The sequence below is a fragment of the Marinobacter oulmenensis genome (assembly GCF_014201735.1).
GTDB classification, from domain to species: Bacteria; Pseudomonadota; Gammaproteobacteria; order Pseudomonadales; family Oleiphilaceae; genus Marinobacter; species Marinobacter oulmenensis.
This window is the reverse complement of sequence record NZ_JACHFE010000008.1, coordinates 115,344-171,524: the sequence shown is the minus strand read 5'-3', so window position 1 is coordinate 171,524 and position 56,181 is coordinate 115,344. Positions and strand designations below refer to the sequence as shown.

At 60.8% G+C, this 56,181-nt stretch carries 57 protein-coding genes (1 of these 57 cut by a window edge); 28 read left to right on the top strand and 29 right to left on the bottom strand.

Annotated features, from left to right (window positions below; translation table 11 throughout):
- The 8 genes in view from HNR38_RS14865 to HNR38_RS14830 are tightly spaced (at most 58 nt apart) and all read right to left on the bottom strand, a layout consistent with a single transcriptional unit that may run on beyond the window.
- A protein-coding gene (locus HNR38_RS14865) for an ethanolamine ammonia-lyase subunit EutB (RefSeq protein ID WP_183705705.1) crosses the window boundary here: on the bottom strand, positions 1–1,006 show its 5' portion. Its footprint begins 404 nt before the window's first position; the window shows 1,006 of its 1,410 coding nt (coding positions 1–1,006); its start codon is at positions 1,004–1,006; its stop codon lies off the left edge, out of view.
- Positions 1,007–1,033: 27 nt separating this feature from the next.
- Entirely contained in the window at positions 1,034–1,807 is a 774-nt protein-coding gene (fabG, locus tag HNR38_RS14860; protein ID WP_183705703.1) for a 3-oxoacyl-ACP reductase FabG, read from the bottom strand.
- Between the two features lie 3 nt (positions 1,808–1,810).
- Positions 1,811–3,079 carry a class-III pyridoxal-phosphate-dependent aminotransferase gene (locus HNR38_RS14855; RefSeq protein WP_183705725.1) on the bottom strand — a complete coding sequence of 423 codons (1,269 nt, stop codon included), beginning with the start codon at positions 3,077–3,079 and terminating at the stop codon, positions 1,811–1,813.
- A gap of 8 nt (positions 3,080–3,087) precedes the next feature.
- Positions 3,088–4,128, bottom strand: coding sequence for a phosphotransferase enzyme family protein (locus HNR38_RS14850; protein ID WP_221275840.1), 1,041 nt, complete (start codon positions 4,126–4,128; stop codon positions 3,088–3,090).
- Positions 4,129–4,145: 17 nt separating this feature from the next.
- Positions 4,146–4,952, bottom strand: a complete 807-nt coding sequence (locus HNR38_RS14845) for an ABC transporter permease (RefSeq protein WP_183705701.1) — start codon at positions 4,950–4,952, stop codon at positions 4,146–4,148.
- 9 nt (positions 4,953–4,961) lie between these two features.
- Positions 4,962–5,906, bottom strand: a complete 945-nt coding sequence (locus HNR38_RS14840; RefSeq protein WP_183705699.1) for an ABC transporter permease — start codon at positions 5,904–5,906, stop codon at positions 4,962–4,964.
- 12 nt (positions 5,907–5,918) lie between these two features.
- On the bottom strand, positions 5,919–6,971 hold the full coding sequence (locus HNR38_RS14835; protein WP_221275839.1) for an ABC transporter ATP-binding protein: 1,053 nt from the start codon (positions 6,969–6,971) through the stop codon (positions 5,919–5,921).
- 58 nt (positions 6,972–7,029) lie between these two features.
- Positions 7,030–8,193: an ABC transporter substrate-binding protein gene (locus HNR38_RS14830; RefSeq protein WP_183705695.1), complete on the bottom strand. Its 1,164-nt coding sequence runs from the start codon at positions 8,191–8,193 to the stop codon at positions 7,030–7,032.
- A 256-nt stretch (positions 8,194–8,449) separates the two neighbouring features.
- Here HNR38_RS14830 and HNR38_RS14825 point away from each other — a divergent pair, with 256 nt between their 5' ends.
- Positions 8,450–9,223, top strand: coding sequence for a DeoR/GlpR family DNA-binding transcription regulator (locus HNR38_RS14825; RefSeq protein WP_183705693.1), 774 nt, complete (start codon positions 8,450–8,452; stop codon positions 9,221–9,223).
- A gap of 31 nt (positions 9,224–9,254) precedes the next feature.
- On the opposite strand, the gene leuA is transcribed toward HNR38_RS14825, so the two are convergent.
- Complete coding sequence (gene leuA, locus HNR38_RS14820; RefSeq protein WP_183705691.1) at positions 9,255–10,958, bottom strand: 2-isopropylmalate synthase; 1,704 nt, start codon at positions 10,956–10,958, stop codon at positions 9,255–9,257.
- A 139-nt stretch (positions 10,959–11,097) separates the two neighbouring features.
- On the opposite strand from leuA, the gene HNR38_RS14815 reads away from it, so the two are divergent.
- Both HNR38_RS14815 and HNR38_RS14810 read left to right on the top strand, forming a co-directional pair.
- Positions 11,098–11,595 (top strand): Lrp/AsnC family transcriptional regulator, encoded by a 498-nt coding sequence (locus tag HNR38_RS14815; protein ID WP_183705689.1) that lies wholly within the window; start codon positions 11,098–11,100, stop codon positions 11,593–11,595.
- Positions 11,596–11,730: 135 nt separating this feature from the next.
- On the top strand, positions 11,731–13,464 hold the full coding sequence (locus HNR38_RS14810; RefSeq protein ID WP_183705687.1) for a proline--tRNA ligase: 1,734 nt from the start codon (positions 11,731–11,733) through the stop codon (positions 13,462–13,464).
- Positions 13,465–13,500: 36 nt separating this feature from the next.
- Here the strand turns inward: HNR38_RS14810 and murB are convergent, their stop codons facing one another.
- The 9 genes from murB to HNR38_RS14765 form a co-directional block, all read right to left on the bottom strand.
- A complete protein-coding gene (murB, locus tag HNR38_RS14805; protein ID WP_183705685.1) occupies positions 13,501–14,532 on the bottom strand; it encodes a UDP-N-acetylmuramate dehydrogenase in 1,032 nt (343 codons plus the stop codon).
- Positions 14,529–15,008 carry a low molecular weight protein-tyrosine-phosphatase gene (locus tag HNR38_RS14800; protein ID WP_183705683.1) on the bottom strand — a complete coding sequence of 160 codons (480 nt, stop codon included), beginning with the start codon at positions 15,006–15,008 and terminating at the stop codon, positions 14,529–14,531. Before HNR38_RS14800 ends, murB begins: the two co-directional genes overlap by 4 nt.
- Positions 15,001–15,786 (bottom strand): 3-deoxy-manno-octulosonate cytidylyltransferase, encoded by a 786-nt coding sequence (gene kdsB, locus HNR38_RS14795; protein WP_183705682.1) that lies wholly within the window; start codon positions 15,784–15,786, stop codon positions 15,001–15,003. The genes HNR38_RS14800 and kdsB overlap by 8 nt, the downstream gene beginning before the upstream one ends.
- Before the next feature lie 19 nt (positions 15,787–15,805).
- Entirely contained in the window at positions 15,806–15,994 is a 189-nt protein-coding gene (locus HNR38_RS14790) for a Trm112 family protein (protein ID WP_183705681.1), read from the bottom strand.
- Positions 15,987–17,048, bottom strand: a complete 1,062-nt coding sequence (gene lpxK / locus HNR38_RS14785) for a tetraacyldisaccharide 4'-kinase (protein WP_183705680.1) — start codon at positions 17,046–17,048, stop codon at positions 15,987–15,989. Before lpxK ends, HNR38_RS14790 begins: the two co-directional genes overlap by 8 nt.
- Positions 17,045–18,790 carry a lipid A export permease/ATP-binding protein MsbA gene (gene msbA, locus HNR38_RS14780; protein WP_183705679.1) on the bottom strand — a complete coding sequence of 582 codons (1,746 nt, stop codon included), beginning with the start codon at positions 18,788–18,790 and terminating at the stop codon, positions 17,045–17,047. The genes lpxK and msbA overlap by 4 nt, the downstream gene beginning before the upstream one ends.
- 23 nt (positions 18,791–18,813) lie before the next feature.
- A complete protein-coding gene (locus HNR38_RS14775) occupies positions 18,814–19,239 on the bottom strand; it encodes a biopolymer transporter ExbD (RefSeq protein WP_183705678.1) in 426 nt (141 codons plus the stop codon).
- Positions 19,240–19,244: 5 nt separating this feature from the next.
- Positions 19,245–19,871, bottom strand: coding sequence for a MotA/TolQ/ExbB proton channel family protein (locus HNR38_RS14770; RefSeq protein ID WP_183705676.1), 627 nt, complete (start codon positions 19,869–19,871; stop codon positions 19,245–19,247).
- Positions 19,872–19,943: 72 nt separating this feature from the next.
- Positions 19,944–22,388, bottom strand: coding sequence for a DNA internalization-related competence protein ComEC/Rec2 (locus HNR38_RS14765; protein ID WP_183705674.1), 2,445 nt, complete (start codon positions 22,386–22,388; stop codon positions 19,944–19,946).
- A gap of 79 nt (positions 22,389–22,467) precedes the next feature.
- Here HNR38_RS14765 and HNR38_RS14760 point away from each other — a divergent pair, with 79 nt between their 5' ends.
- Entirely contained in the window at positions 22,468–23,013 is a 546-nt protein-coding gene (locus HNR38_RS14760; RefSeq protein WP_183705672.1) for a DUF2062 domain-containing protein, read from the top strand.
- Here the strand turns inward: HNR38_RS14760 and HNR38_RS14755 are convergent.
- Together HNR38_RS14755 and HNR38_RS14750 are read right to left on the bottom strand one after the other, a co-directional pair.
- Positions 23,001–23,705, bottom strand: a complete 705-nt coding sequence (locus HNR38_RS14755) for an ABC transporter ATP-binding protein (protein ID WP_183705671.1) — start codon at positions 23,703–23,705, stop codon at positions 23,001–23,003. The genes HNR38_RS14760 and HNR38_RS14755 overlap by 13 nt on opposite strands.
- Positions 23,698–24,942 carry a lipoprotein-releasing ABC transporter permease subunit gene (locus HNR38_RS14750; protein WP_183705670.1) on the bottom strand — a complete coding sequence of 415 codons (1,245 nt, stop codon included), beginning with the start codon at positions 24,940–24,942 and terminating at the stop codon, positions 23,698–23,700. The genes HNR38_RS14755 and HNR38_RS14750 overlap by 8 nt, the downstream gene beginning before the upstream one ends.
- 93 nt (positions 24,943–25,035) lie before the next feature.
- Here HNR38_RS14750 and HNR38_RS14745 point away from each other — a divergent pair, with 93 nt between their 5' ends.
- From HNR38_RS14745 to infA, 9 genes are all read left to right on the top strand, one after another.
- Positions 25,036–25,617 (top strand): PilZ domain-containing protein, encoded by a 582-nt coding sequence (locus HNR38_RS14745; protein ID WP_183705669.1) that lies wholly within the window; start codon positions 25,036–25,038, stop codon positions 25,615–25,617.
- A 122-nt stretch (positions 25,618–25,739) separates the two neighbouring features.
- Positions 25,740–26,039: a hypothetical protein gene (locus HNR38_RS14740; protein WP_183705668.1), complete on the top strand. Its 300-nt coding sequence runs from the start codon at positions 25,740–25,742 to the stop codon at positions 26,037–26,039.
- A gap of 91 nt (positions 26,040–26,130) precedes the next feature.
- Positions 26,131–27,183, top strand: a complete 1,053-nt coding sequence (locus tag HNR38_RS14735; protein ID WP_183705667.1) for an agmatine deiminase family protein — start codon at positions 26,131–26,133, stop codon at positions 27,181–27,183.
- Positions 27,180–28,097, top strand: a complete 918-nt coding sequence (locus HNR38_RS14730; RefSeq protein WP_183705665.1) for a carbon-nitrogen hydrolase — start codon at positions 27,180–27,182, stop codon at positions 28,095–28,097. The genes HNR38_RS14735 and HNR38_RS14730 overlap by 4 nt, the downstream gene beginning before the upstream one ends.
- Before the next feature lie 7 nt (positions 28,098–28,104).
- Positions 28,105–29,016: an AAA family ATPase gene (locus HNR38_RS14725; protein WP_183705663.1), complete on the top strand. Its 912-nt coding sequence runs from the start codon at positions 28,105–28,107 to the stop codon at positions 29,014–29,016.
- 108 nt (positions 29,017–29,124) lie between these two features.
- The gene (gene trxB / locus HNR38_RS14720) at positions 29,125–30,078 is read left to right on the top strand and encodes a thioredoxin-disulfide reductase (RefSeq protein WP_183705661.1); all 954 of its coding nucleotides are present in this window, start codon (positions 29,125–29,127) and stop codon (positions 30,076–30,078) included.
- Between the two features lie 15 nt (positions 30,079–30,093).
- The gene (aat, locus tag HNR38_RS14715; RefSeq protein WP_183705659.1) at positions 30,094–30,807 is read left to right on the top strand and encodes a leucyl/phenylalanyl-tRNA--protein transferase; all 714 of its coding nucleotides are present in this window, start codon (positions 30,094–30,096) and stop codon (positions 30,805–30,807) included.
- On the top strand, positions 30,808–31,521 hold the full coding sequence (locus HNR38_RS14710) for an arginyltransferase (protein ID WP_183705657.1): 714 nt from the start codon (positions 30,808–30,810) through the stop codon (positions 31,519–31,521). It abuts the gene before it with no gap.
- Positions 31,522–31,602: 81 nt separating this feature from the next.
- Complete coding sequence (gene infA / locus HNR38_RS14705) at positions 31,603–31,821, top strand: translation initiation factor IF-1 (RefSeq protein ID WP_123633493.1); 219 nt, start codon at positions 31,603–31,605, stop codon at positions 31,819–31,821.
- 58 nt (positions 31,822–31,879) lie between these two features.
- Here the strand turns inward: infA and clpA are convergent, their stop codons facing one another.
- A complete protein-coding gene (gene clpA / locus HNR38_RS14700) occupies positions 31,880–34,150 on the bottom strand; it encodes an ATP-dependent Clp protease ATP-binding subunit ClpA (protein WP_183705656.1) in 2,271 nt (756 codons plus the stop codon).
- A gap of 18 nt (positions 34,151–34,168) precedes the next feature.
- Positions 34,169–34,528 carry an ATP-dependent Clp protease adapter ClpS gene (gene clpS, locus HNR38_RS14695; RefSeq protein WP_183705654.1) on the bottom strand — a complete coding sequence of 120 codons (360 nt, stop codon included), beginning with the start codon at positions 34,526–34,528 and terminating at the stop codon, positions 34,169–34,171.
- A gap of 295 nt (positions 34,529–34,823) precedes the next feature.
- On the opposite strand from clpS, the gene HNR38_RS14690 reads away from it, so the two are divergent.
- The 8 genes from HNR38_RS14690 (at position 34,824) to HNR38_RS14655 (ending at position 41,725) form a co-directional block, all read left to right on the top strand.
- A complete protein-coding gene (locus tag HNR38_RS14690) occupies positions 34,824–35,093 on the top strand; it encodes a cold shock domain-containing protein (RefSeq protein WP_183705652.1) in 270 nt (89 codons plus the stop codon).
- A gap of 151 nt (positions 35,094–35,244) precedes the next feature.
- Positions 35,245–35,859, top strand: a complete 615-nt coding sequence (locus HNR38_RS14685; protein WP_183705650.1) for a pseudouridine synthase — start codon at positions 35,245–35,247, stop codon at positions 35,857–35,859.
- A complete protein-coding gene (locus tag HNR38_RS14680) occupies positions 35,856–36,314 on the top strand; it encodes an NUDIX hydrolase (protein WP_183705648.1) in 459 nt (152 codons plus the stop codon). The genes HNR38_RS14685 and HNR38_RS14680 overlap by 4 nt, the downstream gene beginning before the upstream one ends.
- A 43-nt stretch (positions 36,315–36,357) precedes the next feature.
- Positions 36,358–37,527, top strand: a complete 1,170-nt coding sequence (mnmA, locus tag HNR38_RS14675; protein ID WP_183705646.1) for a tRNA 2-thiouridine(34) synthase MnmA — start codon at positions 36,358–36,360, stop codon at positions 37,525–37,527.
- Positions 37,524–38,144: a high frequency lysogenization protein HflD gene (hflD, locus tag HNR38_RS14670; RefSeq protein WP_183705644.1), complete on the top strand. Its 621-nt coding sequence runs from the start codon at positions 37,524–37,526 to the stop codon at positions 38,142–38,144. The genes mnmA and hflD overlap by 4 nt, the downstream gene beginning before the upstream one ends.
- Before the next feature lie 77 nt (positions 38,145–38,221).
- On the top strand, positions 38,222–39,589 hold the full coding sequence (gene purB / locus HNR38_RS14665) for an adenylosuccinate lyase (protein WP_183705642.1): 1,368 nt from the start codon (positions 38,222–38,224) through the stop codon (positions 39,587–39,589).
- Positions 39,590–39,604: 15 nt separating this feature from the next.
- The gene (locus HNR38_RS14660; RefSeq protein WP_183705640.1) at positions 39,605–40,756 is read left to right on the top strand and encodes a cupin domain-containing protein; all 1,152 of its coding nucleotides are present in this window, start codon (positions 39,605–39,607) and stop codon (positions 40,754–40,756) included.
- Between the two features lie 3 nt (positions 40,757–40,759).
- Entirely contained in the window at positions 40,760–41,725 is a 966-nt protein-coding gene (locus HNR38_RS14655; RefSeq protein WP_183705638.1) for a GNAT family N-acetyltransferase, read from the top strand.
- Here the strand turns inward: HNR38_RS14655 and HNR38_RS14650 are convergent.
- Complete coding sequence (locus HNR38_RS14650) at positions 41,714–42,724, bottom strand: LysR family transcriptional regulator (RefSeq protein ID WP_183705636.1); 1,011 nt, start codon at positions 42,722–42,724, stop codon at positions 41,714–41,716. The genes HNR38_RS14655 and HNR38_RS14650 overlap by 12 nt on opposite strands.
- 222 nt (positions 42,725–42,946) lie before the next feature.
- Between HNR38_RS14650 and HNR38_RS14645 the strand changes: the two genes are divergently transcribed.
- The 5 genes from HNR38_RS14645 to htpX all read left to right on the top strand — a co-directional run bounded on the left by HNR38_RS14645 (position 42,947) and on the right by htpX (position 48,599).
- Positions 42,947–43,717 carry a hypothetical protein gene (locus tag HNR38_RS14645; RefSeq protein WP_183705634.1) on the top strand — a complete coding sequence of 257 codons (771 nt, stop codon included), beginning with the start codon at positions 42,947–42,949 and terminating at the stop codon, positions 43,715–43,717.
- A 46-nt stretch (positions 43,718–43,763) separates the two neighbouring features.
- Positions 43,764–45,758 carry an ATP-binding protein gene (locus HNR38_RS14640; protein ID WP_183705632.1) on the top strand — a complete coding sequence of 665 codons (1,995 nt, stop codon included), beginning with the start codon at positions 43,764–43,766 and terminating at the stop codon, positions 45,756–45,758.
- Between the two features lie 123 nt (positions 45,759–45,881).
- The gene (locus tag HNR38_RS14635; protein ID WP_183705630.1) at positions 45,882–47,096 is read left to right on the top strand and encodes a pyridoxal phosphate-dependent aminotransferase; all 1,215 of its coding nucleotides are present in this window, start codon (positions 45,882–45,884) and stop codon (positions 47,094–47,096) included.
- A 13-nt stretch (positions 47,097–47,109) separates the two neighbouring features.
- Positions 47,110–47,586, top strand: coding sequence for a hypothetical protein (locus HNR38_RS14630; RefSeq protein ID WP_183705628.1), 477 nt, complete (start codon positions 47,110–47,112; stop codon positions 47,584–47,586).
- Between the two features lie 125 nt (positions 47,587–47,711).
- On the top strand, positions 47,712–48,599 hold the full coding sequence (htpX, locus tag HNR38_RS14625; protein WP_183705722.1) for a protease HtpX: 888 nt from the start codon (positions 47,712–47,714) through the stop codon (positions 48,597–48,599).
- On the opposite strand, the gene pdxB is transcribed toward htpX, so the two are convergent.
- The 3 genes from pdxB to HNR38_RS14610 are packed head-to-tail and all read right to left on the bottom strand — an operon-like array spanning position 48,589 to position 51,626.
- Positions 48,589–49,743, bottom strand: coding sequence for a 4-phosphoerythronate dehydrogenase PdxB (pdxB, locus tag HNR38_RS14620; protein WP_183705626.1), 1,155 nt, complete (start codon positions 49,741–49,743; stop codon positions 48,589–48,591). The two genes, htpX and pdxB, sit on opposite strands and share 11 nt — an antisense overlap.
- Before the next feature lie 16 nt (positions 49,744–49,759).
- Positions 49,760–51,040, bottom strand: coding sequence for a DEAD/DEAH box helicase (locus HNR38_RS14615; protein ID WP_183705624.1), 1,281 nt, complete (start codon positions 51,038–51,040; stop codon positions 49,760–49,762).
- Positions 51,041–51,044: 4 nt separating this feature from the next.
- Complete coding sequence (locus HNR38_RS14610) at positions 51,045–51,626, bottom strand: elongation factor P hydroxylase (RefSeq protein ID WP_183705719.1); 582 nt, start codon at positions 51,624–51,626, stop codon at positions 51,045–51,047.
- Positions 51,627–51,745: 119 nt separating this feature from the next.
- Between HNR38_RS14610 and dsbD the strand changes: the two genes are divergently transcribed.
- Positions 51,746–53,602 (top strand): protein-disulfide reductase DsbD, encoded by a 1,857-nt coding sequence (dsbD, locus tag HNR38_RS14605; RefSeq protein WP_183705623.1) that lies wholly within the window; start codon positions 51,746–51,748, stop codon positions 53,600–53,602.
- A 30-nt stretch (positions 53,603–53,632) separates the two neighbouring features.
- Here the strand turns inward: dsbD and tusA are convergent, their stop codons facing one another.
- Positions 53,633–53,872 carry a sulfurtransferase TusA gene (gene tusA / locus HNR38_RS14600; RefSeq protein WP_183705621.1) on the bottom strand — a complete coding sequence of 80 codons (240 nt, stop codon included), beginning with the start codon at positions 53,870–53,872 and terminating at the stop codon, positions 53,633–53,635.
- Positions 53,873–53,957: 85 nt separating this feature from the next.
- Between tusA and HNR38_RS14595 the strand changes: the two genes are divergently transcribed.
- Positions 53,958–54,248 carry an antibiotic biosynthesis monooxygenase family protein gene (locus tag HNR38_RS14595; protein ID WP_183705619.1) on the top strand — a complete coding sequence of 97 codons (291 nt, stop codon included), beginning with the start codon at positions 53,958–53,960 and terminating at the stop codon, positions 54,246–54,248.
- 22 nt (positions 54,249–54,270) lie between these two features.
- Here the strand turns inward: HNR38_RS14595 and rlmM are convergent, their stop codons facing one another.
- Positions 54,271–55,347, bottom strand: a complete 1,077-nt coding sequence (rlmM, locus tag HNR38_RS14590) for a 23S rRNA (cytidine(2498)-2'-O)-methyltransferase RlmM (RefSeq protein ID WP_183705617.1) — start codon at positions 55,345–55,347, stop codon at positions 54,271–54,273.
- On the bottom strand, positions 55,344–55,955 hold the full coding sequence (locus HNR38_RS14585; RefSeq protein WP_343068339.1) for an alpha/beta family hydrolase: 612 nt from the start codon (positions 55,953–55,955) through the stop codon (positions 55,344–55,346). The genes rlmM and HNR38_RS14585 overlap by 4 nt, the downstream gene beginning before the upstream one ends.
- Positions 55,956–56,181: the final 226 nt, after the last annotated feature.

The following is a 56,181-nucleotide window of genomic DNA, read 5'->3' as shown; positions in this document are numbered from 1 at the left end:
ATTCGGGGCCGATAAAGCCCACCACGGTATTGACCAGGAAGGGGTTATATCGACGGGCCACGGCATGGGCACGGGCTTCGAGCGTCTGCTGATCGGCACCGTGATGGGCATCCGCCGACAGGGCGCTGCCCTGCCCGGTTTCAAAATACATCAGGTTCTGGCCCCGGGTGCCGCGGTTAAGGCTGAGCCCGGCCTGATACCCCTGCTCAAGCAGGTCCAGCGAGACCCCAAAGCTACGATTGGCGGCTTCGGTGCCTGCAATCGACTGGAACACCAGGTCCACCGGCTTGCCCCGCTCAATCAGTTCAATGGTGGAGGTGATGTGCGTCAGCACGCAGGACTGGGTGGGAATGTCGTATTGCCGGATCACTGAATCCAGCATGTCCAGCAGGTCCCCGATGGCCGCGAAGTTGTCGGAGACCGGGTTGATACCGATCATGGCATCGCCGTTGCCGTACAGCAGGCCATCGAGCACGCTGGCGGCGATCTCGGAGACATTGTCTGTCGGGCTGTTCGGCTGCAGACGCGTGGCCATGCGCCCTTCCTGGCCCATGCTGTTGCGGAAAGCGGTTTCGACCCGGGTCTTGCGGCCGACCAGAATCAGGTCCTGCACCCGCATGATCTTGGAGACCGCCGCCACCATTTCCGGCGTCAGGCCCGGAGCCAGCGAAGCCAGGGCCTGGCTGTCGGCCTGGTGACTCAGAAGCCAGTTGCGAAAATCGCCCACGGTCAGGTGACTGACCGGGGCAAACGCGGCAGCATCGTGACTATCCACAATCAGGCGGGTGACCTCATCCTCCTCGTAGGGGATGACGGCCTCCTGGAGAAAGTGGCTCAGCGGCAGTTCCGCCAGGGCCATCTGGGCGGCGACCCGCTCGGTTTCGGAACGGGCCGCCACCCCGGCCAGACAGTCGCCGGAACGCAGGGGCGTGGCGCAGGCCAGCAGTGATCTCAGATCCTCGAAATGCCAGCGCTCACCACCGGCTATCTGGGAAAAACCACCCATGTTGAACTCCCCTGGCGTCGGTTCGGTTTATTCCATCGCTTCAAGCGATTCAGGCAGCACCTGGCCGCCATCCACCACGATAGTCTGGCCAGTCACATAACCGGCCTCGCGGGAGGCAAAGAACATGGCCGCCGAGGCGATGTCGGTGGTATCCCCCAGTCGCTTCAGGGGGATGGAGGCGGCCATCTGGTCCAGATAGTTCTGCCCCATGCCTTCCAGCCCTTCGGTGATGATGTTGCCCGGCATCACGGCGTTGATGGTGATCTGGTATTTGCCCAGCTCAATCGCCGCTGTACGCAGAAAGCCTAGCTGGCCTGCCTTGCTGGCGCCATAGTGGGACCAGCCGGGGAAACCGGTAATCGGGCCGGTGATGGAGGAGGTCAGCACCACGCGCCCGGCCTGGCTTTTCTTCAGCGCCGGCAGCGCCGCCTGGACACTGATGAAAGTCCCCTTGAGGTTGGTGTCCAGCACTTCATCCCACTGGTCTTCGGTCATTTCCTCCAGACTGGCGGAAGGGAAAATCCCGGCGTTGGCACAGAGCACGTCCAGGCCACCAAAGGCTTCAACGCTGGCCGCGACGGCCGCGTCCATCTGGTCCCGTTTGGTAACATCAGCGGCACAGGCGATGGCGGTGCCGCCGGCCTGTTTGATTTCCTCAACGGTTGCCATTGCCGCCGCTTCGGTGCGGGCGACTACCGTCACGCGGGCGCCGGAGGCGGCGAACGACGTGGCTATGCCCTTGCCGATACCTTTGCTGCTGCCGGTGACGAGTACGGAGAGTCCTTCAATGGATGAAATCATCGGTTATTCCTCGGAAGTGGTTTCGGTTATGGCGTCGCGGGCCTGCTCGATGGCCTGATCCAGGCGTTCGATGACCTCACTGGCCAGTTCGTCGCTCATCAGCAGCCCCGGTTTGAATTGCAGCACCGACGGGTCCAGGGCGGAGAAGATGGCCCAGACGCCGTTTTCGTAAAGGGCCCGGGTAACCGGTTCGGCCCCTTTCGGCCCTTCAAACTCCAGGCCAATGATCAGACCGTTCTGGCGAATACCTTTCAGGAAGCCCTCGTGCTTGCCCTTGAGCCGGGCCAGTTCGTTGGCGAAAAAGGTGCTGAGCCGGTCAACACGGGCCACGGTCTCCGGCCGCTGGGTGATTTCCAGGACTTTCAGCGCGGCGGCACAGCCGATTTCGGCACCGCCAAAGGTGGACATGTGCGCCCAGCCGTCTTCCCGAAGCCAGGCACCGGCCTGCTCCGAGACAAGCACAGCAGCAATCGGATAGATGCCGCCGGACAGGCCCTTGCCGGTCACCAGCAGGTCCGGTGTCACGCCATAGCCGTCAATGCCCCAGAGCGTGCCGGTGCGCATCAGGCCAGTCTGTACCTCGTCGGCGATGTAGAGGGCACCGTACCGCTCACACAGGGCCTTCACGCCCTGCAGGTATTCCGGCTCCGGCATCGGGAACCCGTAAGTGGCCGGAATGGTCTCCATGATGACGCAGGCCACGTCTTCGCCCCGGAGGGCCTCTTCCATGGCGGCCAGGTCGTTGAACGGCACCTGGCAGAATTCGTCGGCGTCCGGCTCACACAGGAAAAGGTCTGCAAACCGGGGCGCACCGGCTTTGACCGCTAGCCCGGTATGGCCGTGGTAGCAGTTCTCCAGGGAGACGATTTTCTTGCGCCCGGTGGCGTGGCGGGCGGACTTCAGGGCTATATCAATCGCCTCGCCGCCGCCGCTGGCGAAGATGGCGTACCTGAGCCCATCCGGCGCCGTTTCCAGCAGTTTTTCCGCCAGTTCGGTGCGCTTGATCGCCGGGAAATGGTGGTTGCCGATGTCAAAATACTGCATGGCTTCTGTGACCGCTTCGATCACTTCAGGGTTGCGGTGGCCCAGGTTATAGACACCGCCATTCAGGTGCATGTTGATCAGTCTTGCCCCGTCCAGATCCCAGAAGCAGTACCCTTCCCTCCGGTCGATCACAATATCGACGCCCCGGTCCTGCCAGTCCTGGGTTTTGCCCGGGTTCCATACCTGTTTGGTGCGCTCTAGGAAGGCGGCTTTCTTTTCGGATGTCATGAATTGCCTCACAGTGTGTTGGGGGACCCGTCCGGTTTCGACAGATAGGCACGGGCCAGGGCTACGGTATCGGCTGCAAAGGATTCACCCTGCTCCACCGCCATGTCGGCTGTGGGGTGGGATCCGACCCAGGCCAGCAGGGTCATGCGCCGCAACAGAATGAACGTGGGGATTTCGGCTTCCTCCTCCCCGGAGAGGTCGGCCACGGACCGGTAACCGGACAGCCAGGCACTGACCAAATCCGGGATATCGGGCCGGGTCTCGATGAAGCTCAGGGCCGAGGCCAGGTCGTACAGGAACCAGCCCAGGCCGCAGTCGTCAAAATCAATCACCCGGGTCTCACCACCGTTCTCCAGCAGGTTGGCCAGTCGCAGGTCAGAGTGGATCAGGCCGAAACGATCCGGCCCTTTGCCAAAGGCTTCCAGCCGGCGGCGGAGGGTTTCCTGGGCCTGATCGAGCAGCTGGATGTCATCGGCATCCAGGCCCGGCGCTTCCCGCCAGTCGCCCCAGTTCTTCACCGCGCCCAGGCAGCCGTCGTAATCCCAGACCAGGCGCTCAAAATACGGCGGGCGCTGCCAGTCCCGGGCGTGCAGATGCAACTGGGCGGTCATCCGACCCAGTCGTTCAAAGGGCGCCAGCAGTTCCGATTCGTCCGGTGCATCGCCTTCGATGAACTCGAACAGATCAACAAACCTCGACTGGCTGTCCGGGCCATACCGGCTTTCGCCGGACACCACGTATTCACCCTCCAGAGTCGGAATGGCCTGCGGTGTTTTGATGCCCATGTCTTTTTGCAGGGCCGCCATCCACGCCAGTTCGGTATCAATGGCGTTGCGGCTGTGATAACCCGGCCGGTGCACGCGAAGCACCAGCGGCTCCCGCCGGTCTGCGGCGTCCACCCGGTAGGTGGCGTTCTCTGACAGACTCAGCAGGGTCATGGGAGAGTCCACCGGCAGGCCCCATTCGGGCAGGGCCTGCCTGGCAATTCCCTCGATGATATAGAGCTGATCGTCCCTGGGCAGCTCGTCGAATTGTGCATTGGCATTCATAGTGACTGTCTCCCTGATTACTGCTTGCGGCCGCGGGTTCCGAGCCAGTACCCGCCCAGCAGCAGAATCCCGGCCAGCAGCGTGGTCAGTGTGCCCAGTGCCGGAACCTGGGGCGTATAACCGGCCACCATCTTGGCGTAGAGCCATTCCGGAATGGTCTGCTCGGCGCCCGTGGTGAAGGTTGAAAGCGGAAAGTTGCCCCAAGACAGCAGGAACGCGAACAGGGCACCGGAGAAGATACCGGGCCACAGAATGGGCAGAGTGATCTCTTTGAACACCTGCCAGCGGGAAGCGCCCAGGTCGAACGCCGCCTCCTCCACCGCCGGGTCAAAGCCATAGACCTGAATGCTGATCACCAGCGTGACCACCGGCACGATCCAGACCAGGTGAGCGAACACCGCCAGCTCCCAGCCGGGGGCAATGTCCCAGGCCGAGGACCACAACAGGATGGCCAGCCCGAGCACCGCCTGGGGGAAGAAGATCGGCAGCAGAATGAGCTTCTGGTACAGGGTTCGTCCCTTCCAGTCATAGCGGGCAAAGGCCAGTGCGCCGGCAATGGCCAGCAACACCGAGATCAGCGTGACCAGCGCCGCAATGAGCACAGAGGTCCAGAGGTAGTCCCGGATCTCGATGGAACCGAGAACCGAGCCATACCACTCCAGAGACCAGGACTTGATCGGGAACATGAAGAACCGGATCTTGGACAGGGAAGCCAGCACCACCGCCACCATGGGCAGGTAGATGAAGGCGAGGACGACCAGGGTCCAGATCCTCATGGCACGTTCGCTGGCCCGGCTTCCGAAAGCACTTGATGGTGTATCCATGACGGACTCCTATTTGCGGGACAGCAGTTTGTCGAGGTTGAGCTTGGACAGCAGGCCAATCACCAGCACCCCGGTCAGCAGAATCAGCAGGGTCGACAGTGCCGAGCCCAACGGCCAGTTCTGCGCATAGGTAAAGGCGGTTTCGATGTCGTGGGCGATCATGATCACAGACTGGCCACCGAGGATCTTGGCCTCGGAAATCGAACCGAGAACCAGCACAAAGGTGAGCAGCGCGCCGATCAGGATGCCGGGCATGGCCAGCGGTATTTCCACTTCACGGAACACCTGGCTACGGGTAGCCCCCATGTCGAAGGCCGCCTCACGACAGGACTCGGGAATCATCGACACCCCCAGAGCCATCGGAAACAGCATGAATGGCAGATACACGTAGACCATGCCGAGGATGGTCACCGGCACGTTGTACAGCAGCTCCGGCACTTCCCAGCCGAACAGGGTCCGCAGGGAGCCATCCAGGATGCCGTGATTCAGCAGGGTCAGAACCCAGCCGAACAGCCGAACGTTCTCGGACACAAACAGCGGCAGTACCAGCAGCAGCGTCAGGATCATGGACCGCCGGAAAACCCGGGACAGGCCATAGGCCACCGGCCAGCAGATCAGCATCAGGATCACCGTCGTGGCCAGTGCCAGACCGATGGACCAGGCGAACGACAGGTAATAGCTGTCCTGAAAAATGGTGACGAAGTTTTCCAGCGTGGGCAGGTTGTCCACGCCGAACGAACGGGCCGGCATCACGCTGTACAGCACCACCAGGGCCAGCGGCCCGATAAACCCGGCAATGAACACGGCCAGCGCCGGCAGGCTCAGCAAAAAGCCCGGCTGGCGCGCCCAGGTGCTGAGTGCTTTCAGGCCGCGTTCGCGGGCCGGCGGAGTACCGGCATCGCCCGTATCGTCAATCCGGGCTTGGGTGAGAGAAGAAGGACCAGGCGCATTCATGGCATCACTCCCCTATTCCGACATCAGCACGGACTGATCGGCATCCCAGCCCAGGCTGACGCTGTCGCCCACTCCGAAAGGCTGACCAATCATGGTTTCCACCAGCAGGGCCCGCTCCTTGACGCGAACCTGATACTGAACCCGGGAACCGAGCACATACTGGTGCTCGACAACGCCCTCAAAGGTGCTGTCGGCCTTCTCGTCCGCCGATAGCAGGCGGATGCGCTCGGGCCGGACAATCAGAACCCCCTCATCCACCGGACTGTCAGGGGGCGCCGGGTATTGCGCGCCGGTTTCGGTGTCCTCAAGCCACTGTGAATCCTTGCGGCTGACCCGGAACTCGTTCACCTCACCCATGAACTGGGCGACAAAACCGTTGGCGGGGTTGTTGTAGATCTCATCCGGTGTGCCCACCTGGACGATCCGGCCCTTGCGCATGATCGCGATGCGATCACTCATCACCATCGCCTCCTCCAGGGAGTGGGTGATGTAAACAAAGGTTTTACCGGTGCGCCGCTGGATATCCTTCAGTTCTTTTTCCAGGGTCTTGCGCAGGCGGTAATCAAGGGCGGACAGCGGTTCATCGAAAAACAGGATCTGCGGGTCAAACGCCAGGGCCCTTGCCAGGGCCACCCGCTGGCGCTCACCACCGGAGCATTCGCTGACCTTCTTGCTGTAATAGGATTCGGACAGGTGCAGCTGCTCGAGCAGCTCAATGGCGCGGGTCTTGCGGTTATGCTTGGCTTCGCCCCGGAGTTTCAGGGGAAACTCGATGTTTTCACCGACGCTCTTGTGCGGAAACAGCGCCAGCGACTGGAAAACCATACAGGTTGGCCGGCGGTTGGCCGGTACATCATTGACCCGCTCGCCGGACATCAGGATGTCGCCGCGGGAAGGCTTGTCCATGCCCACCAGCATACGGATCATCGTGGTCTTGCCGCTGCCGGAGGGGCCCACCAGGGTGAAAAACTCCCCATCCTTCACCGACAGATTGATGCGCTCAACGGCAACAAAGTCACCGAAGTACTTCTCTACGCCCTTGAGTTCAAGGATCGTCTCACTCATGGCCATCTCCAGTAACAGGTAGTCCCGGCCGGCTGCTGCCAGCCGGCCGGGTGACGCATCAGGCCTCGCGGCGCGCCTGGGTGTAGATTTCCAGCATCCGGTCGTAGTCCGGGTTGACGTCGTAATCGGCGCAGTGCTCCAGCTCCCATTCGAGGCTGTCGTACTGGATGGCATCCAGCTCTTCCTTGCTGAACGCATCCCGGACTTCTTTCATGCCCAGCTGGGTGACCGGGTTGTGGGAACCCTCGGCAAAGGCCACCTGCTTGGAAACGTCCGGACGCTGCACGTACTCGAGGAAGTCCTCGGCCCGCGGCGACAGTTGCGGGTTGTTGACCACAGAGGTCACCTCGATCCAGACGATGCCGCCCTTGCCATTGATCGGGCCGGACTTGGGCGTGATGCCGCGCACGTTGGAGAAGCCGTCCATCCGCGCGATGGAACAGGAATAGGTACCGCCGGTGAAGTAGGCATCGATGCTGCCGGTGATCAGGGCCTGGTTCATCATCAGGTGGTCGTCTGACAACAGCTTGGCGTTCTTGAACAGGTAACGGGCCACCTTCTCGAATTCCTTGAACTCGGCTTCGGTGTGTTCCTTGAACGGCGTGAAGCCGGCCGTGATACACATGTGGTAGATGTTCCAGTTGGCCCAGGTCAGCATGCCGTAGCGACCTTTCATGGCCGGATCCATAAACAGGTTGAAGCCCTGATCTTCAGCGGTGGCACGGGAAATCTTGTCGGTGTTGACGACGAACGACAGCGGGCCGAAACGCTGGGTCATACCCAGCAGTTCTTTCTGATCAAGACTCATGGCCCACTTGTAAGGCCATTTGAATTCTTCGAGCATGCGGTCGAAATACGGGCGGAAACGGTCCTGATCGAGCGGTTTGATCAGCCCTTCCGGGTACAGCATTTCCCGGGCCCAGGGGTTGTTCAGGTTCACCAGGTCCCAGACCTTGGTTTCACCGGCACGCAGTTTGTTGACCGCATCCGGATCGGAGATCACGTTCTGGGCTGAGACCTTTGTGTCAAACGAGGTCCGGAAAGGATCGAGCACATTCGGGGAGTTGTAGCCCTCCCAGACCAGAATATTCAGTTCTCGTGCGCGGTCAGCGGACGCGGCCCAGCCCGGGTTGGACCAGAGCGTACCGGGAACAGCAGCTGCACCGGCAGCCATCCCCATACCTTTCAGAAAGTCACGGCGGTTCACGTTGAACTTGGACATGTTTGTTCCCTCACAGCCATATTTGGTAGTTGCCACATTTTGAACCCAGTCGACCCGCAGCATTATTCAGGCCAATTTATGGAACAGCCTCATATAAGTGGCACTATTTATTTCTTATCATAGGGTTATAGCATTTAATTTGCTTATTACCGGGCAAAACGCTATGTTCAGAACATGCACCAGGTCGTGGCACCTTCCACACAAATGACCTGAAAACGCTCAAGTTAATGTTGCACTCACCACATTGGGGCATACCATGGGCACCAGGAAACGCAACTGGCAACAACGATGGCTGGAAATATCCCAGATGCTCAGGCATCAGCCGGTGGTCCAGATTGCGGAACTGGCCACCCTGTTCGGGGTATCAGCGGAAACCGTCAGGCGGGATATCGACGGGATGGCGGAGCAGGGGCTGCTCCTGCGCTCCTATGGCGGGGCTGCAGCATTGCAGACCGCCAACGAGCCGGATCTGGCCCAGCGGGCCACCATGCTGGTGGAAGAACGACAGAGGATGGCAGCGGAAGCGCTGCAACTGGTGAGGGACGGCGACGTACTGATGATTGATGCCAGCGCCACCTGCGTGCATTTTGCCGGCATGCTGGCGCTGCACCGTGAGCGCCTGACCATACTGACCAACAGTTTTGCGGTCGCCAACGCACTGGCGGACAACCCGGGAATGGAAGTACTGATGCTGCCCGGCCGCTTTGACGCCCATGAAAACGCCAGCCTGGGCAGCCTGACCACCGAGTACCTGCAGAATTTCCAGGCGGACCTGTGTGTGTCCAGTTGCGGTGCGATGACCGAAGAAGGGCCCACGGAAGTGAATTCGGAAGTGGCCAGCCTGAAACGAACCATGATCCATCGCAGCAGGTACACCGCCCTGCTGGTGGATCACTCAAAATTCGGGCCGGGGAAGCTCGAAAAGGTCTGCCCCCTTTCAAAGGTGCGGCACGTCATCTCCGACACCGCACCCCATCCCCACCTTGCCCAGGCCATTCAGGCCAGCGGCGCCATGATGGTGGTGGCCTGAGCACACCCGGCCAGGCCGTGGCCGGGCAGGGTCAGGAGGCGTCGGCCGTCTCTTTCTGATGGGCATGACTGACTGACGCGCCGCCATCACCCACCACTTGGGCCACGGCAGAGAGCAGCGCCTGCAGGGTTGCCGAGGTGGTATCCTCGGCCAGCGCGGCCGCGCTGCAGGGCTCACCGTTAGCAGTCAGACGAATACAGGCCAGCGCGTTGGCGTTGGTGCCCTCGCCCAGGGCGTACTCATCGTAGGCTTCCACCGCAACCGACACCCCGAAACGGGTCGCCAGCGCGTCCGAAACAGCCTCAACCGCACCCAGGCCAGCCCCTTCGAGCTTCATGGTTGCGCCTTCACGCCCCACCATGACATCGGCCCGGACACCGGCTTCGTCCCGGTGCAGGTCATAGGAGCGCAGCGCCCAGGCATCGTGAACTTTCAGGTAGCGCTCTTCAAACAGCCGGTGAATGGTATGGGAATCGATTTCGCCGCCACCGGTTTCCGCCTCACGCTGAACCACTTTACTGAACTCGATCTGCAGCCAGCGCGGCAGGCTGATGTCGTAATCACGCTCCAGTACGTAGGCCACACCGCCCTTGCCGGACTGGCTGTTGATGCGGACCACTTCCTCGTAACGACGGCCAACATCGGACGGATCAATCGGCAGGTAAGCAACGTTCCAGACATCACCCTCGTCCCGGCGGGCCAGGCATTTGCGAATGGCATCCTGGTGACTGCCGGAGAATGCGGTGAACACCAGCTCACCGGCGTAGGGATGGCGCGGGTGAGTGGAAATTTCGGTGCAGGCTTCCACCACCTCGGTGATTTCGGCCATACCGGACAGATCGACGGTCGGATCCACACCTTGGGAATACAGGTTCATCGCCATGGTCACCAGGTCCATGTTGCCGGTGCGCTCGCCATTGCCCATCAGCGTGCCTTCCACCCGGTCGGCACCGGCCATCACCGCCAGCTCCGCTGCGGCGACCCCGCACCCCCGGTCGTTGTGGGTGTGCACACTGATGCTGATGTGTTCGCGGAACCGGACGGTGTCGCAGATCCACTCGATCTGATCGGCGAACACATTGGGTGTGGCCATCTCCACAGTGGCCGGCAGGTTGATGATCACCGGCTGGCCCTGGTCCGGACGCCATACCTCGTTAACGGCATCGATCACTTCCGCGGCGAAATCCAGTTCGGTGCCGGTAAAACTCTCCGGCGAATACTGGAAGGTCCACTCGGTTTCCGGATAGTCACGGGCCATATCGCGGACCACCGTGGCCCCACGCACGGCAATGTCACGAATGCCGGCCCGGTCCATGCCGAACACCTGCTCCCGCTGCACCGTCGAGGTGGAGTTGTAGACATGGACGATGGCCTTGCGCGCTCCCTTCAGCGCCTCGTAGGTGCGCTCGATCAGCTCCGGGCGGGCCTGGGTGAGCACCTGGATCTGCACATCCTCGGGAATCCGGTTTTCCTCGATCAGCTTGCGGCAGAAATCAAAGTCCGGCTGACTGGCGGCCGGAAAGCCGATTTCGATCTGCTTGAAGCCAAGCTTGACCAGCAGATCAAACAGCCGCTGTTTCTGGGCCACAGACATGGGCTTGACCAGCGCCTGGTTGCCATCGCGGAGATCAACCGCGCACCAGGTCGGTGCCTTTTCAATCACCTGATCAGGCCAGCGCCGGTCTTTCTTGGCAACCGGCTTGAAAGCAGCGTATTTGCGATGATCAAAAGCCATGAGTCTGTGTTCCCTGTTGGTCATTGATGAGTCTGGGAACAGTGTAACGCCGATGCAACGCTATTTGGTTGCTATTTCACCCGAAAGCCGCTAGTTTTCAGGCATTAAATTGCCATTAGAAGAACATTTAAGAAATATTATGCCTGAAAATGAAAAACCATTAGCCAGAATTGACAGAACGGACCGCAAAATCCTTGAACAGTTGCAGGCCGATGGCTCGCTCACCAACCAGCAACTGGCGGAACGCGTGGGCCTGTCTCCCTCCCCCTGCCTGCGGCGGGTGCGGGCACTGGAGGACGCCGGCATCATCGTCCGCTCTGTCACCATTCTGGATCACAAGAAGCTGGGGCTGTCTCTGACCGCCATAATCCTGATCGGCATGGACCGGCACACGCCCGAACGGTTCTCGGCCTTCGAGGAACAGATCGGCCAGCATCCGGAAGTTCAGGAGTGTTATCTCATCACCGGCCAGAACGCCGATTACATGCTCAAAGTCGTCGTGCCGGACATGGACTCCTACCACCAGTTCCTGCTCAATTACGTGACCCGCATTCCCGGGGTCAGCGGGGTGCATTCGAGCTTTGTACTGCGCCGGGTCATCGACAGCACGGCCCTGCCCCTGGACTACCTGTCGTGACCGAGCCTGTACCTTATTCATCAGGCTCCGTACAATATCCCTCTCAAAAAAAGAACCCGGGCCGTTCACACAGAACCGACCGTCTGCGATGTGCCCGGTGACACCCCTTCATGTTTCAGGAAAGCGGAAGACACGATGCGAGCAAGCCGTTATCTGATTGCCACCCAGAAAGAAACTCCCGCCGACGCGGAAATTGTCAGCCACCAGTTGATGCTGCGAGCCGGCATGATCCGCAAACTGGCCGCCGGCCTTTACACCTGGCTGCCAATGGGTCTGCGCACCCTGCGCAAGGTGGAACGGATCGTCCGCGAGGAAATGGACAAGAGCGGCGCCCAGGAAGTGCTGATGCCCGCAGTACAGCCGGCAGAGCTCTGGCAGGAGTCCGGACGCTGGGAGCAGTACGGTGGCGAATTGCTGCGCATGAATGACCGGCACGGTCGGGACTTCTGCTTTGGTCCGACCCACGAAGAGGTGATCACCGACCTGATCCGCAATGAGCTGAAAAGCTACAAGGAACTGCCGGCCAACTTCTACCAGATCCAGACCAAGTTCCGGGACGAGCGGCGCCCCCGCTTCGGGGTCATGCGGGCCCGTGAATTCATCATGAAGGACGCCTACTCCTTCCACCTGGATGGTGACTCCCTGGAGGAAACCTACCAGGTCATGCACCGGACCTACTGCAACATCTTCGACCGTCTGGGCCTGGACTACCGCCCGGTGGAGGCGGACTCCGGCGCCATTGGCGGCAGCGCCTCCCATGAATTTCATGTACTGGCGGATTCCGGCGAGGATGCCGTTATCTTCAGCACCGGCAGCAACTACGCCGCCAACATTGAAAAAGCCGTGGCCCTGCCTCCCCAGGGGGACCGCCCCGCCCCGAGCCAGGACATGCAGGAAGTACACACCCCGGGCCAGCGCACCATCGAAGCGGTGTCGAACTACCTTAGGCTGCCCCCCGAGCAGTCAGTGAAGACGTTGCTGGTCAAGGGCGAAGAGGACGAGAACGGCCAGTCCGGCCTGGTTGCCCTGATTCTGCGAGGGGATCACAACCTCAACGAAATCAAGGCCGAAAACCTCCCTGGCGTGGCTGAGCCGCTGACCATGGCCACCGATGAGGAAATCGAGAACGCCGTGGGCTGCCAGCCCGGCTCTATTGGCCCGGTGAAGCTGCCGGTGCCGATCATTGTTGACCGCAGCGCCGCCCATCTGGCGGACTTCGTGTGCGGCGCGAACCGTGACGATTACCATCTCACCGGCGTCAACTGGGAGCGTGACATGCCCCTGGGCCGCGTGGAAGACCTGCGCGACGTAGTCGAGGGCGACGCCAGCCCGGATGGCAAGGGCACCCTGGAGATTCGTCGGGGCATTGAGGTTGGCCACATTTTCAAACTGGGCAACAAATACAGCAAAGCCATGAATGCCACCGTGCTTGATGAGAACGGCAAGGCGGCCATCCTGGAAATGGGCTGTTACGGTATTGGTGTTTCCCGGATTGTCGCCGCTGCCATCGAACAGAACCACGATGACAAAGGCATCATCTGGCCCCAGGCCATCGCGCCCTTCGAGGTGGCCATTGTCACTCTCAACGGTCACAAGTCACCGGTGGTTGCCGAAGCCGGGGAGAAACTCTACGAACAGCTGCGCCAGGCCGGATACGACGTCCTGCTGGACGATCGCAATGATCGTCCAGGGGTCAAGTTTGCGGACATTGAGCTGATCGGCATTCCCCACCGTCTGGTCGTTTCGGAACGGGGCCTGGGCGCCGGCACCCTGGAGTACAAGGGCCGTACCGACGAGGAAAAACAGGACATCCCGGTTGAAGAAGCCCTGTCCTTCCTGGTCCAGAAGGCTCCGAAAGGCGGGCTCTGAGCCTCAGGGCCCGCGCCTGCGGGCCCTTTGTCACCCTCAATGGAGCCCGATCACCCCGGGCTCCATCTCCAGCTCAACACCAAACATCGCCCGAACGGACGCCTGGATTGATTCGGCCAGGGCCAGCACGTCTGCCCCGGAACCCTGCGAATGGTTGATCAGCACCAGAGCCTGGCGATTGTGGACCCCTACCCGTTCGTTACGGAAACCTTTCCACCCGGCCTGGTCGATCAACCAGCCGGCAGCCAGTTTGACGCCCCCCTCAACCGGATAGGACACCAGATCGGGATGCCGGGCCTGCAGGCTCTGGAACTGCTCTTCGGTGACAATGGGGTTTTTGAAGAAACTGCCGGCGTTGGGCAGCACTGACGGGTCCGGCAGCTTCCGGTGCCGCACCGCCATCACCGCCCGGGCCACTGCCAGTGGTGTCAGATTGGCCGGATCGCTATCGGCGAGGTACTCATTCAGATCCCCGTACCCCAGGGAGAACGGGGCATGGCGGGACAGGCGCAGGCGTATGTCCAGAATGATGTAGCGCCCGGGCTCATGCTTGAACAGGCTGTCACGATAGCCAAAACCACAACGGTCACGATCCAGCGTCTGCTGGCGACCAAAGCGACGGTCCCAGACCGTCACCGACTGGAGGCTGTCACACAGCTCAACACCGTAGGCGCCAATGTTCTGGACCGGCGCTGCCCCGGCCGTTCCGGGAATCAGGGCCAGGTTTTCAATGCCCCGGTAACCCGCCCCTGCGGCGTATAGCACCGATTCATGCCAGTTCTCGCCGGCTGGCAGGACCAGCACCGCACCGTCGTCCGTCACCTGTTCCCAATGGCGCCCGCGCAGGGCCATGTGAATCACCAGGCCGTCGTAGTCCCCGGCAAACACCAGGTTGCTGCCACCACCCAGTACCAGCACGTCCAGTTGGCGGGAATCGGCCCAGGCCAGGGCCTGTTCAAGCTCGCCAACGGCTTTGACGTCCAGAAAGTAGCGGGCTCTGGCATCCACAGCCAGGGTGTTGAGAGGACCAAGGCTTACCTGCTCCTGCAGGTTCACCGGCGGCTTCAAGCCAGTCGGCTCCGGATATCATCCAGCAGGCCGGCACTGGCCTCCTCGATCAGATCCAGCACCTGGTCGAACCCGTCATCACCGCCATAATACGGATCTGGCACTTCGGCACGGCCGGAATGACCGTACTCCAGGAACAGTTTCGGTTCGGTGCCTCCGTTCTGGTGCCAGATTTCCCGGACATCGGCCTGGTTGGCACGATCCATGGTCAGCACATAGTCAAAACAGTCCAGGTCCTCGACCTTCAACTGGCGCGCCCGCAAGCCGGACAGATCCACACCGCGCTCGGCGGCAGCCGAGCTGGCCCGCGGGTCCGGCGCCGAGCCCACATGCCAGTTGCCGGTACCGCAGGATTCAACGTGTAGCCGATCCGCAAGGCCCTGCTCGGCGGCCAGTTTGCGGAACACCCCCTCGGCACTGGGCGAACGGCAGATATTGCCGAGGCAGACAAACAGTACACTGATCTGATCAGACATGGGATCCTCCCTTTTCCATCAGGGCCCGCAGCCGGTTGAGGTCTTCCTCGGTGTCGACACCGGGAGCCGGCGGACGGTCCGCAATATCAACATGAATCACGGCGCCGTTGTAGAGGGCCCGCAGCTGTTCCAGGGCTTCCACCTTCTCCGTGGGGGCCGGCAGCCAGCTGACAAAGTCAGTCAGCACCCGGGTGCGGTAGCCATAGATACCGATGTGCCGGAAATAGCCGATGTCCTTAGGCAGCTCCAGGTCCGCCGGTGCCACGCCCGGCTGCCACAGGTCCCGCGCCCAGGGAATCGGCGCCCGGCTGAAATAATGCGCCATGCCCCGGGTATCAAAGGTCACCTTGACGACGTTGGGATTGAACACCTGACGGATGTCGTGCAGGCGCTCACACAGGGTCGCGATGGCGGCTTCGGGGTACTGCTCCAGATTGTCGGCCACCTGGTTGATCAGAGCCGGCGGGATCAGGGGCTCGTCCCCCTGGACGTTCACCACCCGGTGATCGGGCTCGAGCTGGAGCTTTCTGGCCACTTCTTCCAGGCGATCCGTGCCACTGGCATGATTGGCCGAGGTCATCACCACCTCGGCGCCAAAGGCACGACAGGCTTCTTCGATGCGGGCATCGTCGGTCGCCACCACGACCCGGTCCGCCCGGCTTTCACCCGCCCGTTCACAAACGTGCTGGATCATCGGCTTGCCGGCAATCATGGCCAGCGGCTTGCCCGGCAGACGACTGGAGGCGTAGCGGGCAGGTATGACAACGGTAAAGGACATATCAGAACCTGTGGGTGGCTTATTGCTTGTGTAGGCGTTCGTCCGTGTCCAGCGTTCTGGCTTCGTTGGCCAGCATCACGGGAATGCCCTCACGGATCGGAAAGGCCATGGCATCCTGATAACAGATCAGTTCGGTACGGGCGTCGTTGAGCTTGAGTTCGCCCTTGCACACCGGGCAGGCCAGCAGCGCCAGGAGTTTCTTATCCATCGTTCGTTCTCTCTGTATGATGTTCCCGCAACGGGCTCGAGCAGGCCTCGAGCCGGTCCATAAAACGCTGTTCAAAAGGTTCCGACAGGCAGGCCTCCACCGTCAATACCCAGGTATTATCCGGCGCAAAGCCACGGCATTTAACCGCATCTTTGGCGGTCATCACCAGCCAGTCACCGGCATTGAACCCAAGGTCCTCGGGACGGAAATGGTGGTGATCCGGAAACGGCTGCTCCGTCACCCGGGCGCCAAGGCCCCGCAAGGTGTCAAAGAAGCGGGCGGGGTTGCCGATACCGGCAATGGCGCGCACCGGCCTGTTCTGGAGAGCCTCCGGGGCCAGCGTCTCGCCGGAATTCAGGTTGACCAGGGACGACGGTTTCAGGGCCATGGCGTGGATGTCCGGATGCTCCACCCCGGCAAAGTCGAACAGGCGCTCGCCGTTTTCCGGGAACGCCGCGCCGTTAAGGATCACAAAATCCACGCCAGACAGGCGTTCAACGGGCTCCCGCAGGGGGCCAACAGGAATCATGGCGCCGTTACCGATACCCCGGCCGGCATCAAACACCGCCAGTTCAATATCCCGCGGAAGCCGGTAATGCTGCAGCCCGTCATCGCAGATCAGGACATCGCCCAGGTCGTTTTCGATGGCATGGTGGGCACCCCGGCAGCGATCGGGATCGACCACGACCGGGCAACCGGTTGCCAGTGCCAGCATCAGGGGTTCGTCGCCACAGATGCCAGCCGGCGTGCCCTCACTGACCTCAATCGGATACTGTTCGCTGGTTCCGCCATAGCCCCGGCTGAGAATGACCGGGCGCCAGCCGCCGTCCCGCATCCGCTGGACCAGCCGGGCCGTCAGGGGCGATTTACCGGTACCTCCGGCTGTGATATTCCCCACCACCACCACCGGGACCGGCAGAGACTCGTTACGCGCCTGCCAGGCTTTGCGGCGGCGGGCACCGGAAACAGCCCGATACAGCCATGCCAGCGGCGTCAGCAGCGCCAGCGGGCGGCGCTGGCCATACCAGAGACGGTCAACCAGATCGGTACTCATGCCTGCTCACTGAACTGAACCTGATGCAACTGGGCGTAGGCGCCACCCGCTGCCAGCAGGTCTTCGTGGGAACCGGATTCAACAATCTGGCCATTATCCATCACCAGAATGCGGTCCGCCTTTTCGATGGTAGACAGACGGTGGGCAATCACCAGGGTTGTCCGCCCTTCCATGACCGTATCCAGTGCTTCCTGGATATGGCGTTCAGATTCGGTATCGAGCGCCGAGGTGGCCTCATCCAGAATGAGGATAGGCGCATCCTTGAGAATGGCCCGGGCGATGGCCAGACGCTGGCGCTGGCCACCGGACAACATCACGCCGTTATCACCAATCAGGGTGTCCATGCCTTCGGGCATGCGATCGATGAATTCCAGGGCATGGGCCTTTTCCGCCGCCTCCCGGATCTCCTCGCGAGTGCAGTCCCGCAGGGCGCCGTAGGCGATGTTGGCGGCAACCGTGTCGTTGAACAGCACCACGTTCTGGTTCACCAGGGCAATCTGGGCCCTGAGCGCCCGCAGTGAGAAATCCTTGAGCGAGTGGCCGTCGATGCGGATGTCACCGCCGGTGTATTCGTAAAAACGGGGCAACAGGCTGACCAGGGTGGACTTGCCGCTACCCGAGCGCCCGACCAGGGCCACGCCCTGCCCCGGCTCAATGCTCAGGTTGATCTCCTTGAGCACATCGTCCAGCTGATCCCGGTAGCGGAACGCCACATTATCGAACTCGATACCGCCGTCGACGCGGGCTGGCGCCCAGGTACCGGTGTCCTGCTCCGGCTCTTCGTCCATGGTTTCAAAGACATCGTAGGCCGCCGCCAGCCCTTTCTGGATCTTGGCGTGAACCGAGGTGGTCTGGCGGATGGGCTTGGCCATGGTGGTCGCCGCCGTGATGAAGGCAACCAGCTGGCCGGTGGTCATCTCACCCCGGATCTCCGGCGACAGCATGGTCCAGACCAGAGCTGCGATGGCGATCGCCACCAGCACCTGAATGACCGGCACGCTGATCGCCTGGGTCGATGCCATTTTCAGGCTCTGCCTGAGATTGCGGTTGCTGACATCCCGGAAGCGGTCCCGTTCGTAATCCTCACCACCAAAGGTGCGGACCACGCGGTAACCGGAGATGGATTCGGACGCCACATGGGTAATGTCGCCCATGGAGCCCTGGATGCGCTTGCTGATCCGGCGAAAACGCTTGCTGGCGTAGTTCACCACCAGCCCGATGATCGGGCCGACAGTCAGGAACACCAGGGTCAGCTTCCAGTTGGTGTAAATCATGAAGCCCAGCAGGCCCAGGATGGTCAGCCCTTCCCGAAGGGTGATGGTCACCGCGTTGGTGGTGGCCTCGGCCACCTGCTCGACATTGTAGGTCAGCTTCGACACCAGCCGCCCGGAGGCGTTGTCATCGAAGTAACGGGAGGGCAGTTTCATCAGGCGGTCAAACACGTCGTTGCGCAGGGCATTGATAACATTGCGCCCGACGTAGCTAATGAAGTACTGACTGAAAAAGGTCCCCAGCCCGCGCATGGCAAACACGCCGACGATAAGCCCGGTCAGCATGACCCGGTTCTCATCCGTGGGATTCTCGATGGCGGCAATGACGTATTCCATGGCCGCCGCCATGCCGGTGGAGGCACCGGCATAGATCACGTTGCCGATCACGGCGAAAACAAAAGCCAGCCAGAATGGCTTCACATAGGCGAGCAGGCGTTTGTAGGTTTCCCAGCCCGTGGCCGGTCTCGTCATGGGGGGCTCCGATCGGGAGTCAGTCACGGATTATCGGCCTCCCGCTCTGTGGTGATACTGAGTTTGGCAAAGCCCAGGCGACCGGCAACGTCCATCGCCCGGACCACGTATTCATGGGGCGTGCGGGCGTCGGCAGTGATGATGAACGGCAGGCTGCTGTCGCCCTGGGCCAGCTCACTGACGCCCTTTTCGAGGGTTTCACGACGATTGTTCACCAGCGTCCGGTCATTGAGGATGTACTGACCCTCGGCGTTGATCACCACGTCGATCTGTTCCACCTCTTCCGGTGCCACCGGCTCACCGCTGGCCTGGGGCAGTTCAACCTGCAGATGACTCTCGCGGGTAAAGGTAGTGGACACCATGAAAAAGATCAGCAGCAGGAACACCACATCAATCAGCGGTGTCAGGTCGACGCCGACCTCCTGACTTCTCTGACGCTTGAATTTCACGACCCTCAGGCTCCTTCCACGTCGATCTCGCGGTCACCGTGCACCACTTCCACCAGCTTGATGGCTTCCTGCTCCATGTTCACCACCAGTTGATCGACACGGCGGATGAAATAACGGTGGCAGATCAGGGTCGGGATGGCGACACTCAGGCCGGCAGCTGTGGTGATCAGGGCCTCGGAGATGCCTCCGGCGAGGTTGCCGGCATTGCCGACACCGGCCAGCTGGATCTCCGCGAACACCTTGATCATGCCGATCACGGTACCCAGAAGGCCCAGCAATGGGGTGATGGTGGCAATGGTCCCCAGAGGATTGAGGAAACGCTCGAGATCATGGATAACCTGAGCGGCTTCATGTTCAATGCTTTCCTTCATGATGTCGCGGCCGTGCTTGGCGTTCATCAGCCCACCGGCAAGGATGCGGCCCAGGGGCGAGGAGCTCTGCAGCGCCTTGAGTTTCCGGCCGTTAAGCTCCTTCTTCTTGATCCAGCGCCAGAGCTCATTGATGGACTGGGTCGGCGCCACTCTGGACACCCGCAGGGACCAGAACCGTTCCATGATGATCGCAAGGGCAATCACCGAACAGGCAACAATCGGCACCATCAGGATGCCACCGGCTTTAAGAAGCTCGAACACGCTTGATCTCCCTGATTGATAACGAGCGGCGCTACTTTAGCATAGCTGCCGGTACAGACCACACCCGCAATGTCACGGTATACCACATTGATCACGGGCCAGCCCCGGACCGCTTATCCAGAACGGAGCAGACGCCCGCTGTTCGTGAATTTCCGGCCCTCCGGGCGCCAGACGGATGATGATTTCACCGGAGCAGGCGGTATTGAGCGCAGGCACCTGCCGCTCCCGGTAACGGCGAGTGACGTCCGGATGCGGATGGCCATAGCGATGGCGATAGCCGGCCGTGTAAATCACCCGGTCCGGGCGTAACGCTGTGATCCACCCCGGTGACGAGGAGGTCTTGCTGCCGTGGTGCGGCGCCAGCAGGATTCTCGGCCCCTCCGCCAGGCCCGGCCAGGGGCCATCGGGAGCGGCAAGCATTTCAAGCTCCACCTCACGACTGATGTCGCCGGTCAACAGCACATCCGTGCCGGATTCCGGGTGAATAATCCGCAGAACGCAGGAGGCATCATTCCCCGAGACCGCCCCGGCTGACTGCCAGAATTCCAGAACCAGCGGCCCCCAGGCCTGGCGTCCGGACGGGCAAGGCTCGACCGGCAGGGGCAGCAGGCCCCGCTCATCAACCGCCGCCGGCTCACCGCTGACCAGCCGTGTCACGGGGAAACGCTCAACCAGTGCCGCCAGGCCACTGGCGTGATCAGAATCGGCATGGCTGATCACCAGATCATCCACGCGCTGGATACCCAGTGCCCCGAGCCCCGGAATCAGCACCGACTCCACAGCGGAGTACACGCCTTCAACACCCGGCCCGGTGTCGTAGATCAGCACCCGGTTATCGGCCCTGACCAGTACCGACAGCCCCTGCCCCACATCCCAGACCCGCACCTCCGGAACCGCTGCCAGCGGGTTGCCCGAATCCTCCGCAATCACAAATAACAGAACGCCCCAGCACAGCAACACCAGTGCGGTGACAGTACGGAAAGCCGTTCCCGGAAAACGCAGAACCAGCAGCACCAGGATGGCGGCCAGCCCACTGACGGGCAACGACAGTTCCGGCAAGGCCGGCAGGGCGATGGCCTGAACCTTTTCGAGCCACCACCAGAGCAGCCCCAGGGCGCCATCAAATCCGTCCCGGACCAGTGGCAGCAGGAACCCACCAGACAGCAGTGTCAGCAAAGTGCCCGCCAGCAACAGCGGCATGACCACCAGGGCCACCCAGGGAATGGCCACCAGATTGGCAACAAACCCCACCATGGGCTGGGATTGCCCCTGGGCCGTAAGAAAGGGCCAGAGACCGACAAAAACCGCCAACTGCGCAATCAACAGACCACCCAGCCAGCCCGGTGGCCGCACCCGACCGGCAAAGACCGTCAGCAATACACCCACTGCGCCGAACGACAGCCAGAAGCCCTGATCCAGCGGCGCAAAGGGATCCAGAAACAGGACCAGCGTCAGCGCCAGAACATAGGGCCGCCATACCCCCACCTGACGCGCCCGAAGCAGAGACCAGCCGGCCACCGTCACCATGATCAGCGCCCGCCGGGTGGGCACGCTGAAGCCGGCGAGCAACGCGTAGCAAAGACATCCGGCGACCATCGCGCCGAAAACAATGGACCTCGCCCTGCCCTGACCGATGACACCAGGCGGCAACAAAAGCAGCGATAACCGGACCAGCACACTGATCAAGACGGCCACCAGCCCGAGATGCAGGCCGGAGATGGCCACCAGATGAATGGTGCCGGTGGCTTTCAGGGTCTGCCAGTGCTGATCCGTGAGAAAGCCACGATCCCCGATCAGCAGTGAGGCGATCAAGGGAAAGCGTTCCGCTCCGGCAAACGCGCTGCGGACCCACTGAGCCACAGCCAGATGCCATTCCCGGTAACGACATTCGGCTCCGCACTGGATGTTCCCTGCCAGCGCCACGTCGCGGACACTGCCGGTGGCCCGGAAGCCATGACGAAACAGCCAGTCTTCATAGCGGAAACCGGCAATATTCAGATGGCCGTGGGGGCGTTTCAATACAACCGTGAGGCGCAGCCGGGTTCCCGGCAGGCTCTGACCGTCACGGCCATACCACGACAACCGGAGCAGGTCCGGCAGAGCTGTGGCCCTGAAACGGTTATCAAGCCCCGGATAGCCGGTCACACAGAAGTCGAACCGGAGACTGTCGAAACTGCCAGGGCTGGGCAGGCTGCACAGATAGCCCTCAACCGACAGCTCCTGCTGTTCGAGTGCGGAGGGCAGGCGTGTCTGCAAACGATCCCCGGCCTGCCAGGATGCCCACAGCAGACCGATGGCCAGCCCCAGCGGAATCAGCACCAGGGAGGCGGCCAGCGGCGTCCGGGATCGCAGTCCAAGATAAAGAAGGGAGAACAGCAGAATGCCGGATAGCAGGAACCAGGGTGGCCACAGCGTCAGCCGATACAGTAAGATTACGCCAGCGCAGAACGCGAGAGACAGCACCGCGCCATGCCCGGCGTGTTCGGGGGTAGTGCTGGAGCGAGCGTCTCGGGACATTCCCTGTCCTCCGGAAGGCTGCCGGCAACCCGGGGTTGCCACTCAATTTTCGACGATTCTCTAACAGGCCGGACTTCCCATGCCGAAGAAGTTCATGAAGCGGTATTTGCCGACACCGGAAAAAGTGCAGTCGATCCGCTCGCTGCGCTTCCTCGGCGACTTCCTTCATGAACCCAACCTCTGGCACATCAACCGGCATTCCGTTGCCCGGTCATTTCTGGTGGGTATCTGGTTCTGCTTCATACCCATGCCATTCCAGATGGTGGCCGCCGCCTTCTTTGCCATCTGGTTCAATGCCAACCTGCCGCTTTCTGTGGCCCTGGTCTGGATCAGCAACCCGCTGACCATGCCGCCCATGTTCTACTTCAATTACAAAATCGGCGCCTGGATACTCAATCGTCCGGTACTGGCGTTCGACTTCGAGCTGTCATGGGGCTGGATCAGCGAACGCCTGGTCGACATCGGCATTCCGCTTTACCTGGGTTCACTGATCGTCGCGACCATCAGCGCCTGCGTGGCTTACCTTGGCATACAGTACCTGTGGCGCCGGAAAATCCGCACCGACTGGCGCGAGCGGCGCAAGCACCGGTTAAAGCAGGCCAGCGCGAGCACTCACGCTTCCTGAACCAGCCGCCCCTGTTCCAGGCGCAGCACCCGGCCCAGACTCCGGGCCATGCCCATATCGTGGGTCACCATGATGAAGGCCGTTCCGAAGTTATCCCGAAGGTCCTCGATCAGAGCGCGAATCCCTTCACCGGTGTTCTCATCCAGATTACCAGTGGGCTCGTCCATCAACACACAGTCCGGCTCATTCACCAGCGCCCGGGCAATGGCAACACGCTGACGCTCACCTCCGGACAGTTCACCGGGTTTGTGAGCCAGGCGCTCACCCAGCCCCACCCGCTTCAGCAGGGCTTCCGCCTTGCGGCTGGCCTGCCGTGGTGACAGACCGCCCAGCACGCACGGCAGCATCACGTTCTCCAGACCGGAAAACTCCGGCAGCAGGTGATGAAACTGGTAGACAAAGCCCAGATGCCGGTTACGAAACCGGGCTCGACCGGCTTCCGACAGCCGGTGAATATCCTGATCACAGATGCGGATACTGCCGGAGGATGGCCGGTCCAGGCCACCCAGCAGGTTCAGCAGCGTGGTTTTACCGGCCCCGCTGCTGCCGACAATTGCCAGGGTTTCCCCGGGCTCCACCTGCAGGGAAATATCGGAGAAGATGGTCAGTTTCTCCGGGCCCTCGCTGTAAGTCCGGGTTACCTTCTGGCAGTCAATCACCCGTGTCGGGCCGCCGTTTTTCCGATCACTCATAACGCAATGCCTCCGCCGGCTCGATCCGCGATGCCCGCCAGGCCGGGTAGATGGTTGCCAGCAGGCTCATGGCCAGGCCAGCGCCGCTGATAATCATCACGTCCGGCCACTGCAACTGGGAGGGCAGGTAGCTGATGAAATAGACATCGGCACTGAGGAACTGGCGCCCCAGCAGTTTCTCGACCCAGGCAATGATGTCACTGATGTTCAGGGCACCCAGAACCCCGAGGGTGGTGCCCACCAGCGTGCCAAAGATGCCAATTACCGCCCCCTGGATGATGAAAATCCGCATGATCCGGCCGGGGGTGGCCCCCATGGTCCGGAGGATGGCGATATCCGGTGTCTTGTCGGTGACCACCATCACCAGGGTTGAAACAATGTTGAAGGCGGCGACCGCCACGATGAACATCAGCAGCAGGCCAATCATCGTTTTCTCCATGCGAATGGCCTGGAACAGATTGCCGTGGGTACGGGTCCAGTCCGAGACGTAGAAACGCCCGCCCAGTTCCCGGGCCACGTCATTGACCACCTTGGGCGCGGCGAACAGGTCATCCACCAGCAGTCGAACGCCCTCGGCCTTGCCTCCGGTGCGCATCAGACGGGCCGCGTCATCCATATGAATCAGTGCGTAATTGCCATCCAGTTCAGCACCGACGCTGAAAATCCCTTTGACCGTGAAGCGCTTGAGCCTGGGCAGGACGCCCGCCGGGGTTACGGACGCTTCCGGCATCACCACGGTAAGCCGGTCACCGACCGCCAGCCCCAGACTGTTGGCCATCAGCCGGCCAATGATGATGCCGAATTCGCCGGGGCGTAACGCCTCCAGCGAGCCTTCCTCAAAATGGTCTTCGATAATCGAGACGGTTTTCTCCTGCTCCGGCAGGACGCCGTTGAGCATCACACCCCGGACATTGCCGCCACCGGTCACCATGCCCTGGCCCCGGATGAACGGCGCAGCCGCCAGCACCCTGGGATTTTCCTCGACCCGGTCGTCAACGTTCTGCCAGTTTTCCAGCGGTCCGTTGGCACCCTGGATGATCGCGTGAGGCACCATACCGAGAATGCGCTGTTTGAGCTCCCGGTCAAAGCCATTCATCACGGACAGCACGATTATCAGGACGGCCACACCCAGGGTCAGCCCGATCATGGACGTCAGGGATATGAACGAGATGAAGTGATTGCGCCTTTTGGCGGCGGTGTATCGCAGCCCGATGTAGAAGGATAGGGGTCTGAACATAATGGGAGGTGCCGTTACTACCTTCAGGTCTGATATGAGTGGAAACTGCTAAACTGTGCTCTATCCAGTGAAAATCAGCCGCCCGGAGACAGGATGACAGGCGAAGACCACCGTCACACAACACCCGACACCCCTCAGGACCGCCGGGAATACTTCCGGATCGAGGATCATATTGGCCTGGAACTCCGCAGGGTGGACAGCGACGACGGGGCCGACCCCTTTATTGATTCGCCGCTGGAAGAACTCAAGGCGGAATTCCGGCGCCTGGATCAGGACGTCAAAACTCACCTGACCACACTGGCCGAACGTGACCGGCAACTGGCTGGGCTGATCAAGTCCCTGAACAGCAAGCTCGACACGCTCGAGCGCATTATCACCTTTGAACAAAATCCCTTGCAACCGGAAGACTGGCAGGACGTCAGCCTCAGCGAAGGCAGCCTGTGCTTTGTTACCCCGACGCCGGTCTGGCATCCCGGCGATCGTCTGGCGCTGCGCATGACCCTGCCCCCGGAGCTCTACCAGCCCAGGGCCATGGCCGAAGTCTTCGAAACCGACACCAACGACCAGGGCCAGACCCGCGTCTGCACGGTCTTTACACGAATCAGTGACAGTGACCGGCAGCAGATTGCCCGTCATGTGATGCGGTGGCAGGTACGCCAGCGCCAGAACCGATAGACTTCCGCAATCCGGCGTTTTTTGTCACGATCCAGGCTGAATTACATTTTTCAGGCTCAGGCATTACGCTTTGTTTATGTGCCAGGGACTCCCGCACACAACCGCTATTAATGGAGAGCACCATGAACAACAAACCCAATCTGCTGGCCACTACCCTGGCCTTCGCCCTGACCGCCCTCGCCTCTGCCCCACTGGCCGCCGAGCAGATCGTCGTGCCGGTAGGTACTCAGGGTAAACAGAACCAGATTGAGGTACCCAACAATGGCGTGACCCAGGCGAGCGTACGCGAGCGCTGGGGCGAACCGACAGACATCCGCGGCCCGGTTGGCCAGCCACCGATCACCCAGTGGCACTATGCCGGGTTTATTGTCTACTTCGAGGGCAACCGGGTATTGCATACGGTCATCCGCCCGAGCCGGTAGGCCGGTAGCATGATCTCAGGCGGTGCGCCTGCTGACGTTGTCTGGGCGGTCATATAGAATGGCCATTTTGCCAATCAAGGTGTTTTAGACAGTGATATCCAGACCAAGACTCCCTGCGGAATGGGCGCCGCAGAGCGCCGTCATGCTGACCTGGCCACACCCCGGCACCGATTGGGCCAGCGTGATGGACGACGTTGAACCCGTATTCCTGGATATTGCACAGGCCATTCTCCGGTTTGAAAACCTGCTGATTAGCTGCGAATTTGTTGCCCGCCTGCAGCAGTTGGAACGGGAACTGAACAACTTTGCCGAAACCCGGGGACTGCCGGGCCGGGTCGTTGCCGTTCCCGCGCCCGCTAATGACACCTGGGCCCGGGACCATGGCCCCCTTTGTGTGGACACAGCCGAGGGCGTTCGCCTGCTGGATTTCCGGTTCAACGCCTGGGGCAACAAGTTTTCCTGGGAAAAAGACAACGCCCTGAACAGCCACCTGGCGGGCGCTGGCGTGTTCGGAAAGCTCTCCGTGCAGGCCGTGGATTTCGTGCTCGAGGGCGGCTCAATTGAAAGCGATGGCCAGGGCACATTGCTGACCACCAGCGAATGCCTGCTGAACCCGGAACGCAACCCCGCCATGGACCGGGCCGCAATTGAACAGCACCTGTCCGAATGGCTCGGAGCCGACCGGGTGCTGTGGCTGGACCACGGCTATCTGGCCGGCGACGACACCGACAGCCATATCGATACCCTGGCGCGCTTTTGCGCCCCGGACCACATCTGCCATGTGGCCTGCCACGACCCGGACGACGAACATTTCGGCGCACTGGCTGCCATGAAAGACGAACTCCAGGCGTTCCGTCAGGTAAACGGCGCGCCCTATCGCCTCACCGAACTGCCCTGGCCCGACGCCATCCATGATGATGACGGCCAGCGCCTGCCCGCCACCTACGCCAACTTTCTGATCATCAATGGCGCCGTTCTGCTGCCGGTTTATGACGTACCGCAGGACGAAGAGGCAATACGGGTGCTCTCCGGGCTGTTTCCGGAGCGCGAAATCATCCCGGTTTCCTGCCGGCCACTGATCGAGCAACACGGCAGCCTGCACTGTGTGACCATGCAGCTTCCGGCAGGAGTAATCGAACTATGAAACAGGCACCCGATACCTTCCAGGTTGCCGCCATCCAGCAACACTGCAGCGCGGATAAAGACACCAGCCTGGCCACCACCGAGCGCCTGGTCCGCCAGGCCGTAGCGGACGGCGCCAACCTGGTCGTGTTGCAGGAACTGCACGCCACCCTGTATTTCTGCCAGACCGAGGACACCTCCGTTTTCGAGCTGGCCGAACCGATACCCGGCCCGACCACCGAACGCCTGTCAGCTCTGGCCCGGGAACTGGGCATCGTACTGGTCGGTTCGGTGTTCGAGCGCCGCATGAACGGCGTCTACCACAATACCGCCGTGGTCATGGACACAGACGGCAGCCTTGCGGGTCTTTACCGGAAAATGCATATCCCCGACGACCCCGGCTTCTACGAGAAGTTCTATTTCACACCGGGCGATGCGGTCTTCAACACCGGTGAAAACGGCTTCACCCCGATCAATACATCCCTCGGAAAACTGGGCGTGCTGGTCTGCTGGGATCAATGGTATCCGGAAGCCGCGCGACTGATGACACTGGCTGGCGCCGAACTGCTGATCTACCCCACCGCCATTGGCTGGGATGTCACCGACGACCCGCAGGAGCAGGCCCGCCAGCTCGATGCCTGGATCACGGTCCAGCGCGGGCACGCCGTTGCCAACAACCTGCCGGTGGTCGCGCCGAACCGGGTCGGCGTGGAACCAGATCCAAGCGGCCAGACCGACGGCATCCGCTTCTGGGGCAACAGCTTCATTTGTGGCCCCCAGGGGGAATTCCTGGCTCGTGCCGATGACGCCGGGGAGACGATCCTGCACGCGCGCATCGACCGCCAGCGCTCGGAATCCGTACGCCGGATCTGGCCGTACCTCCGAGACCGGCGCATTGATGCCTACCAGGACCTTGTCAAACGGGTACGGGACTGAACCAGACATGAAGCAGAATATTGATCACATTGTTCAGGCACTTAACGGAATCCTTCTGGGCAAGGAGCCGCAGGTACGGCTGGCCGTCTGCGGGCTTCTGGCCGGCGGACACCTGCTGATTGAAGACATTCCCGGCATGGGCAAGACAACCCTGTCCCACGCCCTCGCCCGGATCATGGGGCTGAGCTACCAGCGCATCCAGTTCACCAATGACCTGCTGCCGGCGGACGTGCTGGGTTATGCCATGTACGACCGCCAGGCTAATGGCCTGGTTTTTCACCCCGGCCCGATCTTCGCGCAGGTGGTGCTGGCCGATGAGATCAATCGCGCCTCACCGCGCACCCAGAGTGCGTTGCTCGAGGCCATGGAGGAGCGGCAGGTGTCCATCGAGGGTAAAACCCGGCCCCTGCCGGAGCCCTTTTTCGTGATTGCCACCCAGAACCCCCTGGACCAGGGCGGCACCTTCCCGCTGCCGGAATCCCAGCTTGATCGATTCCTGATGCGCCTGCATCTGGGTTACCCCGATCCCAGGGCCGAACGCCAACTGCTCGAGGGCGAGGACCGCCGCGCCCTGACCGACAATCTCCAGGCCCTGCTGCCCCAGGAGCAACTGCACGCCATGCAACAGGCCGTGCAGTCTGTATCCACCAGCCCGGCCCTTCTGGATTACGTGCAGCGCCTGCTGGAACACAGCCGCCGCATGCCGGGGCTGATGTACGGGCTCTCGCCCCGTGCAGGGCTGGGACTGCTGCGAGCCGCCCGTGCCTGGGCCTTGATGGCCGGGCGCAACCACGTCCTGCCTGACGACGTTCAGGCCGTTTTCCCCGCGGTCGCCGAGCATCGCCTGGAACAGGGCGAGGCCGGTAAAAGCCGCGAGCGAGTCCGGCAACTGCTGACCACCGTTTCGGTACTTGAATAAAACGTCAGTGGCCGCATAGCAAAGAGCTATAAACCGAATTAGCTGAAACGAATGGCAGCCCGGGCCATTCGTGATAGCCTTCCACCATTTTCCGAACTGGAGACACCAATGAGCGAAACGCAACACCACCGACTGATCATCCTGGGCTCCGGCCCTGCCGGCTACACTGCCGCGGTTTACGCCGCCCGCGCAAACCTCGATCCCACGCTCATTACCGGCATTGAGGTTGGCGGCCAACTGACCACCACCACCGATGTCGACAACTGGCCGGGCGACAACGATGGCGTGCAGGGTCCGGAACTGATGCAGCGTATGCAGAAGCACGCAGAACGGTTCGACACCCGGGTGGTCTATGACACCATCAACGAGGCCGATCTGCAGAACCGTCCGTTCCGTCTCAAAGGCGACAGCGGCGAGTATACCTGCGACGCCCTGATCATCTCCACTGGCGCTTCCGCCATGTACCTGGGCCTGGAATCCGAGGAAAAATTCAAGGGTCAGGGCGTCTCCGCCTGTGCCACCTGCGACGGTTTCTTCTACCGCAAGCAGAAAGTGGCCGTGATCGGCGGCGGCAACACCGCGGTTGAAGAAGCCCTGTATCTGTCGAACATTGCCGACGAAGTCACCCTGGTACACCGCCGCGACAGCCTGCGGGCGGAAAAGATCCTGCAGGACAAGCTGTTTGAAAAGGCCGAAAACGGCAATGTCCGCATTATCTGGGACCACACTCTGGACGAGGTACTGGGCGATGGTACCGGCGTGACCGGCATGCGCATCCGCAGCACTGTGGACGACAGCACCCGGGAACTGGAACTGGCCGGCGTATTCATCGCCATCGGCCACAAACCGAACACCGATCTGTTCGCCGGGCAACTGGACATGAACAACGGCTACATCCGGATCCGCTCCGGCCTGGAGGGCATGGCCACCCAGACCAGCATCCCGGGCGTGTTCGCCGCTGGCGACGTGGCCGACCACGTGTATCGTCAGGCGGTCACATCCGCCGGCTTCGGCTGCATGGCTGCCCTGGATGCCGAGAAATACCTCGATCAGCAGGACTGACCTGCAGGGAACGCCATGACCTCGCTGCTCTGGCTGGACTCAGACCAGCTCTGGTTTCCCCCGGCAGAAGAAGCGCTGGAAGATCCTGACGGCCTGCTGGCGCTCGGCGGTGACCTGTCACCCCGGCGCCTGCTGCTGGCCTACCGCAACGGGATATTTCCGTGGTTCAGCGATGACCAGCCCATTCTCTGGTGGTCTCCCAACCCGAGATGCGTGCTGTTCCCCGAGGACATTCATGTGTCCCGAAGCCTGAGACGGTCGTTGAATCAGGGCCGCTTCCGGATCACCGGCGACCAGTGTTTCGCCCGGGTTATACGGCTGTGTGCCAATACCCGTGCCGAGGGCACCTGGATCACCGACGACATGCTGGATGCCTACTCCGACCTGCACCGGCGCGGCCATGCCCACTCCGTCGAAGCCTGGAACCGGAATGGTGAACTGGCCGGCGGGCTGTACGGCGTGGCCATCGGCCGGTGCTTCTTCGGCGAGTCCATGTTTTCCCTCGAGACCAATGCCTCGAAAACGATTCTGGTCCATCTGATGCACCAGTTGGCACAGTGGGGCTACCGTCTGATGGACTGCCAGGTGGAAAGTGGACACCTGTTGAGCATGGGCGCGAGAAGCATCCCCCGATCGGAGTTTTTATCTATACTCAGGGCAAGCGTTGATCAAGAACCGGAACGGTCCGGATGGAACTTTACCTGGCAATGGCCTGGCCAAGAGGTGTAAATGAGCAACCTCAGAACGCTGGTGTTCTTTGCGACCCCAAGCCACGAATGCAGCTATCTGCCCGACCGGGAGGCAACCACCATGTTTGTGGACCCCCGGGCGCACGTGGACCGGAAACTGTACAGTCAACTGACCACACTCGGCTTCCGGCGAAGCGGGTCCCATTACTATCGACCGCACTGCGAAAACTGTAATGCCTGCGTGCCGGTGCGCCTGAGGGTCGAGGAGTTCGAGCCGGACCGCAACCAGCGCCGGGTAATGCGCAGGAACAGCGATCTGGTCTGCCGGCTGGTTCCGGCGACCTTTGACGAACGCTACTACCGGCTTTATGCCCATTACATTGAGCAGCGCCATGCCGACGGCGACATGTACCCGCCGTCCCGGGAACAGTTTTCCTCCTTCCTGGTGGACGGCGCCACGGACTCCTGGTTCGTGGAAATGACACTGGATGACGAACTGGTGGGGCTGGCCGCTGTGGATTTTCTGGATGACGGCCTGTCGGCCATCTACACCGTGTTCGCGCCGGAACTGGAAAGCCGCAGTCTCGGCACCTTTGCCATTCTGTGGCAGATTGAGGAAGCCAGGCGGCGGGGCCTGCCGCACCTGTATCTGGGCTACTGGATACGTGAGTGCCGGAAAATGAACTACAAAACCCGTTTTCGCCCGATTGAGGCCCTCCGTGACGGCCACTGGCGAAAGATGGATCTTGGCTGAATTTTGCCATATGGCAGGATTTCAGGCAGAATTGCCCAATTTCAAATCACCGAAGAGTATTCCAAGCGAGGTTTCTACTGAATGGCGAAGTCAGATGTCATTGAAATGGAAGGCGTTATCATCGACACCCTTCCCAATACCATGTTCCGCGTAGAGCTGACCAATGGTCACGTTGTTACCGCACACATCTCCGGCAAGATGCGCAAGAACTACATCCGCATTCTGACCGGCGACAAGGTCAAGGTTGAACTCACCCCCTATGACCTGAGTAAGGGCCGTATTGTCTACCGCGCCCGTTAAGACTGCGTGACATCTGAAAAAAAGCCCCGCTGATGCGGGGCTTTTTTCTTGCGGTGGACTACACGGCCTCGGCAGGCTCATCCTCGTATTCGAACACCAGCTCGTCCTCCCCGAGGTGGATAAACACATCCCCTCCGTTCTCAGACAGGCGCCCGAACAGAATCTGCTCCGCCAGCGGACGCTTGATCTTGTCCTGAATGAGGCGGGCCATCGGCCTTGCCCCCATGGTGACGTCATAGCCCTGCTCTGCCAGCCAGCCTTTCGCGGCTTCGTCCACGTGCAGCACCACATGCTTCTCATCCAGCTGGGCCTGAAGTTCGGTCAGGAACTTGTCGACCACATGGGTGATGGTGTCCTTGCGCAGATCGCGGAACTGAATGATGCCATCCAGGCGGTTGCGGAATTCCGGCGTAAAGGTCTTGTTGATCACCTCCATGCCATCCGTGCTGTGGTCCTGTTCGCTGAAACCAATGGACCGGCGCGCCATGCTCTCGGCGCCGGCGTTGGTGGTCATCACCAGAATCACATGACGGAAATCCGCCTTGCGGCCGTTGTTGTCGGTCAGCGTACCGTGGTCCATTACCTGCAGCAGCAGGTTGAACACTTCCGGATGCGCCTTCTCGATCTCGTCCAGCAGCAGCACGCAGTGCGGCTGCTTGTTGACCGCCTCCGTCAGCAGACCGCCCTGGTCATAGCCAACGTAACCCGGGGGCGCACCAATCAGCCGTGAGACCGTGTGGCGCTCCATGTATTCGGACATATCGAAGCGCACCAGATCGATACCCAGCACTTTGGCCAGCTGTTTGGTGACTTCGGTTTTACCCACACCGGTCGGACCGGCGAACAGGAAAGCACCTTCAGGTTTTTCCGGCGATTTCAGGCCGGCGCGGGCCAGCTTGATGGCCGTGGACAGGGACTCGATCGCCGGATCCTGGCCAAACACCACCATCTTGAGATCCCGCTCCAGATTGCGCAGCAGGTCCTTGTCGCTGGTCGACACACTCTTCGGCGGAATGCGGGCGATATTGGCGACCACATCCTCGATTTCCGGCACATCAATGGTGCGGGTGCGACGGTCTTCCGGCTGCAGCCGCTGACGGGCACCCGCCTCGTCAATGACATCGATGGCCTTGTCCGGCAAGTGGCGATCCGTGATGTAACGGTCCGCCAGCTCGGCGGCCACGCGCATCGCCCGATCGGTGTATTCCAGATCGTGGTGTTTCTCGAAGCTGGGCTTGAGCCCCATCAGGATCTGGAAGGTATCCTCCACACTGGGCTCGTTCACATCGATTTTCTGGAAACGACGGGCCAACGCGCTGTCCTTCTCGAAAATGCCCCGGAATTCCTGGAAGGTGGTCGAACCAATGCAACGCAATTCACCGGAACCCAGCATCGGCTTGAGCAGGTTCGAGGCATCCATAACTCCACCGGATGCCGAGCCGGCCCCGATGATGGTGTGAATCTCGTCGATGAACAGGATCGCGTGGTTTTCCTTCTTGAGGTCGCTGAGCAGTCCCTTCAGCCGCTTTTCGAAATCGCCACGGTATTTGGTACCCGCCAGCAGCGCGCCCATATCCAGGGAATAGACCACGGCATCCGAAATCACGTCCGGCACCTGGCCGTCCACGATGCGCTTGGCCAGGCCTTCGGCGATGGCGGTCTTGCCGACACCGGCCTCACCAACCAGCAACGGATTGTTCTTGCGGCGGCGCGCGAGGATCTGCACAACGCGCTCCACCTCATGTTCACGCCCGATGAGCGGGTCTATACGGCCCTGACGCGCCTGTTCGTTCAGGTTGGTCGCAAAGTTTTCCAGCGGACGCGACTGAGCGCCTTCCTCCCCGGCTTCCTCCTGGGCGGCGGAGTCCATGCCTTCCTGGTCTTCACCACCCTGCACCCGGGAGATGCCATGAGACACGAAGTTCACCACATCAATACGTGCGATGTTCTGTTTTTTCAGCACGTAGACAGCCTGACTTTCCTGCTCGCTGAAAATCGCAACCAGGACATTGGCCCCGGTCACTTCCTTCTTGCCGGAAGACTGCACGTGGAAAACGGCGCGCTGAAGCACCCGCTGGAAGCCAAGCGTGGGCTGGGTCTCGCGCTCTTGATCACCTGTGGGGATCAGCGGTGTGGTGGAATCGACAAATTCGGTCAGTTCTTCTTCGAGGCCGTCCAGGTCAGCGCCACAGGCTTTCAGGACAGCCACCGCCGAATCGTTTTCGAGCAGGGCCAACAGCAAATGCTCGACCGTCATGAATTCATGACGCTTGTCACGGGCATTTTTGAAGGCCGTATTCAGCGTTACTTCAAGATCTTTGCTCAGCATGGGCCACCCCAACGTCTGTCAGTCCGCACGTTCAATCTCGCAAAGGAGCGGATGTTCGCATTCCGAGGAATACTGATTCACCTGTGCTGCCTTTGTTTCCGCGATATCCCGGGAATATGTCCCGCATACGGCTTTTCCCTGCGTATGGACGAGCAGCATCACCTGCGTCGCCTTTTCTTCGTTCATCCCGAAGAACTTCATCAGTACCTCTACCACGAAATCCATCGGTGTGTAATCGTCATTCAACAACACGACCCGATACCGTGCCGGGCGCTTCAGGGCGGGTTTCTCAGGCGCGACACTGACCCCGTCATGACGCTCGGGCTGATCTTCATCCCCCTGATTGAATACTAGTAGAGAATTTTCGATTTTCCGCATGGTTCCGATTACCGGTCTCTCGGTTCACTGAATAAATGTGGATGCCCGACACCGGGTTTTCAAGCGCACCCCGGTGCGACAAACGCTTAATATGTCCGTTGCAATGATACCGGTTCACCCCTACCCCGAACCACACATACTTTACGGGCTTGACTCTGGCGCCCAACTGGTCAACATTTACCCAACATTGTAAAACAATGTAAATTGCAGGCGAGAACACAACCGCCCTCTACCCTGCGGGACTGCCTGCAGGAGCCTCCAGCAGTATGACAGCACGAGAACAGGGGAGTTCAAAATGTCCAGAGGTAAGGTCAAATGGTTCAACAATGCCAAGGGATACGGCTTCATTATCGAGGATGGCTGCAGTGATGACCTGTTTGCCCATTTTTCATCGGTTCAGATGGACGGCTACAAAACCCTGAAAGCCGGACAGAGTGTCACGTTTGACAAGAAGCCGAGTGACCGGGGCGTGCACGCGGTCAATATCGTGCCCGAGCCCATGCCCCAGCGGGCATCCGCCAATGACAGCGGCCAGCATCACAAGCCCCAAAGCGCACAAGCCTGACCCGGTATGCTGACCCGCCCGGAGTTCCCGGGCGGCCAAATCCTACTGCCGCCGGTTTGCGGTTTACCGGCATAGAGCCCTGCGTGCTTTTTTCCTTCGCCTGAATCGAGTAGTGTCCTGTCAGCTGTTTCTCCCAGTCAGGAATGCCCGGATGGCCGATCTGATTCTTTTCAACAAACCGTTCCAGGTGTTATGCCAGTTTACGGACGACCGTGAGGGCGAACCCCGGGCGACACTGGCCGATTACATCCGGACGCCCGATGTCTATCCCGCCGGCCGGCTTGACTATGATTCCGAAGGCTTGCTGCTGCTGACCGGCAATGGAGCGCTCCAGCACCGGATTGCCTCGCCGGAACGGAAAATGCCAAAAACCTACTGGGTGCAGGTGGAAGGCGATATCGATGAGGACGCCGTCAAAGCCCTGTGCGACGGGGTCCGGATCCGGGACGGCCTGACCCGACCGGCAACCGTTCGCCGGATCCCGGAACCGGCAGATCTCTGGCCCAGAACACCGCCAGTCCGTCACCGGGAAGCCATACCCACAAGCTGGCTGGAAATCACCCTGACCGAAGGCCGGAACCGGCAGGTCCGGAGAATGACAGCCGCGGTCGGTTTCCCTACCCTTCGGCTCATACGCTATCGCATCGGCGACTGGACCCTGGCCGGGCTGCGCCCCGGGGATCACCGCTCTGAGACCATCCATCTGCCCCGCGCAGAGGCACCCAAACGCCGAAGATCACCCACACGGAGACCACGCCGGAAATGACCTGGAAACCACACGCCACCGTTGCTGTCATTGTTCAGGACGATCAGGATCGCTACCTGCTGGTGGAGGAAATCAGCGACGGCCAGGTCGTCTTCAACCAGCCGGCCGGCCACATTGAGGAAAACGAAGCCGTTCTGGACGCCGTTCATCGCGAAACCCTGGAGGAAACCGGCTGGCGCATCGAGCCGCTGTATTTTCTGGGCATGTACACCTACAAGGCGCCCGCCAACGGCGTGACCTACCACCGCTTCTGCTATGCGGCGCGCGCCATTGAACGGGTCACCAGCGAGCTGGATACGGGCATCATCGCGGCGCACTGGCTGACTATCGAGGAAATCCGGCAACTGGGCGACCGGCTGCGCAGCCCGATGGTACTCGGCTGCATTGAGGATTACCGAAAAGGGCGCAAATTCCCCCTGGATGTGGTGGTCGACACGCAGACGCACCGGGCATGAACTGGTAGAATGGCGGTTTTTCCTGTACCGCAGCCAAAGACCCATGAACGATATTCCTGACACCAGCACAAACAGCAGTACCCGGGTCATCGTCGGCATGTCCGGCGGTGTCGATTCCTCCGTTGCCGCCTGGCTTCTGAAGGACCAGGGCTACCAGGTGGAAGGCCTGTTCATGAAGAACTGGGACGAGGACGACGGCACCGAATACTGCACGGCCATGGATGACCTCGCCGATGCCCAGGCCGTGGCCGATGCCATTGGTATCAAACTGCATACCGCCAGTTTCGCGGACGAATACTGGGACCGGGTTTTTGAACATTTCCTGGCCGAGTACAGCGCTGGCCGGACCCCGAACCCGGACATCCTGTGCAACAAGGAAGTCAAATTCCGGGCATTTCTGGACTACGCCGTTACTCTGGGCGCTGATTACATCGCCACCGGTCACTATGCCCGCCAGCGCCCGCTGGCCGATGGCCGGGCGCAATTGCTCAAGGGGCTCGACCCGAACAAGGACCAGAGCTATTTCCTGCACGCGGTTTCCGGAGAGCGCATTGCCCGCACCCTGTTCCCCGTGGGCGAACTGGAGAAACCCGAAGTCCGCCGCATCGCCGAAGCGCAGGGCTTTGTCACCCATGACAAAAAGGACTCCACAGGCATCTGCTTCATTGGCGAGCGCAAATTCCGGGATTTCCTGAAACAGTACCTGCCAGCCCAGCCCGGTGATATTGAAACACCGGAAGGCCAGGTAATCGGCCGCCACCAGGGGCTGATGTACCACACCATCGGGCAACGCCAGGGCCTGGGCATCGGGGGCCTGAGTGAGTTTGGCGATGAGCCCTGGTACGTGGCGGAAAAGGATCTGACCCGGAACGTGCTGATCGCCGTTCAGGGCAAGCATCACCCCCTGCTCTTCTCCCGTGGCCTGGTTTCCGGCCCCGTGGACTGGGTCGCTGGCGAACCACCGGCCGAGAGCTTCCGCTGCAAGGCCAAAACCCGGTACCGCCAGCCCGACCAGGATTGCCAGGTGCGAGTGATCGACGGCGGCCTGGAAGTGGTCTTTGATGACGCCCAGCGCGCCGTCACACCCGGCCAGTCCGTGGTGTTCTATCAGGACGAGGTGTGCCTGGGCGGCGGTGTGATCGAACAGACCTGGCGCGACGGAGAAGCGCTCCCGGAACGGGCCCGGCCGACGGCCACGGAGAAGACCGCATGAGTCGCTCGCTGCATGACCAGACCCTGGCCCTGGCCGGTGTTTTCCAGGCTGCGGCACTGGTACAGCAGATTGCCCACCGGGGCAGTTGTGATGACGCCGCACTGGAAACCTGCCTGCGCTCCCTGTTTGCCACCGATCCGGCTTCAACTCTGGACGTCTATGGGGGTGACCTGCACGATATCCAGGAAGGCCTGCAGGCGCTGTCGACCGTGCTGGCGCAGCAGTCGCGCTCCCAGGACGTGGAAGTCCTGCGCTATGTGCTCAACCTGATCCACCTGGAATCCAAGCTCAAACGCCGCAGCGACATGCTCGACGTCATCGCCAACCGGATTGACCAGGCGCGCCATACCGCCGCCCATTTCGGCTATACTCACCCCAACCTGGTGGGCAACCTGGCCTCCATTTACACGGATACCATCAGCACCTTCCGTCTTCGCATCCAGGTCAGCGGCAATCCGGACATCCTCCAGCGCCAGGAAAACGCCGAAAAGGTCCGGGCCCTGCTGCTGGCCGGAATCCGCTCCGCGGTACTCTGGCGCCAGAGCGGCGGGCACCGCTGGCAGCTCATATTCTCACGCAGGAAAGTCATTCAGCATGCCCGGGATCTGCTGCGCTGATTCCCCCCGGCCGCTGGTGTATCATACGCGTCTTCAACTTTTGTCATCCCAATCTTTGATGAACTGAGAGGTTTTCGATGGAACTCACCGCCCTGACCGCCATTTCCCCGGTCGATGGACGCTACGGCAGCAAAGTCAGCGTATTCCGCAGCATTTTCAGTGAATACGGCCTGATCCGTAACCGGGTAACCGTCGAAATCCGCTGGCTGCAGAAACTGGCGGATCATCCGGACATCCCGGAGGTTCCCGCCTTCTCCGACGAAGCCAGGGATTATCTGAACCACCTGGTCGCCGACTTCAGTCTGGAAGACGCCCAGCGCATCAAGGACATCGAACGAACCACCAACCACGACGTCAAGGCGGTTGAGTATTTCATCAAGGAAAAAATCGCTGACGTGCCCGAACTGCACGCGGTGACCGAGTTTGTCCACTTCGCCTGCACATCCGAAGACATCAACAACCTGTCCCACGGACTGATGCTGCGTGAAGGCCTGGACCACGGCCTGCTGCCGGGCATGGAGAGCATCATCGACAGGCTCACCGAACTGGCCCGGGAGCACGCCGAACAGCCCATGCTGTCCCGCACCCACGGCCAGACCGCCTCGCCGACCACCGTGGGCAAGGAGCTGGCCAACGTGGTCTATCGCCTGCGCCGGCAGTTGATGCAGATCCGCGAAGTGGAGATTCTGGGCAAGATCAACGGCGCCGTCGGCAACTACAACGCACACCTGTCCGCCTATCCCAAGGTCGACTGGGCTGCCAACGCCGAAGAGTTCATCGAAAGCCTGGGCCTGGACTGGAACCCGTACACCACGCAGATCGAACCGCACGACTACATCGCCGAGCTCTACAACGCGGTCGCCCGCTTCAACACCATCCTGATCGATCTGGACCGGGATATCTGGGGCTACATTTCCCTGGGCTATTTCAAGCAGAAGACCATTGCCGGTGAAGTGGGCTCCTCCACCATGCCCCACAAGGTCAATCCGATCGATTTCGAGAACTCGGAAGGCAACCTGGGCATCGCCAACGCTGTGCTGGACCACCTGGCAGCCAAACTGCCGATTTCCCGCTGGCAGCGTGACCTGACCGACTCCACGGTGCTGCGCAACCTGGGCGTCGGCTTCAGCCACAGCCTGATCGCCTACGAATCCACGCTCAAGGGGCTGGGCAAGCTGGAAATCAATCCGGCACGGCTCAACGAAGACCTGAACCATGCCTGGGAAGTTCTGGCCGAACCTATCCAGACCGTCATGCGTCGCTACAACATCGAGAAACCCTACGAGAAACTCAAGGAGTTGACCCGGGGCAAGGCCATGACCCCCGAAGTCATCAAGAATTTCGTGGAAAATCTCGACATCCCGGAACAGGCCAAGGCAGAGCTTCGCAACCTGACCCCGGACAACTACATCGGCGACGCCATCGAGCAGGCGCGCAACATTTAAGACGGGAGCCATACCATGGACATGCTTGGCGGCATCAGCGCCTCAGAATTTCTGCGGGACTACTGGCAGAAGAAGCCACTGGTCATCCGCCAGGCATTTCCGGGCTTCCAGTGCCCGGTCAGCGCAGACGAGCTGGCCGGTCTGGCCTGTGAAGAGGCGGTGGAATCCCGCATCGTCCTGGAAAACGACGCCGGCAAACCCTGGCAGTTGCACAACGGCCCGTTCACTCCCGAACGCTTCAGTGAAATGCCGGAGAAAAACTGGACCCTGCTGGTCCAGGGTCTGGATCACTGGGTGCCGGACATCGCAGAACTGCTGGAGCACTTCCGGTTCATCCCCAACTGGCGCCTGGACGACATCATGGCCAGCTACGCGCCGGAAGGCGGCAGCGTTGGCCCCCATTACGACATGTACGACGTCTTTCTGCTGCAGGCCCAGGGCCACAGGCGCTGGACTTTCGGTGGCCACTGTGACCACACCTCCCCCCGGGTGGAAGGCACGCCCCTGCGTATCCTGAGCAGCTGGGACGGCGAGGAAACCGTGGTCCTGGAACCCGGTGACATGCTCTACCTGCCGCCCGGTGTTGGCCACTACGGCGTGGCCGAAGATGACTGCATCACCCTGTCCGTAGGCTTCCGGGTGCCCACCATCGACGACCTGCTGACCGGCTTTACCGACTTCCTCTGCAACCAGGACAAGGCCGCCGAGTACCTCGGCGATCCGGACCTGAAACCGCAGGACAACCCGGGCATCATCGGCTCTGAGGTCATAGACCGGCTCGACAGCGTGATCCGCGAACAGCTGGACGACCGGCGCAGACTCGCGCTCTGGTTCGGCCAGTACAGCACGGCGCCGAAAAGCCTGGATATCGTGGTGCCGCCGGAGGAACCGGCCGACCGGACGGAGCTGGCCGAAGCCATCCGCGCCCTGGAACCGCTGCGCTGGAATGAGGGCTCGCGTTTCGCCTACCACGAGTTTGACGGTGAAACAGCCCTGTTTGTCGACGGTGAGCAGTACCTGCTCAAAGGCGACGCGCGTCCGCTGGCACCGCTGCTCTGCGCCGGCGCCCGCATTGACATGCAGGCCCTGGCAGAATTTGCCGGTGACGAAGCGCTACTCGGGCTACTGACCACGCTCTACAATCAGGGCTCTGTGTACTTCGAGTGAACCATGGACCTGAGCTTCCGGAAATACAGCTGGCAACTGGCCCCCTCTGCGGTTCGCGATATCCGCCAGCGGGTGTTCATTGACGAACAGAAGGTGCCGGAGGATCTGGAATGGGATGCCACCGACGAAATCGCTGATCACTACCTGGCCGTGGACGCCAGCAACCGCCCGGTGGCGACAGCGCGGCTGTTTTCCACCCTGGAGGAAACCGGCCATATCGGCCGCATGGCGGTCCTGCCCGAAGCCAGAGGCAAGGGCGTCGGCGAGGCCCTGCTCCGCCACCTGGTGAAGGAGTCCGCCGGGCGCTACCAGGAGCTCCACCTGTCGGCCCAGCAATACGCCACCGGCTTCTACCAGCGCTGTGGTTTCCACATCTGCTCCGATGTTTACGAGGATGCCGGCATCCCTCATCTGGATATGCGCCTGCTGGCGCCCGAGCTTGTTGCGCAGGCCGGGGAAGACCAGCCGGCACCGATGATTCTCGGCACCGATAGCCAGAGCTGGCTGTTCAGTCACGAGCGGGAACTGGTGGCATTACTGGATTCGCTGGCGGGACAGGCCGGTCAGCGCCTGTGGCTTTATGACCGGTTACTGGAGCACACGCTCTATGACCGCTACCGGTTCCGCGAACTGATCTCTGCCCTCGCCCGCCAACACCGGCTCAGCGAGGTCCGGTTGCTGATTCACGATGATCGCCCGCTGGTCAAAAAACGCCACCAACTGGTTGAGCTGATGCGCCGGCTGCCCAGCCGGATCGAGCTGAAACTGGTCAACCCGGATTACCCCACCGGGGATCAACCCTTCGTACTGGTGGATCGCCAGGGCGTGCTCTACCGGCATGATTTCGGCAAACCGGACGGTTTCGCCCGGTTCGACGGCGCCGGGCGGGTCAGGCTGCTGGAAGAAGCTTTCCAGAGGATGTGGGACGCAGGCCGACCGTCACTGGAGCTGCGTGAATTACCGCTCTGAGTGCCGGCCCTGAAAGGTCTGTGGTGACTCGAACCGGGCCCCGAATGGCGCGAACTCCTCGTCCACTTCCTCTGCCACTTCCACAATCAGTTTACGCAGCCACTGGTGATCCGTGTTGTGCTGCAGCAACGGACTCCAGGCCATTTTCAGTTCGAAGGGGGGAATCTCGAACGGTGGCACCTTGACCACCAGGTTCGGGTTATCTTTCTGCAGCCAGGCGGCCCGGGACGGCAGAGTGGCGATCAAATCGTGCTGCTCGGCCAGCAGCATGGCCACCTGATAATGCCGGGTGAATACGGAAATCTGCCGCTTGCGTCCCATGCGGCCCAGAGCCTCATCCACCCACCCCAGACGCTGGACATCCTTGGGGTTGACCCCGACACCCACTCCGAAGCCGGTCTTGCTGACCCAGATATGACTGGCCGCCAGATAGGTTTCCAGCGTGAACGGCTCCCGCAGAATGGGGTTCCTCGAATTCATCAGGCAGGCAAAATACTCGGTCCACAGGGTTTTCTGGTGGAACGACTGGGGAATCTTGTCAAAACGGTTGATCGCCATGTCCAGGCGCCCCTGCTCAACGTCCAGGAAGCTGACATCACTGGGGGTCAGCACATCCAGGGTGATGCCCGGCGCCTCCTGGCGCAGGCGCCGGAGCACACGGGGCATCAGGCAGGATTCGGCATAGTCACTGGCCATGATACGGAACACCCGCTGACTCTCGCCCGCCGAGAACGGGGTTTTCTCCTGAACCGCCTGGTCGATGTCGGACAGAATGCCCCGCACCAGCGGCTGCAACTCCCGTGCCCTTTCGGTGGCAGTCATGCCTTCACTGGTACGGACCAGCAGGGGATCGCCGAAAAGGGTACGCAACCGCCGCAACCCGTTACTCATGGCCGGCTGGGTGATCCCCAGATGATTGGCGGCCTTGGTCACGTTGCGCTCCCGCAGCAGCACGTCGAGGTAGACCAGCAGGTTCAGGTCAACGCGGGAAATGTCCATGGATAACTCCAGATGGTGATTGCCGGAGATGCAACTGCATTATTGATTGAATGAATGTATCAAAATTTTAAAATTCACGAAACAAATGAGCTATTATGATGCTTACACTGGGAAACGGACGCTGCTGGAAAAATCTGTTAGTCTGCCGAAACCCTAGTCAGAGTTGTCAGGATTTTTGACGGGTCAGTCCCGTCCACTGGAAGCGGAGCCTAAAACAACACCATGGAACCGATCACCATTGTGCTGCTGCTGGCGGCAATTGTCGCTGTCTCCCTGATGATCATCTTTATCAGCCAGATGCGCGAAAAAGCCCGCATCGAAAGGGTCCGTAAAATTACCGCCCTTGAGGACAGCTATAACACCGCCGCCCGCATGCTGTCGGAGATTCCGGGCCAGTACCTGACGCGGGACCTCAAACTGCTGTTGCTCAAACGCATGGAAGACGCCTGTCACTCGCTGATGTCTCTGAAGTCGGACCAGCCCGTGAAGCGCTGGCTGGAATCCACCGCCCAGGTCAAAAAGCAGGTGCTGGACGATAACGACCATCGCCCCCCCGTAAAAATCGACGCACCGGACAAGGCGAACCACGTCAAACAGTTGCTGCAGAACCTGTTCAAAACCGTGGAATCCATGCACAAGGCCGGGCGCATTGATTCAGCGACTGCCAAAAAGCAGCTCAAGTACATCCTGTTTCTGGTCCACAAGACCCACGCGGATCTCTACGTCTTTCAGGCTCGCGAGCACATCCGCCAGAACCAGATCCGCAAAGCCATCCACGCCTACCATATGGCCAGCACCGAGATGGGCAAATCCCGCGACAACCCTCTGGCCATGAAAGCGGTCAAGAGCTTCCGCACCCGCATCAAGGAACTGGAGGAAATGGCTGCGGAAGGCGAGATCAAGCAGGAAGAGGATTCCAAACTGGATCGGCAGTGGGACAATTTCCTGCAGGAAGACGAAGCCTGGAAGAAGAAGGCCGACTACGACAACTGACGGTACAGGGTCATGAAGGTCACCGGCATTCTCCCCGCGCATCCCCATGTTTGACCGTTTCCGGCAAAAGCTATCCTGGCGGCTGACCCGCGACACCGTTCTGGTGGCCATGGTCCTTGGCCTGCTGCTCAACCTGGTGCAGATCACACTGGATTACTTCACGGCCCGCGACGCCATGGAGCGGGATGTTCATGCCCTTCTCGAAATAAGCCAGAGCCCCGCTTCCCAGATCGCCTATAACATCAATGTTCGCCTTGCCCGGGAGTTGCTGGACGGCCTGCTGGAGCACCCTGCAACCATTGACGCGCGTATTCTGGACAGCGATGGACAGGCCATGAGCTCCGCCAGCCAGGAGGGGCCGGATTCCGACTATCGCTGGATCAGCGATGCCCTGTTCGGCCCCACCCGGGTATTCAGCACCGACCTGAGCGTCCCCCAGCTGGAAGACTTTGCCCTGGGCCGGCTACAGCTCACCATCGACACCTACCACTACGGCACCCGCTTTCTTGAGCGGGCCGGAAACACGCTGGCGATCGGGCTGTTGAAAAGCCTGGCCCTGTCAGCCGCACTGCTCGGTATTTTCTATTTTGTACTGACCCGGCCGATGATGAAAGTCATCAATGCCCTCAGTCAGGCCCAGGCCAGCTCACCGGAAAAGGTCCGGCTGCCGATTCCCTCCAACCATCGCCAGGATGAAATCGGCACCATGGTCGGCATCGTCAACCAGCACCTGGAAAACATGGAGAACAGCGTGGCGAGGCTGAGGACCGCCGAGAGCGCCATGAAAAACTACTCCAGCCAACTGGAGCGGGAAGTTGCCGACCGTACCCGTCAGATTTCCGAGAAAAACGGGGAGCTGCAACTGAGCAACGAAGCACTGAGCCGGGCCAAGGAGGATGCCGTCGCCAAGGCCAGGGCCCGGGCGGATTTTCTGGCCAGCATGAGTCATGAAATCCGCACGCCGCTGAACGGCCTGCTGGGCATGCTTTCAATCGCGGTTGAGAACAGCAAGGACCGTGGTCAGCGCAACAACCTGGCCATTGCCCTCAATGCCGGCCAGAGCCTGCTCGGGCTGCTTAATGACATCCTCGATATCTCCAAGGTGGAAGCCGGAAAGCTCGGACTGGAAAACATTCCTTTCAGCCCCCGCGCTCTGCTCCAGGAGTGTCTGGCACTGCATGCCCAGCAGGCCAGGGACAAACGCATAGAGCTGATTGATGACACCTCCGACAACCTGCCGGAGCTATGTTCTGGTGACCCGACCCGCACCCGCCAGATTCTCAACAACCTGCTGAGCAACGCCATCAAGTTCACCAATACCGGGTCCGTCCGCCTGAAATCGGTCTGGACCGGCAACGCCCTGCAGGTGGATGTCATCGATACCGGTGTCGGCATGTCCAGGGAGGGGCTGGGCCGGATATTCTCACCATTTTCACAGGCGGATCGGGAAACCACCCGGCTTTATGGTGGCACCGGGCTCGGGTTGACGCTCTGTCGTCAGTTGGTGGAAAGGATGCATGGGACCATTCATGTGGAAAGTGAAGAAGGCGCCGGCACCCGGTTCACGGTGACCCTGCCTCTGACAGTCACCAACCGCGATATTGCCCCTCCCCCTGACACAGACGCTTCGGTTTCCAAACCGTCTTCCGGGACAGCACCGGAGCGCTCGCTGGAAATACTTCTGGTGGAAGACAACCACGTCAATCAACTGGTGGCCAGCAGCATGCTGAAAAAACTGGGGCACCGGGTCCAGGTGGCAGAGAACGGAGCGCGCGCACTGACCGCCCTCACCCGCGGCCACTATGACCTGGTTCTGATGGACTGCCAGATGCCGGTTATGGATGGGCACAGGGCGACCCGGGCCATACGCAGCAATCCGGAGCTTTCCGGGCTGCCGGTTATCGCCGTGACCGGCAACGCCATGGACGGAGACCGGGAACAGTGTCTGGCATCCGGAATGAATGACTACATCACCAAACCCTATAACCGGGATCAGTTGCGCGCCGTCATCAATCGCTGGGGCTACGGCACAGACACCTGAACTTTCGCCGCTAAACCGCGCACATTCCAACAGAATTCCTGCCAGAGACTGTTGTTCAGCCAGCTTCGTCCGCTAGAATAGAATCTCGCTTTCCGTGCTTTGCCATCAAGGACACCTCATCCCATGCAGAACTATTTCAAATCCGCCAAGCTAGACAATGTCTGTTATGAAATCCGTGGCGAGGTTCTGCGTGAGGCGCGTCGCCTGGAAGAAGAAGGCAACCGGGTCCTGAAGCTGAACATTGGCAACCCGGCCGCGTTTGAATTGGACGTACCAGAGGAAATCCAGCAGGACGTCATCTACAACATGCACCAGGCCCAGGGGTATGTGGAATCCAAGGGCCTGTTCTCGGCCCGTAAGGCAGTGATGCACTACTGCCAGCAACGCGGCATTGACCGCGTGGACATCGACGACATCTACCTGGGCAACGGCGTCAGCGAGCTGATTGTGATGTCCATGCAGGCGATGCTTAATACCGGCGATGAGGTACTGATTCCGGCTCCCGACTATCCGCTCTGGACGGCCGCGGTCACCCTGTCCAGCGGCAAAGCTGTGCACTATCGCTGCGACGAACAACAGGACTGGTTCCCGGATATCGAGGACATCAAGAAGAATATCACCCGGCGCACCCGGGCGATCGTCCTGATCAACCCCAACAACCCGACCGGTGCGGTCTATTCCGAAGAACTGCTGCAGGAAATCATTGAACTCGCCCGCGAGCACAACCTGATCATCCTGTCGGACGAGATTTACGACAAGATTCTCTATGACGATACCCAGCACACATCCGTTGCCTCCATGGCGGACGATGTTCTGTTCTTCACCTATAACGGCCTGTCGAAAAACTACCGGGCCGCCGGTTACCGCTCCGGCTGGATGATCATCAGCGGGGCCAAGCACAAGGCCATGGACCTGATTGAGGGTATTGAAATGCTCTCCAACATGCGCCTGTGCGCCAACGTGCCGGCCCAACTGGCGATCCAGACCTCCCTGGGGGGCTACCAGTCCATCAACGACCTGGTTGCGCCCGGAGGCCGCCTGTACGAACAACGGGAAACGGCCTGGAAAATGCTGAACGACATTCCCGGGGTCAGTTGCGTCAAGCCCAGAGGAGCGCTTTACCTGTTCCCGAAACTGGATCCCAAGCATTTTCCGATCGTCAACGACGAAAAACTGGTTCTGGATCTGCTACTGCAGGAAAAAATCCTGCTGGTTCAGGGCTCCGCCTTCAACATTGATGACAAGCAGCATCTGCGGGTGGTTTTCCTGCCCCGCCAGGACACCATGGCAGACGCCATGGGACGGCTCGGCAACTTCCTGGAACACTACCGGCAGTAAACCGGATACCGCCATGGCTGATATTCACGTCGAGGAATTCTACAAAGACGTTGCGGTTGCTCTGGTCCAGCTGTATTCGGTGTTCCCGCGCCGGACTAACCTGTTTGTCGAGGACATCGCCGGGCCCGATGAGCCCGACGAGTTCGGCCTGCACAGCAACCGCCACATGGCCTGCTTCGGCGCCCTGCTCTGGCTCCAGGAGGAAGGCCTCCTGCGCTATGTTGATACCATCCGTCAGGAAGCCCTGGACCAGGCCGTGCTGACCCAGACAGCCTTTGTCCGGCTCAGCGCCCCGGCACCCCAGGCACTGGTCCGGGCCCTGGACGCCGGAGCCACGGACGACCGGACGCCCCGATCCGTCCAGCGCGATCTGTCCACCTACATCCATCTGTTGCGCACCGCCCTGAAGAGTGGGAGCTCCGAGCGCATCAGTCTGGCGGTTCAGGCCGCGTTCTTCAGCGACAGCTCCTCCCCCGCGGAACTGCACTGACCCCCGTCGCCGACCGGGTGGCAGATTAAATTCGGACAACTCTTTCAAAAACCCACTTGAAGCCCTGAACCGGAGCCACATATTACGGTCAGAGTCCCTGGATTACTGACCTACAGGTAAGAAACATCATGCGCATTCTGCTTTTCCTGGCCACCAACCTGGCCGTTATCCTGGTTGCCAGCTTCACCCTGCGGCTGCTGGGTGTCGACAGCTATCTGGCCCAACAGGGCATGGATTATGGCTCACTGCTGATCTTCGCCGCGGTTTTTGGCTTTGCCGGTTCGCTCGTATCGCTGTTCCTGTCCAAGAAAATGGCGAAATGGAGCACCCGGGCACAGGTCATCGAATCTCCCCGTACACCGGCCGAACGCTGGCTGGTGGAAACGGTCGCGGATCTCGCCAAAAAGGCCGGCATTGGCATGCCGGAAGTCGCCATCTTCCCGGCGTCCCAGTCCAACGCCTTTGCCACCGGCTGGAACCGCAATGATTCCCTGGTCGCCGTCAGCGAAGGGCTGCTGCACCGGTTCAGCAAGGACGAAATCCGGGCGGTGCTTGCCCACGAAATCGGCCACGTAGCCAACGGCGACATGGTCACCCTGGCACTGATCCAGGGCGTGGTGAACACCTTTGTGATCTTTGCCTCGCGGGTGATCGGCTCGCTGGTGGACCGGGTAATTTTCAAGAATGAAGGGGGACACGGCATCGGCTTTTTCGTGGTCAGCATTGTGGCCGAAATCGTCCTCGGCATACTGGCCAGTACCATCGTGTTCTGGTTCTCACGGCGCCGGGAATTCCGGGCCGACAGCGCGGGCGCACAACTGGCGGGCCGGTCGGCCATGATCAGCGCCCTGGCGAGACTGAAGCAGGAAAGCGAAATGCCTGACCAGATGCCCGATTCCCTTCAGGCCTTCGGCATCAGCCGGGGCGCCCGTGGCGGTCTGGCGGCGCTGTTCATGACGCACCCACCACTGGATGACCGTATCCGGGCGCTTGAACAGTCCACTACAGCTTGAGCTTGAAACCGGCTGCCTTGAAGCTGTCCTGGAGGGACTTGCTACTGCCCTTGAGCTGGATCTTGAGGCTGGAGCATTCCCGGCGAACCGGATAGTCCCGGCGCAGGCCATCAAACGCCTGCGCCCGCTCCCCGGCTTCACCGTTCATCGCCAGTCGCAGGCGGGCGTCATCCTCGCGCGGGTCGTAACAGATACGCAGGGCGGTTTTCAGAGCCTTGCGCTCGTCCGCCGACGAGGTAAAGGTGAGCTTGTTCAGCGGTGGTTCCGGCAGGAACTGACCGGCCTTTTTCCGGACCGGCAGCCCGAGAAAACGGCTCAGGGCCTGGTAGATCATTTCACTGCCCCGAACCTTGCCTTCCAGGCTGTAGCCGGCAATGTGCGGCGTGGCCAGCCAGACCTGACGCACCAGTTCCGGATCAATGGCCGGTTCGTTTTCCCAGACATCAAGCACAACGGTCGGTGCCTGTTCGCCGGATAGCCGGGCCTTCAGGGCATGGCCATCAATCACTTCACCCCGGCCGGCATTGATCAGCAGTTGCCCGGACGAGAGCCTGGCCAGTTCCGGTTCAGACAACAATTGATGGGTCGCGTGGGGCTGGTTACGGGTCAGCGGCGTGTGCAGGCTGATCACATCGCAGCCCAGGGCCTCCTCCAGGGTGACAAAGTCGGGACCCTGCTCCCCTTCGCGTTCCCCACGGGGCGGATCACACAGCTTGACGTCAAAGCCAAGACGCTGGAGACGCTCTGCCAGACAGCCACCGACATTGCCGACGCCGACAATACCGACACTCAGGTCACTCCAGTCCTCCACACCCTGACGCTCGGCATGAAGTGACAGCACCGACAACACGTATTCCACCACGCTGCTGGCATTGCAGCCGGGCGCTGCGGAAAAACCAATGCCCTTGTGTTCCAGCCACGCACGATCAATGTGATCGGTTCCGATGGTGGCGGTCCCCACAAACCGGACTCGGGATCCTTCCAGCAGGTCCGGCCCGACGCGGGTCACGGAACGAACCAGAAGAATGTCGGCGTCGCGGACGTCGTCAGGCCCGACATCCCGGCCGGAGACCCGGCGGATCTCCCCCATGTCGCCAAAGAAGGAATCCAGTAACGGGATGTTTTCGTCGGCTACGATCATCATCGGGAGACTACTCCTGTCAGTTCCGGCGCTGACGCGAACCGCCACGATTGCCCTGAGGCCGTCCGCCACTGCGGCGCCCGCCGCGTTTGCGGGTAATCGGAGGCTTTTCCATCGCCGCCATCAGGCTTTCATCAGGGACCTCGGTGGTCAGCTTCTGGCTGATATAGGTTTCAATGGCAGGCAGTGCAAACGCATCGTCCTCACCGGCAAAGCTGACCGAGACACCGGTACTGCCGGCACGGCCTGTCCGGCCGATCCGGTGAACATAGTCCTCGGCGTTGTCCGGCAGGTTGTAATTGAACACGTGGGTCACACCGGTGACGTGGATACCACGGCCAGCCACATCCGTGGCCACCAGCACCTGGATATTGCCTTTCTTGAACTGGTCCAGGGTTTTCAGGCGTTTGTTCTGGGCAATTTCACCGGACATGAGCGCAACCTTGACGCCCTGATTCTTCAGATCTTCTTCCAGATCCCGGCACTGGTCCCGACGGTTGGCAAAGACAATGGCCTTCTCCACTTCCGGACGCTTGAGGTAATTGACCAGCACCGGCAGTTTGTCATCATCAGACACCAGATAGACCGTCTGCTCCACCCGCTCTGCCGTTTTCTGTTCAGGCTCGATTTCCACAAATTCGGCATTCTGTGTCCACATGGACGCCAGGTTCAGCACGTCCTGATTGAAGGTGGCACTGAACAGCAGCGTCTGGCGACCTTCCTTGGGCGTGCACTTGCGGATGATCCGTTTCACATCCGGAATAAAGCCCATATCCAGCATGCGGTCCGCTTCGTCGAGGATCAGGATGTCCAGTTGATCCAGGAACACATCCTGGGAACCCAGGAAGTCAATCAGTCGGCCGGGGGTCGCTACCAGGATATCGACGACACCATTCTGGAGCTGCTCACGCTGTTTGTCGTAGTTCATGCCGCCGACCACGGTGACCACCTTGTGGCCGGTGTAGTGGCAGAGCTGCTCAGCGTCCTTGGCAATCTGCATGGCCAGCTCCCGGGTCGGGGCCAAGGCCAGTACCCGGGGTTCGGAGGCATATCGGTCCTTGTCGTCCACCGGCGCCTCCAGAAGCGCCTGGATGGCGGTAATCAGGAAGGCGGCCGTTTTTCCGGTACCGGTCTGGGCCTGTCCGATCAGGTCTTCGCAGGCCAGCGTCCAGGGCAGGGTCTCGGCCTGTATGGGGGTGCAGAACTCAAAGCCGATCTTGGCGATGGCATCCAGCAGGCGCTTGTCGAGGTTCAGGTCGCTGAAGCGCAACTCGCTGGTATGGTTGGAGTCAGAGGTCATAGAGTCAGTGTAATCCTTGTTGCTTGAGTTCGGGCCCGGCCGGCGCTATGCGCTCTCTTTCTGTCTTCCAGGTCTGATGTATCCGGCCCTGGGTCCCGTAAAAATGTGCGAGTGAATCAAAAAAAAGCTGCGCCCGGTCCGGCAACCCCTGCGAGAGATAGCGCTCGGCCTGGCTGCGCACCTGGCGTCGAAACGCGCGCTCGTCGGCGGCGCCGTCGCCCGACAGGTTGTCAACACTGATGTTAAAACGGGAACCTGCCGCCACGGAAAACACCCACTCCATGGCCTGCGGCTTGATTTCAGCCTGTTCGAACGCTTTTTGCTGGGCCGGTGTCCGGCCGTCCGGGCAGTACCAGTAACCAAAATCGTAGAGGGTACGCCGGTATTCGCCGGCAATACACCAGTGAGCAATCTCGTGAAGGGCACTGGCAAAAAAGCCCCGTGCAAAAACCACCCTGGCGAGTCCATCGGATTCGTCGACGGGCAGATACTCCGGTTCGTCGCCGCCCCTGACCAGTATCGTCCGGAAACTTTCCCGGAACAGGTCATTGAACAGCATGATAAGATCGTCTGGATTGTGCGTCATCGGTTGGCTATTGTGCGACTTTAATGTCGGTAATTCCAGAGGGAACTTTGCCCCGGCACCCGTGTCCACAGCCAGCGTCGATATTCACCTTATCCGCAAATCAGGACAACGAAGGATTCATGACGGTTTTCTCGGCTTTCCGGTCTTTGCTGCGGGCAGGCGCTTGTGCCCTGGGCCCTGTTCTTTTCTCGCTCGCCCTGCTTCTGGTCCCCGGCCAGGGCCATGCGCTCGGTGACGGTGGCACCACTCTTCTGGGTTCCGGTGGCCAGGGCGACTTCCTGCCGGTTGATGAAGCCCTGCCGTTCAATTACACCACCGACGACGGCGCCGTGCGCCTGTCCTGGCAGATCACGCCCGGCCACTATCTGTACCGCAGCCGGATTCAGGTCAGTACGACCACCGAAGGCGTGACCCTGGGCGAGCCGGAGTTTTCGCGCCCGGGCACCGTGATCGATGACGAATTTTTCGGCGAAAGCACGGTCTTCTTTGATCCGGTCGAAGTCCGGGTTCCTGTTACCCTGCCCGATGGCGTCCGGGAAGCCGAACTCCAGGTCCGCTACCAAGGCTGCGCCAAGGCCGGCCTGTGTTATCCGCCGCAAACCCGTGACGTGCTTTACTATCCCGGCGGACAGACCAGTATCACGCCGCCGACTGCCGACACAGACTCTGCCACTGGTCTGGCTGGCTTTCTTTCCCGACAATCGGTACTGATGATTGCCGGTGTCTTTTTCCTGCTGGGCCTTGGGCTGACATTCACGCCCTGCGTCCTGCCCATGGTCCCGATCATTTCCAGCATGGTCTCGGGCAGGAACACCCAGAGTACCGGTCATGCCCTGCTCCTGTCCGTCAGCTATGTTCTGGGCATGGCCATTACCTACGCCGCCGCGGGTGTGGTCACCGGTCTGCTTGGCGCCAGCTTTAATCTCCAGGCCCAGCTGCAGTCACCCTGGGTTCTGGGCACCTTTGCCGCCCTGTTCGCCCTGTTCGCGCTCTCCATGTTCGGACTGTTTGAAATCCAGTTGCCCCGCGCCATACGGGAACCCCTCAACGACGCCAGCCAGAGACTCACGGGTGGACGTATCGCCAGTATCTTCGGCATCGGCGCCCTGTCGGCCCTGATCGTTTCCCCCTGCGTGTCGGCGCCACTGGCCGGCAGCCTGTTGTATATCTCCACAACCCAGGATGCCGTCGTTGGCGGCATTGCCCTGCTGATGCTGGGACTGGGCATGGGCGTGCCGTTGATACTGGTAGCCGTCGGTGGAAGAAAACTGCTGCCCACCTCAGGGCACTGGATGAACGCAGTGAAGCACTTCTATGGAGTCATGCTGCTGGCCGTGGCCATCTGGCTGCTTGAGCGATTGATTCCGGCGTGGGCCACACTGACACTCTGGGGCTTACTGACGGCCGTTACCGGCGTCCAACTGGGCGCCTTTGATGCCGCGAAGGCCGGATGGCAGCGCACCCGCAAGGGGCTGGGGCTGATTCTGTTCGCCTATGGCCTTGCACTACTGGCTGGCGCGATGACCGGCGCCCATGACCCGCTAAAACCGCTGTCGTCTTTCACCTCTCCCACGGTGGCGGCTACTGGCGTCAGCGGACAGCATGATGGGGCGGTGTTCAACACCGTCGAAGACCCCGAACAGATCCGCCAGTTGCTGGCCCGGGCGGCAGAGGCCGGCAGACCGGCTATGCTGGACTTTTACGCCGACTGGTGCATTTCCTGCAAAGTCATGGAACGCAATGTGTTCAGTACGCCGGAGGTGGCACAGGCGCTGGCGTCACGCACCCTGATCCAGATCGACATGACCGACAACACCCCCGCCCAGCAGGCGTTGCTCAACGAACTGGGGCTGTTTGGCCCTCCGGCAATCCTGTTCTTCGACAGCCAGGGCCGGGAGATCAACGACGGCCGCGTGCTTGGTGAGATGGACAAGGACGAGTTCCTCAGCCACCTGCGCAGTCTTGCCAGCCACTGACCCTCATCGCCGGCGGGCTCCGGACCGGCATTATTCCCCCCTCCGGATCAGATACAGGTATTCGTCATCCGTCTCCTGCTGGTTGATCAACTCATGGCCCAGAAACTGGCAGAACCGGGGAATATCGCGGGTTGTCGATGGATCCGTTGCCCTGACCCTCAGCACCCGACCCGGCGCCACGTCATTGATCCGGTTATGCAACAGCATCACCGGCTCCGGGCAATAAAGCCCCCTGGCATCGAGCTCAACGTCAAATTCGTCCGCACCCAAGGCTGCTCTCCTTTCGGTTTGAGGTTATTTCTCAAAATACATGCTAACTTCCTGTTCAGGAAGTCTAACTGAAGGAGGCCAACTCATGATCCGAGTCCTGATCGAACGCCACATTGCCGAATCCCTCGAGTCCGCCTATGAAGTGCGGGCCAGGAAGGTGCTACAGCGCGCTGTGGCGGCGCCCGGTTTCATTTCCGGCGAAACCCTGGTCGACAGTCACGACCCGAATCACCGCATTACCCTGTCCAACTGGCGCTCCGAAGCCGACTGGAATCACTGGTTCCATTCTCCGGAGCGCCGGGAACTGATGGCGGAACTGGTGCCAATGATGGATACCCAGGAAAAAACCATGATCCTTGAACAGAACGCCGTCTGACATCAGCGCGTTCACCGGGGGCTCAGTCCAGACGCTCAAGGAAACAGGTAATTTCCTCGCGGTCGTGGTACAGGTGACGCGCCCGCAGCCGACAGGTGACCTCTGTCTCGTCCAGCCCCCGGGCCAGGATATCCTGGCAGTGCAGCCATTCCTCGTATCGTTTTTTCATCGGCAGCTTCAGGTTGAAAATGGCGTAACGGCATAACCGGTTACCAAGCCAGTCAACCGCCATCTTGGCGGTCCTTGCCGGCTTGTCCACGATATCGCAGACCATCCAGTCCACGGCCCGCTTGGGTCGCCAGCCATAACCATCCGCACGCACATGCTCGACATGACCGCTTGCCATCAACTCGGTGTTCATCGGGCCATTATCGACCGCCGTCACCAACATGCCCTGGCGAACCAGTTGCCAGGTCCAACCTCCGGGGGCCGCGCCCAGGTCCACCGCTTTCTTGCCCCCGCCAAGATAGTCATACCACTGCGATTCGGGGATAAAGAGCTTCCAGGCTTCCTCAAGCTTGAGTGCTGATCGGCTTGGAGCCGAGGCCGACAGGCGCAATCTCGGATTCCCGCCAAGAAACGGGGAGCGGTTGTCGGCCACGCTGAAACCAATCAGCGCGGACTCGAATCCGGGCAGAAGTACCTCAAGGCGCGCGGCGGCCTCGGTGCTGGCGTCCTGTTGCAGCAATCCGGCACCACGCAGTCCGCTCGACAGAGGCGCCACCCACTTGCGTGCAAAATTGCCCAGGTCATGGTCTTCGTTGTTTTCGGTCAGGCGAACCTCCAGACGGGCACACAGATCCCCCGGCCACTCCCGATCCCGGAGAAAGCCGATCACGGCACCAACCCGATCCTTTGCTGGCAGGGGACACTCACCAATCAGCACAAACCAGTCCCGGACAAAAACCAGTGCCTCAAGGGGAACCGCTGCCAGCAACTGCTCGGCGGTCTCTTCCCCGGCCATCACAAAACGGACCACACCGGTGCCCGCCATGGGCAGGAAATACCCGTAAAGGCCGGCCTCTGCCGCCTGATCGGTCAATTCCTGCCCAGCCTCCGATTCAAAGCCCGGACGGCAGATAAGCACTACTTCTTTCATTGGTCACCTTTTATATACATGGCCTCAGCAAACTGACGGGTGGCGCGGGCAGCCTCGTCGATCAGATCCTGCCGGCTCCGGCCACTGCGAACCAGGGGCTCGAAATCGTGATTGCCGCCCTCAAGCCAGACCAGACGGGAACCATCGGGGATCACATCCCGCGATTCCACCTCATCACACTTGCCAAACGGGTCCCGCGTGCCCTGAACAATCAACATCGGGCTGCAGATATCCGGGAAATGGTCCGTGCGCCAGCGATCAGGCTTGCCGGGCGGATGAAAGGGGTAACCATAACATGCGACGCCGGCAATCCCTTCAGGCGACTGCGCTGCCAGCAGCGATGCCATCCGCCCGCCCATGGATTTGCCCCCAACCAGTAGCCGACAGTCCGGCCCATGCCTGGCCCGCACCTGCTCAACCACGTCCCGGAAACATTCCAGAAGTTTTGGCTGGCGATCCGGTGGGCGCTTTTTCCCGTCCTCGCGGCGTTTTTCCATATAAAGAAACTCGAAGCGCAGGCAGGCGATACCATGCCCCTCCAGCGCCCCGGCCAATTCATTCATAAATGGCGAATCCATCGGTGCTCCAGCGCCATGGGCGAGCACCATGATCCAGTCGGGTCTATCGTCATAACTTTTAGTCGTAATGTGCTTCATGCCACTTTATTTAACCTTAAACTGAGCGGTAACATTACCCTGACGGAGTGGCCCATTACCCCTTGCCCGCACCGCCTTCGGAAAAACCCTTTGGAGTCACGCAACTTACTGGTGACGCTGCCGAATCCGGCGATTTTGATGAATATCATGAGTTGACCTGAATCATTGCAAAGCCCTA

Excerpts from the sequence above, each read along its gene's own strand:
- HNR38_RS14845 (WP_183705701.1), bottom strand. The coding sequence starts at position 4,952 with ATGGATACACCATCAAGTGCTTTCGGAAGCCGGGCCAGCGAACGTGCC.
- HNR38_RS14635 (WP_183705630.1), top strand. The coding sequence starts at position 45,882 with ATGCAGAACTATTTCAAATCCGCCAAGCTAGACAATGTCTGTTATGAA.
- infA (WP_123633493.1), top strand. The coding sequence starts at position 31,603 with ATGGCGAAGTCAGATGTCATTGAAATGGAAGGCGTTATCATCGACACC.
- HNR38_RS14825 (WP_183705693.1), top strand. The coding sequence starts at position 8,450 with ATGGGCACCAGGAAACGCAACTGGCAACAACGATGGCTGGAAATATCC.
- HNR38_RS14790 (WP_183705681.1), bottom strand. The coding sequence starts at position 15,994 with ATGGATAAGAAACTCCTGGCGCTGCTGGCCTGCCCGGTGTGCAAGGGC.
- msbA (WP_183705679.1), bottom strand. The coding sequence starts at position 18,790 with ATGACGAGACCGGCCACGGGCTGGGAAACCTACAAACGCCTGCTCGCC.
- HNR38_RS14750 (WP_183705670.1), bottom strand. The coding sequence starts at position 24,942 with ATGTTCAGACCCCTATCCTTCTACATCGGGCTGCGATACACCGCCGCC.
- HNR38_RS14830 (WP_183705695.1), bottom strand. The coding sequence starts at position 8,193 with ATGTCCAAGTTCAACGTGAACCGCCGTGACTTTCTGAAAGGTATGGGG.
- HNR38_RS14760 (WP_183705672.1), top strand. The coding sequence starts at position 22,468 with ATGCCGAAGAAGTTCATGAAGCGGTATTTGCCGACACCGGAAAAAGTG.
- purB (WP_183705642.1), top strand. The coding sequence starts at position 38,222 with ATGGAACTCACCGCCCTGACCGCCATTTCCCCGGTCGATGGACGCTAC.
- HNR38_RS14745 (WP_183705669.1), top strand. The coding sequence starts at position 25,036 with ATGACAGGCGAAGACCACCGTCACACAACACCCGACACCCCTCAGGAC.
- lpxK (WP_183705680.1), bottom strand. The coding sequence starts at position 17,048 with ATGAGTACCGATCTGGTTGACCGTCTCTGGTATGGCCAGCGCCGCCCG.
- HNR38_RS14850 (WP_221275840.1), bottom strand. The coding sequence starts at position 4,128 with ATGAATGCCAATGCACAATTCGACGAGCTGCCCAGGGACGATCAGCTC.
- HNR38_RS14680 (WP_183705648.1), top strand. The coding sequence starts at position 35,856 with ATGACCTGGAAACCACACGCCACCGTTGCTGTCATTGTTCAGGACGAT.
- HNR38_RS14800 (WP_183705683.1), bottom strand. The coding sequence starts at position 15,008 with ATGTCTGATCAGATCAGTGTACTGTTTGTCTGCCTCGGCAATATCTGC.
- fabG (WP_183705703.1), bottom strand. The coding sequence starts at position 1,807 with ATGATTTCATCCATTGAAGGACTCTCCGTACTCGTCACCGGCAGCAGC.
- HNR38_RS14810 (WP_183705687.1), top strand. The coding sequence starts at position 11,731 with ATGCGAGCAAGCCGTTATCTGATTGCCACCCAGAAAGAAACTCCCGCC.
- HNR38_RS14725 (WP_183705663.1), top strand. The coding sequence starts at position 28,105 with ATGAAGCAGAATATTGATCACATTGTTCAGGCACTTAACGGAATCCTT.
- HNR38_RS14660 (WP_183705640.1), top strand. The coding sequence starts at position 39,605 with ATGGACATGCTTGGCGGCATCAGCGCCTCAGAATTTCTGCGGGACTAC.
- HNR38_RS14765 (WP_183705674.1), bottom strand. The coding sequence starts at position 22,388 with ATGTCCCGAGACGCTCGCTCCAGCACTACCCCCGAACACGCCGGGCAT.
- HNR38_RS14755 (WP_183705671.1), bottom strand. The coding sequence starts at position 23,705 with ATGAGTGATCGGAAAAACGGCGGCCCGACACGGGTGATTGACTGCCAG.
- leuA (WP_183705691.1), bottom strand. The coding sequence starts at position 10,958 with ATGGCTTTTGATCATCGCAAATACGCTGCTTTCAAGCCGGTTGCCAAG.
- HNR38_RS14840 (WP_183705699.1), bottom strand. The coding sequence starts at position 5,906 with ATGAATGCGCCTGGTCCTTCTTCTCTCACCCAAGCCCGGATTGACGAT.
- HNR38_RS14855 (WP_183705725.1), bottom strand. The coding sequence starts at position 3,079 with ATGACATCCGAAAAGAAAGCCGCCTTCCTAGAGCGCACCAAACAGGTA.
- clpS (WP_183705654.1), bottom strand. The coding sequence starts at position 34,528 with ATGCGGAAAATCGAAAATTCTCTACTAGTATTCAATCAGGGGGATGAA.
- HNR38_RS14730 (WP_183705665.1), top strand. The coding sequence starts at position 27,180 with ATGAAACAGGCACCCGATACCTTCCAGGTTGCCGCCATCCAGCAACAC.
- HNR38_RS14645 (WP_183705634.1), top strand. The coding sequence starts at position 42,947 with ATGGAACCGATCACCATTGTGCTGCTGCTGGCGGCAATTGTCGCTGTC.
- HNR38_RS14740 (WP_183705668.1), top strand. The coding sequence starts at position 25,740 with ATGAACAACAAACCCAATCTGCTGGCCACTACCCTGGCCTTCGCCCTG.
- clpA (WP_183705656.1), bottom strand. The coding sequence starts at position 34,150 with ATGCTGAGCAAAGATCTTGAAGTAACGCTGAATACGGCCTTCAAAAAT.
- HNR38_RS14640 (WP_183705632.1), top strand. The coding sequence starts at position 43,764 with ATGTTTGACCGTTTCCGGCAAAAGCTATCCTGGCGGCTGACCCGCGAC.
- kdsB (WP_183705682.1), bottom strand. The coding sequence starts at position 15,786 with ATGTCCTTTACCGTTGTCATACCTGCCCGCTACGCCTCCAGTCGTCTG.
- mnmA (WP_183705646.1), top strand. The coding sequence starts at position 36,358 with ATGAACGATATTCCTGACACCAGCACAAACAGCAGTACCCGGGTCATC.
- HNR38_RS14585 (WP_343068339.1), bottom strand. The coding sequence starts at position 55,955 with ATGGTGCTCGCCCATGGCGCTGGAGCACCGATGGATTCGCCATTTATG.
- HNR38_RS14685 (WP_183705650.1), top strand. The coding sequence starts at position 35,245 with ATGGCCGATCTGATTCTTTTCAACAAACCGTTCCAGGTGTTATGCCAG.
- HNR38_RS14630 (WP_183705628.1), top strand. The coding sequence starts at position 47,110 with ATGGCTGATATTCACGTCGAGGAATTCTACAAAGACGTTGCGGTTGCT.
- HNR38_RS14610 (WP_183705719.1), bottom strand. The coding sequence starts at position 51,626 with ATGACGCACAATCCAGACGATCTTATCATGCTGTTCAATGACCTGTTC.
- pdxB (WP_183705626.1), bottom strand. The coding sequence starts at position 49,743 with ATGATGATCGTAGCCGACGAAAACATCCCGTTACTGGATTCCTTCTTT.
- HNR38_RS14690 (WP_183705652.1), top strand. The coding sequence starts at position 34,824 with ATGTCCAGAGGTAAGGTCAAATGGTTCAACAATGCCAAGGGATACGGC.
- HNR38_RS14655 (WP_183705638.1), top strand. The coding sequence starts at position 40,760 with ATGGACCTGAGCTTCCGGAAATACAGCTGGCAACTGGCCCCCTCTGCG.
- HNR38_RS14650 (WP_183705636.1), bottom strand. The coding sequence starts at position 42,724 with ATGGACATTTCCCGCGTTGACCTGAACCTGCTGGTCTACCTCGACGTG.
- HNR38_RS14615 (WP_183705624.1), bottom strand. The coding sequence starts at position 51,040 with ATGACCTCTGACTCCAACCATACCAGCGAGTTGCGCTTCAGCGACCTG.
- rlmM (WP_183705617.1), bottom strand. The coding sequence starts at position 55,347 with ATGAAAGAAGTAGTGCTTATCTGCCGTCCGGGCTTTGAATCGGAGGCT.
- dsbD (WP_183705623.1), top strand. The coding sequence starts at position 51,746 with ATGACGGTTTTCTCGGCTTTCCGGTCTTTGCTGCGGGCAGGCGCTTGT.
- HNR38_RS14835 (WP_221275839.1), bottom strand. The coding sequence starts at position 6,971 with ATGAGTGAGACGATCCTTGAACTCAAGGGCGTAGAGAAGTACTTCGGT.
- trxB (WP_183705661.1), top strand. The coding sequence starts at position 29,125 with ATGAGCGAAACGCAACACCACCGACTGATCATCCTGGGCTCCGGCCCT.
- hflD (WP_183705644.1), top strand. The coding sequence starts at position 37,524 with ATGAGTCGCTCGCTGCATGACCAGACCCTGGCCCTGGCCGGTGTTTTC.
- HNR38_RS14710 (WP_183705657.1), top strand. The coding sequence starts at position 30,808 with ATGAGCAACCTCAGAACGCTGGTGTTCTTTGCGACCCCAAGCCACGAA.
- aat (WP_183705659.1), top strand. The coding sequence starts at position 30,094 with ATGACCTCGCTGCTCTGGCTGGACTCAGACCAGCTCTGGTTTCCCCCG.
- HNR38_RS14595 (WP_183705619.1), top strand. The coding sequence starts at position 53,958 with ATGATCCGAGTCCTGATCGAACGCCACATTGCCGAATCCCTCGAGTCC.
- HNR38_RS14815 (WP_183705689.1), top strand. The coding sequence starts at position 11,098 with ATGCCTGAAAATGAAAAACCATTAGCCAGAATTGACAGAACGGACCGC.